Origin of the sequence: Candidatus Endoriftia persephonae (assembly GCF_023733635.1) — a bacterium.
Classification (GTDB): Bacteria; Pseudomonadota; Gammaproteobacteria; order Chromatiales; family Chromatiaceae; genus Endoriftia; species Endoriftia persephonae.
In genome coordinates this window covers 114,557-172,227 of sequence record NZ_CP090569.1, presented here as the reverse complement: position 1 = coordinate 172,227, position 57,671 = coordinate 114,557, and the positions used below count along the sequence as shown (strand labels likewise).

The following is a 57,671-nucleotide window of genomic DNA, read 5'->3' as shown; positions in this document are numbered from 1 at the left end:
CGGAGACCCTCTCCGACTCCTTCACTTATACCGTCCAAGATCTACTTGGTGCGGTGTCGAGCCCGGCCACGGTAACCGTCACGGTAACGCCACAAAACGACACACCGGCGGCGACTCCCCAGGCCGTCACCACAGCGGAAGATACCGCCGTTGCGATCACCCTCAGCGGTAGCGATGCTGAAGACGATCCGCTCACCTATACCGTTATCGGACAGCCTACCCACGGCACCTTGAGCGGCACCGCACCCAACCTGACCTACACGCCTGATCTGAATTTCAACGGCACAGACGCCTTTACCTTCAAGGTCAACGATGGCAGCGCCGATTCCACCGAGGCCAGCGTGAGCATCACGGTCGAACCGGTCCAGGATGCGCCAGTCGCAGACGCTCAGGCGGTCACCACGGCGGAAGATACCGCCGTTGCAATCACCCTCAGCGGTAGCGATGCTGAAGACGATCCGCTCACCTACACCGTTATCGGACAGCCCACCCATGGCGCCTTGATCGGCACCGCGCCCAACCTGACCTACACGCCTGACCCCGATTTCAACGGCCAGGATTCGTTCACCTTCAAGGTCAACGATGGCAGTGACGATTCCACCGAGGCCAGGGTGAGCATCACGATCGAACCGGTCCAGGATGCGCCAGTCGCAGACGCTCAGGCGGTCACCACAGCGGAAGATAGCGCCGTTGCGATCACCCTCAGCGGCAGCGACGCCGATAACGATTCGCTCACCTACACCGTTATCGGACAGCCCACCCATGGCGCCTTGATCGGCACCGCGCCCAACCTGACCTACACGCCTGATCTGAATTTCAACGGTCAGGATTCGTTCACCTTCAAGGTCAACGATGGCAGCGCCGATTCCACCGAGGCCAGGGTGAGCATCACGGTCGAACCGGTCCAGGATGCGCCAGTCGCAAACGCTCAGGCGGTCACCACGGCGGAAGATAGCGCCGTTGCGATCACCCTCAGCGGCAGCGACGCCGATAACGATCCGATCAGCTACACGCTGCTCAGCACCCCATCCCACGGCACCTTGATCGGCACTGCACCCAACCTGACCTACACGCCTGATCTGAATTTCAACGGTCAGGACTCGTTCACCTTCAAGGTCAACGATGGCAGTGACAATTCCACCGAGGCCAGGGTAAGCATCACGGTCGAACCGGTCCAGGATGCGCCAGTCGCAGACGCTCAGGCGGTCACCACAGCGGAAGATAGCGCCGTTGCGATCACCCTCAGCGGTAGCGACGCCGATAACGATCCGATCAGCTACACGCTGCTCAGCGCTCCATCCCACGGCACCTTGAGCGGCACCGCACCCAACCTGATCTACACGCCTGATCTGAATTTCAACGGCACAGACGCCTTTACCTTCAAGGTCAACGATGGCAGCGCCGATTCCACCGAGGCCAGTGTGAGCATCACGGTCGAACCGGTCCAGGATGCGCCAGTCGCAGACGCTCAGGCAGTCACCACGGCGGAAGATAGCGCCGTTGCGATCACCCTCAGCGGCAGCGACGCCGATAACGATCCGATCAGCTACACGCTGCTCAGCGCCCCATCCCACGGCGCCTTGAGTGGCACCGCGCCCAACCTGACCTACACGCCTGATCTGAATTTCAACGGTCAGGATTCGTTCACCTTCAAGGTCAACGATGGCAATGACGATTCGGTTGCGGCCACCGTCAGCATTAGCATCACCGCTAGCGCCGACGTTCCCGTCGCCGACGTACAGTCGGTCTCCACTGATGAAGACACCGCTGTCAATATTATTCTGAGTGGCAGCGACGTCGACGGCGATAGCCTGACCTTTGTGGTCATCGCCGAGCCCGCTAACGGAACGCTGTCAGGCACCGCACCCAACCTGACCTACACGCCTCATCCCGATTTCAACGGCACAGATGCCTTTACCTTCAAGGTCAACGACGGCGGCGCCGATTCCGATGCCGCTACGGTCGCCATTACCATCAACGCAATCAGTGACACACCCACCATCAGCGCCATAGGTGCGATCACAACCGATGAAGACAGCGCGACCGGTGCCATTGCCTTCGTGATCAATGACGCTGAAACAACGCCAGGCAACCTGGTGGTCACCGCATCATCCAGCAACCAGACCCTGTTGCCTGACGCAAACATCACCCTCGGTGGCAGTGGCGCAGATCGTTCGGTGAGCATCACGCCCGCCGCCCAGCAATCCGGATCGGCGGTGGTCACAGTAACGGTTGCCGACAGCGATGGTGAAAGCGTCAGTGAAAGCTTCAACCTGACGGTCAATACGATTAATGACGATCCCACCATCTCAGCGATCGCCGATCTCTCCATGGATGAGGATCAGGCCCCCATCTCTATTGCCTTTACCATTGGTGATGTCGAAACGGCAACGGCTGATCTGTACGTAACCGCGGCATCCAGCAATCCGCAGCTGTTTCCTGCTGCAAACCTCCAGCTTTCCGGCAGCGGAGCCAGCAGAAAAATCACGCTGACCCCCGCCGCCAACGCATCCGGAGCCGCCGCCGTAACGATCGCGGTTACCGATGGAGATAATGGCCGGACAATCGAGAGTTTTAACGTCAATATTGCGCCAATCAATGACGCCCCCGTTGCCAACGGCCAATCGTTGGCCGCCCTAGAGGACACTCCGCTAGGGATCACCCTGACTGGCTCCGACCTGGACAGTGATGCACTCACCTACCTGATTGTCACGCAACCCGCCCATGGCCAACTGAACGGTACGCCGCCCAGCCTAACTTATACCCCAGCGACCGATTTCCACGGCGTGGATTCATTTACCTTCAAGGCCAGTGATGGCCGTGCCGATTCCGCTACGGTCAGCATCAACATCACCATTGTCGAGCACAACGACGCGCCGGTCGCAACTGGCCAGACCATCACCGTTGACGAGGATAGCCCAGTTGCAATAGAGCTGGAGGGTACCGACGCGGAAGGTAACGCGCTCACCTTCACCCTGCTCAGCACTCCGCAACAGGGCACACTCACCGGCGAGGCCCCTTCACTAAGCTACACACCCCGCGCCAACTTCGCCGGGGCAGACTCGTTCACCTTCAAGGTCAATGATGGGATTACCGATTCAGCCGCGGCCAGCGTAACGATCAACGTCACTGCCATCCAGGACATACCGATTGCCGAGGCGCAGTCACTCACCACCGTGGAGGACGCGGCCATCGACATCGCCCTGAACGGAACCGACGCCGATGGAGATAGCCTCAGCTACGCTTTGGTCACACAGCCAGCTCACGGCAGCTTGAGCGGGACTGCTCCCAACCTGACCTTTACGCCGAATGCCGATTTCAGTGGCGAGGATCAACTCACCTTCACGGTCAACGATGGCAGCGACCATTCCGAACCAGCAACCGTGCGCATCACGGTGACGGAAAACAACCAGGCACCGGTACTGGCTCGTCAGGGCAACAACGGGCTGGTCACCGTTACCGGCCAGAGTGCGACACTCAATTTCGGCGTTACCGATGCAGACAGCACTGACAGTCACATTTTCACTGTATCGGCATCGGCACTGGGCACCACGACCATCGAAGGCTCGGACCTGATCTACAACGCCCTGAATGCGGGCAGCGAGACCCTGATCCTGACAGTGATCGACAGCCGGGGCGCAAGTGACACCATTGAACTGCCGGTAACGGTCAATGAAGCGACCGTCAACGACAACAACAGCGACGGTCTGAGTGACGAGCAGGCCAGCAGTGCCGGGCTTGACCCCGATTCCATCGACACCGACACCGACGGCGCACCGGATGTCCGGGAGATTGGCGACCCCGACCATCCCACCGACAGTGATGAAGATGGTGTTATCGACGCCCTGGAAACGGGAGATGGCGCTGTTGACAACAGCATCCTCGAGTTCATTGTTCCCCCTACCACCGCACATGACCTTGGTCTGGACGATCTGGCAGGAAAGAAAGTGACGATCTCCACCGAAAACGGGCAACTGATCGCGCACACTAGCGGTCAGAGCGGGCTTCCCATCTCCAATGAGACCGATCTGGAGGTTCCAGACGACGGTTACCACTTTCCACTGGGACTATTCGACTTCAGCATCACAGCGCCCTCCGGTAGCGCAACCGTGGTCTTCCAATTTCCATCCACGGTGAGCATTCCGCAAGACACCATCGTTCGTAAACTGGACAGCAGTGATACTTGGCAAACTTTCACCGCTGCGGTCATCGACCACACCGAGCGCACCATTACCATGACGCTCACGGATAACGATGCGTTCGATCGCGATGGAAGAAGCGGGATCATACGCGATCCCTGGGGCCTGGCTGTTACAACCGCAACGATCCCCGACAATACGGCTCCAACGGCAACCTCCCGGTCGCTCAGTGTCACCACAGGTTCGACACTCGCCATCACTCTCACCGGCAGTGACGCCGATGGCGACAGCCTGACCTACACCTTGGTCACCCAGCCTGCCAATGGCACATTGAGCGGCAGCGCACCTGATCTAAGCTACCGCCCCAATGATGGATTTACGGGGACAGACTCCTTCAGCTTCAGGGTCAGCGATGGAAAAACCGACTCCGCCGATGCGATAGTCACCATCCAGGTATATGAAGCATCATCAGGCGGCGGTGGCGCACTTAGCCCATGGCTGCTGCTCCTGCTGTTGCTAGCATCGAGACGGCGGTTCGGGTATATGCGGCAATAAACGTTAGGGAGCCTCTGATTCAGTCTGGACGAAATGGATTGTGATTCAGAATATTCAGATTCAAGGCGCAAATCGCACGTAAAGCTACCGCTCCCTGCTCACGCTCCTCCCCTACATCCCTGTAGGGGATAGCTGGCTATTACGAACGACTGTAGGGATGCAGGAGGTACGACCCCATGGATGGGAGTCGTGGACTGTTGGCCACTCGCGGAATTCACTTACCTCACGGCCAGGCTGACTTGAGCCAAGGTGGCTCAGCGCCGCGGGAAGCTGACCCCGGTACCGCCGAGGCCGCAGTAGCCGTTCGGATTCTTCGCCAGATACTGCTGATGGTAGGCCTCGGCAAAGTAGAAGTTCGGCGCTGCGATGATCTCGGTGGTGATCGGCCGGCCACCGGTCTGAGAGAGGGCATTCTGATAGACTCGGCGGGACGCCTCCGCCAGCTGCTGCTGGGCCTCTGAGTAGGTATAGATGCCCGAACGATATTGAGTGCCCAGATCGTTGCCCTGACGCATGCCTTGGGTTGGATCGTGAGACTCCCAGAAACATTTGAGCAGCTTCTGGTATCTCAACTTAGCCGGGGCGAATACCAACCGCACCACCTCATTGTGGCCGGTCATGCCGCTGCAGACCTCTTCATAGCTGGGATTCGGGGTATATCCGGCTGCATAACCCACTGCGCTCGAGAAGACCCCCGGCAACTCCCAGAAACGCCGCTCTGCCCCCCAAAAACAACCGAGCCCGAACATGGCAAACTCCAGCCCCTCAGGAAATGGCCCCCGCAGCGGATTGCCCAAGACAAAGTGGTTGTCCGCCACTGCCATCGCCTCACGCCGTCCGGGCAGAGCCTCCTCGGGCTCTGGCATCACTGTTTTTCGACCTAAACCAAACATTACCTGCCCCCACTGCTGCCCACACTATAACGTCATTCGGTTCGCCGGAGTCCGGCAGAAACCAATGATTATCTAAGGGAAATCCCGGCTTCACCGGGGTCCTGGCGACAAGGCATACTCTGAGGCATGTGGAGATTCATCACACCCTGGCTGCGCCTGACCAGCCTGATTCTAGCGCTGGCGGGCTGGGGCATATGTTTCGCATCCCCCCCTCTCCCCACGGTCTACTTAGAGGGATTGCAGGTGGAGAGTCTGACCGAACCCGCGCACCTCTACCGCGTCTCCCTGGCGCTAAGAAATCCGGGCAAACTACCGCTACGGCTGCGCCGCTTCAGCTATCACCTGGATCTGAACGGGAGTCGTTTCTGCGAGGCGGAAATTCCGCTGGCTTTTATCCTCAAACCTTACTCCATCCAACGTCTGACCGCAGTGACAAGCAGCGATCTATTCAACATCGTCGGCCACTTCGGCAAGGTCATGTTCAACCGCGATCTGCCTCTACAATACTCCCTTGAGGGCAGCTTCCAGCTGGTTGGAGAGGCGAGAGAGATTCCGGTCTCTGCGGAGGGCCAGATCACTATCGAATACCCCAGAACGCCCGGCATTGCACCGGACCCCAAGCCTTTAAAGCAGCAGAAAACCAGCGATCAGTCCGACCAGAAACAGGCCACCCCCGACCATCAATAGACGCCGCCGGCCACTACCGCCAGCCGCCACCGCCGACACTGGCATCGTCTTGAAGCGCTGCTCAAAAAGCTCCTCGGCCACCTCGGCTGCAGTGTTTTTCGCGACCTCCCGGGCGACCCGGGTCGCCGTCTCTGCGGCGTGGGCATCGATAGAGCCCTCGGCCACACTGCGGATCTCTTCGATCATCTCGCCCTTATCGGGCACCTGACGGAGCACTTCCTCAAGCAACTGTTCGCGCCCGGGCAACTGACTCGTCACGCCACGCTTGAACACCTCCAGCTGTGCTGCGATCTGCTCTGAAAAGACCGCCCACTGCTCGCGAAAATGGGTGCCAATCACCTCGGCCACCACCCGATCGTTGAGCTTGATGACGATCGCTTCCACGTCCCGATTCACCTGCTCGATGATCTCATCACGCAGCTTGTCGATATTGACATCCAATGGCCGCTCTTTGAGACTCCGCTCCACCGCCTGAGCCGCCAGGTCGCCAACCACCTCTTGGGCGATCTGACGGGTGGCGCGTCGCGCGATGCTGCGCACCTCCTCCGCCGAGATAGCAAAGCTCCCGTGCACCCTCTCGCTATCCCTGGGCAGCTCCCGCACAGGCTCCACCACCGGCGTGGCAGCCACCGCCGACGCCGCCTCGGTGGCCTGATCGACCAGCTCGATGATCTCCTGCAGCCCCTCCCTGGTGGGCGGTTTGGTCATGATGCCGACCGCACCATGGGACTCCGCCGCCTCGGCATAGCGTTTGCCCTCGTTGGCAGTGCACATCACCACCGGGATATTGGTCAGACGCGGGATCTTCTTGATCGCAGCGATGGTCTCCAGGCCATCCATACCATCCATGAAGTAGTCAACGAAAATGGCATCGGGCGTGATCGTCTCCAACTGTTCCAGTGCCTGCTCACCAGACTCGGCCATGGTGACATTTTCGAAGCCACTCTTTTTCAATAAGCGGCTCAATACGATTCGGGCCGATTTGGAATCATCTATCAGAAGGGCTTGTCTAGCCAAAATACTCACTCCCAATCCATCAGGTTGGTTTCCAGGGTGAAAGACACCGCGGCACCACCACCAAATTCCGCGAACAGCATCTAAGGTAAGGGGTGCTGCTGTCGCCTATATCATTCCAGGGATCTATAATCCCCAACCTTTTAGACTACGCTTAGCGACGTGAATCATTATGGCTGGCCCAATTATGGACAATATTACCCCGGAACTTGAATCGATACTATGTGAACGGATTCTCATTCTGGACGGTGCCATGGGCACCATGATCCAACGCCACAAGCTCACGGAAGAAGATTATCGAGGTGAACGTTTCACCGACTGGCCGAGCGATCTGAAGGGCAACAACGACCTGCTGGTACTGTCTCAGCCGGAGCTGATCCGCAACATCCACGAGGAGTACATGGAGGCCGGCGCCGACATCCTCGAGACCAACACCTTCGGCGCCAACCGCATCTCGATGGCCGACTACGACATGCAGGAGCTAGCCTACGAGATGAACGTCGCCGGTGCGCGCCTCTGCCGCGAGGCGGCTGACAAATATGCCACACCGGAGAAGCCACGTTACGTCGCCGGTGTACTCGGCCCCACCAATCGCACCGCCTCCATCTCTCCCGACGTCAACGACCCCGGCGCGCGCAACATCAGCTTCGACGAGCTGGTAGAGGCTTACGCCGAGGCGACCCGCGGCCTGATCGAGGGCGGTGTCGACATCCTGCTGATCGAGACCATCTTCGACACCCTCAACGCGAAAGCAGCAGTTGCCGCCTGCGAGCAGGTATTCGATCAGGACCAGCTGCGGCTGCCGATCATGATCTCCGGCACCATCACCGACGCCTCCGGCCGTACCCTCTCTGGCCAAACCACCGAGGCCTTCTACAACAGCCTGCGCCACGCCCGCCCGATCTCCATCGGTCTCAACTGCGCCCTCGGCCCGGAGCTGATGCGCCAGTACGTGGAGGAGATATCACGGGTCGCCGAGTGCTACGTCAACGTCCACCCCAATGCTGGCCTGCCCAACGAGTTCGGCGAGTACGATCTGGGTCCCGAGGCGATGGGCCAGCAGATCGCCGAGTGGGCCGAGGCGGGCTTTCTCAACATCATCGGTGGCTGCTGTGGCACCACGCCGGCACACATCAAGGCGATCGCCGAGGCGGTGGCAGACCAGGCGCCCCGCAAATTGCCGGAGATCCGCCCCGAGTGCCGTCTCTCCGGCCTGGAACCCCTCAACATCGGCCCCGACTCACTCTTCGTCAACGTCGGCGAACGGGCCAACGTCACCGGCTCTGCCAAGTTCAAGCGGCTGATCCTCAACGAGGAGTACGAAGAGGCCCTCGACGTCTGCCGCGCCCAGGTAGAGAACGGCGCCCAGGTGGTCGACGTCAACATGGACGAGGCGATGCTCGACGGCGTCGCCGCCATGCAGCGCTTTCTTAATCTCTGTGCCGGCGAACCCGACATTTCCAAGGTGCCGGTGATGATCGACTCCTCCAAGTGGGAGATCATCGAGGCGGGGCTGAAGTGTGTGCAGGGCAAACCCATCGTCAACTCCATCTCCATGAAAGAGGGGATCGACAAGTTCAAGCAGCAGGCCAAGCTCTGCCGCCGCTACGGCGCCGCAGTGATCGTGATGGCCTTCGACGAGGAGGGCCAGGCCGACACCCAGGCGCGCAAGGTGGAGATCTGCACCCGCGCCTATCAGATTCTGACCGAAGAGGTAGGCTTCCCAGCCGAGGACATCATCTTCGACCCCAACATCTTCGCCGTCGCCACCGGCATCCCAGAGCACGACAACTACGGCGTCGACTTCATCGAAGCAACCCGCGAGATAAAAGCCGCCTGCCCCCATGCGCTGATCTCCGGCGGCGTCTCCAATGTCTCCTTCTCCTTCCGCGGCAACAACCCGGTGCGCGAGGCGATCCACGCGGTGTTCCTCTACCACGCGATCCAGGCCGGCATGGACATGGGCATAGTCAACGCTGCCCAGCTGGCGGTCTACGATGACCTGCCCGCCGAGCTGCGCGACGCAGTGGAAGATGTGGTCCTCAATAAAGATCCTGAGGCGGGCGACCGGCTGGTGGAGATCGCCCCCAACTACGCGGGCGACGTGGTCGGCGGCAACAAGGTGGAGGATCTGGAGTGGCGCAGCTGGCCGGTCAACAAACGGCTGGAGCACGCCCTGGTAAAAGGCATCACCGAGTATATCGACACGGATACCGAAGAGGCGCGCCTGGCGGTCGACAAGTCCCTGGAAGTCATCGAAGGCCCACTGATGGACGGCATGAACGTGGTCGGCGACCTATTCGGCGCTGGCAAGATGTTCCTGCCCCAGGTGGTCAAATCGGCCCGGGTAATGAAGAAGTCGGTGGCCTATCTGGAACCCTTCCTGGAGGCAGAGAAGGCCGAGTGCGGCGTCCAGGCCCAAGGCAAGATCCTGATGGCCACGGTGAAGGGCGACGTTCATGACATCGGCAAAAACATCGTCGGCGTGGTACTGCAGTGCAACAACTATGAGGTGATCGACATCGGCGTGATGGTACCCGCCGACACCATCCTCAAACAGGCCCAAGAGCATCAGGTCGATATCATCGGCCTCTCCGGCCTGATCACCCCGTCGCTCGATGAGATGGTCCACGTCGCCAAGGAAATGAAACGCCTCCGCATGAGCCAGCCGCTGATGATCGGCGGTGCCACCACCTCCATCGCCCATACCGCCGTGAAAATCGAGCCTGAGTATGACCACCCGGTGGTCTATGTGCCCGACGCCTCCCGCGCCGTCGGCGTCGCCAGCAACCTGCTCTCCAAGGATCTGCGCGATGACTATATCGCCGACCTGCGCCGCTCATACGAGGATGTACGCGAGCGCCGCGCATCCAAGAACGAGGCCCGTAACTTGGTGCCAATCGAAGCGGCCAGAGCCAATCCCGTCGCCATCGACTGGGACAACTTCGTCGCCTGTGAACCCAACAAGTTGGGGGTCAACGTCATGGACGATATCCAGCTCGAGCTACTGATCGACTACATCGACTGGACCTTCTTCTTCCACGCCTGGCAGCTCAAGGGCCGCTATCCGCAGATACTGGAAGACCGGGAGAAGGGCGAAGAGGCGAAGAAACTGCTCGCCGACGCCCGCGAGATGCTGCACAAGATCATCACCGAGAAGTGGCTGACCGCCAAGGCGGTCATCGGCCTGTTCCCGGCCAACGCCGTGGGTGATGACGTTGAGGTCTATGGCCTTCAGCCAGCAGCAGGCGAACAGAGGCGCCCCATCAGCACCCTGCACTTCCTGCGCAAGCAGGGCAAACAGCCGAAGGGCAAGGCCAACACTTGCCTGGCCGACTTCATTGCCCCGAAAGCGAGCGGCCACAGCGACTATATCGGCGGCTTCGCCTGCACTGCAGGTATCGGCATCAACGACAAGATCGTCGAGTTTGAAAAGGATCACGACGACTACAGCGCCATCATGCTCAAGGCCTTGGCCGATCGCCTCGCCGAGGCCCTGGCCGAGTGGCTACACGAACGGGTGCGCCGTCACTACTGGGGCTATGCCGCTAACGAGAAACTCAGCAACGAGGAGCGTGTCGCTGAGAAGTACACCGGCATCCGCCCCGCCATGGGCTATCCCGCCAGCCCAGATCACACCGAAAAGGATATGCTCTGGGAGCTGCTCGACGTGGAGAAGAACACCGGCATCTGGCTCACCGAGGCCAAGGCCATGGTGCCCACAGCAGCGGTCAGCGGACTCTATTTTAGTCACCCCGACAGCCACTACTTCGCAGTCGGCAAGATCAACCGCGACCAGGTCGTAAGCTACGCCGCCCGCATCGACATGGAACTGCAAGAGGTGGAACGCTGGCTGGCGCCGAACCTGGCCTATGAGCCGGAGAGCAACTGATTCCGCTTCAAACCAGTAGCACCAATCCCCAGGTCATCACCACCAACAGCAGCGCCAAAAACACCGCGGCAGAACCCTGATCCTTGGCCCGGCCGGAGAGTTTGTGGGGCTCGTCACCGATACGATCGACCACATTTTCCACTGCGCTATTGAGCAACTCCACCAGCAGCACGATCAGCAGAGAGCCGGCCAGCAGGGCCTTTTCCACCCCGCTGTCGCCCAGCCAGAGGCCGACCGGAAGCAGCGGCGCCAGCAACCAGACCTCCTGACGAAACGCCGCCTCATGACGATAGGCGGAGGCAAAGCCCTGCATCGACCAACGGGTCGCATTGATCAAACGCCGCAGGCCTCGATTGTTTTCCGGTTTAGCCATGGCACATCCTTGTACCAGCTTCCTTTATGAAAATCGACACGGCCACAGCTGCACTCAGGAGGTTGCCCTCACCGGGAAACCTCCATGCTCAATCGGCCCGTTGGGACACCAAAGAACGTCCTTACTACAGAATTTAATTCCAAATCGTGCACTTCTAGCGCGCTCTTTTTTGTGACGCAACAGCCCCCAATAGTGTGACGTACAGTCACTTTTTACGTGATGCAAGTCTCTGATAATAAAAGGGAAAAAAATTCTTAATGGGGCATTTCCTGAGTATTTTTCCGGTAAAAAATAACTCCTAATCTCGCCGTTCCGCTTTTTCACCAGAAAATGGGCACCCGTTCCCATTACCACTCCAAGTTGTCCATTGCAGGCAAGACCGGCTATTCACAAAATGATTCCGTCATACCGCCAACGCCAAAGTTCTTTTGGCAAGCCGTGCGACAAACAAAGGTCCAAAGCAAAAAATTTCTTGAGGAGTCATCACATGAGCAGGCCGAACATCCTGGGTTCCCGCCATCGCAGCGCGGGTTTCACCCTGGTCGAGATATCCATCGTCATCATCATCATCGGCATCATCCTGGGTGCTGTTATCAAGGGTAAGGACCTGGTCCGCAGTGGCGACCAGAAGAAGCTCTTCAACGGCTTTATCAATGACTGGATGGTCACCTACCAGAACTACTACGACCGCACCGGCTGGATCCTTGGTGATATCGCCAATGACACCAACGCCCCCGACGCCAACAATCTGCGCGACGGTTCGGTGGCTGACGGCATCACTGAAGAGAACATCCTCAATCAGCTACGTACTGTCGGCCTGCTGACGCCACCACTGGGCGCCACTGGCAGCACCATGCAGCGCCGCTATAGCTCCGCCGACGGCACCCAGTACACCATCATGCTGACCTTCACCTCCGCCGGCAGCTTCGGCAACGTAATCCGGCTGCAGGCGAAACAGGGCGCTGCCACCTCCGCCATCCCCACCGATCTCGGCATCGCACTGGACCGCATCATCGATGGCGAGGCCAACGGTCAGGCCGGCAACTTCCTCTATGTAGAGAATGTAGCCGGCGGCGCTGGCACCACCCCCACTGTGGCCAACTGGCCCGCTGCATTTGAGACTGGCCCCGTCACCAAGGTCAATGTTGCTCTCGGCCCCGACGCCGGTGCTGCCGCTGTTCTGCGTCTGAACCTGTAAGCCATGTCTCCCCTGCCCCTGCTCCTTGGCCTGTCGGCGCTGATCGCTCTTCCTGCTGCGACTCACTATGCAGTAGAGGGGTGGTTGCGCCAGGACGCGGCGAACCAACGCCTTGCCACCCTCAACGAGTGGCAGCGCCAGACCGAACAGTCGCACCGGCGGCTCGCTGCCCACCAAGCCTTCGTCGCACGGGCGAAGGCGCTGCTGGACAAGGCCTCAGCCACCGGTGCTACGCCGCAGAGTTGGGAGCGTTTTCCGGTCAGCCTGCAGCGCGAGACAAGCTGGGACCTGGTCTCCCGCCTGCTCGCTCAGGCAGACCATGGACCGGCCTTCTACTACAAGCCCGAATACCTGCGGGTCGACATCACCGCAACTCGGGATGAGGTAAAGAACAAGGCGACCATTTTAGGGGCCAAGATGGCCGATAACAGTGAGATCAACACCCAGGAAAGCACCGCCACCGTGACACTACGTGGGGCCTTTCTGGTACGTACGAGATAATCCGATGGCGCGGCACTACCTGATCGACCTCAACGACCGCCCGATGCTGCTGGAGAAACGCAGCCTCCGCCCGTTCAACGATACCAGCGAACTCGCGCAGGATACCGCCTGGCTGATCCAGCCGGAGAACGCGGTCAGCCAGGTGCTGCGTATCGACGCGCCAGCCAAATATGCCGAATCCCTGATCCGCCGCCAGCTGCAGGAGAAGGGCGAGATGGAGGAATCCCCCTACATCATCACCCACTGGAAGCGCAGCCGCGACAAGACCACCACAGAACTGCTCTATACCGCAATTCCCACCAGCACCTATCTACGTTATCAGGAGCGGCAGGCAGCCAACCATCATCACCTGATGATCTTCTCCCTCTATGAGGTGCTCTGGCAGACCCTGCGCCAACTCAAACGCAAGGAGCCGGTGGCCCTGGTGCTGCTGCATGACGGCAATGCCGAACTGCTGGTGGGCAGCTCCACCCGACCGCTCACTGCCGCCACCATCTCCGCCTATACCGAGACACCTGACACCCAGGAGCTACTCTGGAACTCTCTTGCCCAGGAGCTGCGCAGCGCCGAAGAGAACGAACATATCAAGCTGCGCGAACTGATCTTTCTGCACTGGCTAGAAGATGAAGAGAAACTGGAAGAGCACGCCGTCGAACTCACCGAGCGACTCGATGCCACGGCACTGCTGCTCCCCTCCGAACCCCTGGATACCGAACAGGGTCCGCGTCAGGCATCGCTGCCACAGACCCTGAAGCTCTTAAAACCCCGCCATGGTCTCTCAACCACGATGGGATTGGCGGCCAAAACAACCCAGATGTCCCTGCCCCTGAGCGCGGTCAGCGGACTGATTCTCGCTGCCGGTCTTGCGATCGGCGGTCAGATGCTGCACGTCAGCGCAGACAACCGTACTGCCGAGGCAGACCATCTACAGACGGAACTCCGGCAGCGGGCCTTACCTCCCATCGAGCCGGCCCCCGATTATCAGAGCACCCTCGACTTCGCCCAAGAGCTCGCCTGGGTACGCATCGCCCCCTCCTACCGGCGCCTGCTGAGCGAGCTCTCTTCTGTGATTCGTGAGGGGCAGCGGATCGAGAGCATGAGCGCCGAATATGGCGAGAGCAATATCAGCGTCTCCCTCAGGGGCACCCTGAAAAAGGGATTTCGCGAGGCTCAGGCGGCACAGCAGGGGCTTCTGCTCGACCTGCGGCAACTAGGCTACCGGATTGTCGAGCGCAACTTCACCACCGATCTGGACCGCTCACGTTTTGAAATCAAGATGGAGCGGCCACTGCAATGAGACTCAAATATCTCCCCCTGATCCTCTCCCTGCTGTTCAGCCTCTCGGTGATCTTCAGCGCCGCCTATGCCTATTGGCGTCTTGAGCAACCTCGCCAGCTGGTACAGATCAAGCTACCCAAGGCCCCCAACATCCCGCGCGTCAAGCCAACCGTAATCGCCGACCTGGCCCAGCTGGAGCCGCGCCTGGCGCGTCTGGTGACGCCGAAGGCTCCCCCGCGCGGCCCTGCCAACCTGATGGCTTTCGGCTACCAGCGGGTCGCCCGGACCTATCCGATTATGGATGCGCCCAAGGTTGAACTGCCATCCCACTACAGCCTGTCGATGACCTTCGTCTCATCAAAACGGCGCTACTGCGTCATCGACGGCCGCTTCTACCGTCAAGGCGAGACCCTGCCGGAGGGGCCCCGTGTCGAGAAGGTGCAGCCAGAGGGTGTGCTTTTAAGCTGGCGTAATGTCAGCCACTGGCTGCAGAAAGGCGTGGGCATGGAGACCACCACACTTGAAAGCGGGCAGCTATCCCAGTCCTGGACGGAAAACCCAGCGGAAAACCGACTATGAGCACGAACAACACAGCAACAAAAATTCGAATGCATCTGCTCCTTCCCCTGGCGGCTGCCATGCTAACCTTGGCCGGCTGTAACTCGGTGCCGCAGAAACAGCAGCCTGAGGGCGATCCCAAGCTCTCCGCTTACCAGATGATCCGCGAGCGCCTGATCGATGGCTCGAAAACAATTGGTCGCTATCAAGATGAAGTGCGCAATAATCTGGAGCAGGGCCCGGCCCTGCAAGGTGCACCGATCGAGCCGCTGCTGCCGAACTTTGATCCGCTTGGCGACCAGCTGATCAGCATCTCCCTGGACAACGAAGATGTACGCCATCTGCTGCGCGCGGTCGCCGAAGAGGCAGGCCTCAACCTGCTGATCGATCCAGCCCTGAGCAGCAACCCGCGTCCGATATCGGTCCACTTTCGCGACACCCCGGCTTCCCAGGTACTCAACTGGATCCTCGAAAGCGCCGACCTCCACAGCGAGACCCGCGGCAACACCCTGTTTATCACTCCGTTTCAGACAGCCGTGTTCCACCTCGATTTTGTCGAGTCGCAGACCACTGCCTCCTTCGATGCCGGCGGTGACGTACTCGGCAGTGCCAGCACTTCCCAGGGCAGCACCTCCAGCCTCACCGGCAACTTCAGAATCTCCGGCAAGAGCGGCAATATCACCAACCCCTATGATTCGCTGCAGACCTCGATCAAGGCGCTGCTCTCTGCCAAGGGCAAGGCTGATCTGAACGCCCTCTCCGGCACTCTCTATGTCCGCGACAAACCCTCGGTGGTGCGCAACGTGGAGAAGCTGGTGTCGCGCTACCAGAAAATCGTCGGCAGCCAGGTGCTGATTGAGGCACGTATCCTCGAGGTGAGGCTGGCCGACGGCTATGAGTTTGGTATCGACTGGTCACTGCTGCGCGAGGCCCTCGGCGGCACCGTCGGTTTCTCCTCCGGCATTAGCCAGGTCCTCTCCAACGATGTATTCAATCCAGGCGCCAATCCGCTCACGATCAGCTCCACCCCCGGCCCAGTGGCCCCACAGGCGGGACTGGTCTTCTCCAATCTCAATGGCAATAACAGCACCCTGTTTGCCGCCACCCTGCTGGAGGCGTTTGGTGAAGTGCAGCTGCTCTCAAACCCCACCATCCGTGCACGCCACGCCCAGCCGGCGATGATCAGCGTGGGGCAGAGCAACACCTATATCAAAGAGACCAAAATCACCCAGAACACCTCCACAGTAGTCGGCAACGGCACCGTCTCCACCGAGATCAAGACCGACACCGTGTTCGACGGGCTGCTACTCGGCGTTATCCCCTTTATCGGTGAAGATGGCCGTGTATCACTCTCAATCCACCCGATCAAGAGTGAGGTGGACCTCGAGAGTCTGAAGCTGGTCACCATCCAAAATGTCGCCATCTCCCTGCCCAAGGTCAACCTGGAGGAGATCAGCACCACCGTGAAGCTGCATAACGGCGAAACCGTGATGCTCGGCGGCCTGATCAGCGACATGCGCCGCAGCACCGACTCGGGCTTCCCCGGGCGCGACAAGCTGGGGGTGCTGGGCAAAATCTTTGGCAGGGAAGATGACCTTCAGGAGACCAGGGAGCTGGTGGTTGTATTGCGAGTATCAGTAATATGAGCCTTATCCATCAAGCCCTCCAGGGGATACCTGACGACGGCCAGGGTCTAAGCCTCGACCCGCCGCCCGTCTCAACTGCTGAACCGCCCAAGCTAAAGCGAAAGGCACAACGCCTCACGATCGGCCGTAGCGGAAGAGGCTCGCCACTCCTCTGGGTCATGTTTGTGGTCCTGTTCCTGGTTGGCGGTAGTCTCTCACTGCTGACTTCAACTCTGCTGACCAATCACCCCAACAGCGGAAACCCCGTAGTCACCAGCGCCGACTTGATTGAGCGACAGCCAACCGTTCCCTTCAACGCCGCCAGCAAGCCAGCAAACAGCAGAGCCCGGGCACTTATCGCCCAGGCAGGCCGACCACAGAGCACGCCGGCAGAGACCCCGAATCTCGAACCGCAAGCCGGCCAATCTGGCTCAGCGGGCATGGATCTGCTCAACGCCATCCCGACTGAGGAGGAAAAACAGCAACAACCGACCCACACCCCCTCCGACAGAGAGGCGGATGTGCAGCGTGAGATCCGCCGTAACGGCAAGATTACCCAACGCATCAACGCGATTCGTTCCGCCATCGCCAGTGGCAACGAGGCCAACTTCAACCGCAACCTGGCCCGCCTGTGGAAACTGCTAGGCCGCTCCCACCCCTATGTGACCAACCTGGAAGCCTACTGGGCGCTACGTCAGGGCGACCACGAAGAGGCCGAGCACCTGCTCCACAAAGTACTGAAAAAGAACCCTGACAACCTGGAGGCGGGTGCCAATCTGGTGGTGCTACGCTGGAACCGTGGCGATCAGGTAGGTGCATCTCAACTGCTGCAGCGGCTACAACAGTCGCACCCGGGTGATCTACGACTCGAAAAACTCGCAACCACGCTCAAAGCACGATGGAAACAACCGCTGTAAAGTCAGGCGGCGAACTGCGTCTCGCCGAAACCACACCGGTCCAGCCCACAAGGGGACTGGCCGCCGACACCCTGTTCGGCACAAAGGTGGAGGGCGACATCTATCTCACCTATCTGGGGCTCAGCCACAATCCCTTCCCGGTGGTGCCCGATGCGCGCCACTTCTATCGCGAGCCGCGGGCCGAGAGCTCAGTCACCGAGCTGCTGCATGCGATCCTCGGACGCAAGGGTTTTATGTTGCTCACTGGCGAGGTGGGGCTGGGCAAGTCCACCATCACCCGTCGCCTGCTGCTGGCGCTGCAGGAGCGGGAGATCGCCAGCTCGCTGATCCTCAACAGCTTCACCCAAGGGGTCGAGCTGCTGCGTGCGATCAACAAAGATTTCGGCATCGATATCGGCAACGCCGACTTCCAGTCGCAACTGGATGCGCTCAACAGCTTCCTGCTGGAGCAGTTCTGGCAAGGCAACAACTGCGTGCTGGTAATCGATGACGCGCAGAATCTCTCCATCGAGAGCCTCGAACTGGTGCGCATGCTCTCCAACCTAGAGACAGAACGTGAGAAGCTGCTACAGATCCTGCTGGTGGGCCAACCGGAGCTGGAACAGAACCTGCAGCGTACCGATCTGCGCCAGTTGATGAGTCGGGTGGCGCTACACGCTCGGGTCTTGCCTTGGGACCGAGAGACCACCGAACAGTACATCTATTTCAAACTCAACACGGCCGGCTGCAACGGCTGCATCAGCATGCAGCCCGGCGCGCTGCGCGCGATTCAGCGCTTCAGCAACGGCAACCCACGCCGCCTCAACCTGCTGATGGAGCGCTGCCTGTATGGCCTCTGCGCCCATCGCAGCCGCGCCATCAGCCCCTCACTGGTGTGGGAGGCGGAGACGGAGTTGATTCCAGCCACTGCCGGCAGACGCCACTGGTGGTTCTTGGGCGGTGCGGCAGCGGCCCTCACTGCAGGTGCAGTCATCAGTCTCCTGCTCTACAACAGCGGAATGCTGCCAAGCAGCGTAGCGTCTTCTACAGTGGCAACGCCGCCCCCTCTCGCAACGGCTGCCCCTTCCGCCACGCCAACACTCAGCGACGAAGCGATTCAGACATTCCTCGCTGCCTATCAGCTCGAGGAGCAGACCCGCCTGCTGGCGCCCTTACTGAGGCAGAACAAGTTCGGCAGGATTCAGGCCCTGCTGGCGAATCTCAACACTCTGCAGCCGGTCACTCTGGCACAGCAGGAGGACGCCAGCGACGAGGCTCCACTACTGCAACTACCCTCTGGCAAATGGCTGCTGCTCTGGCAAGCGCCCTACCGGCTAGAGGCCTACCACTACGGCGTGAATGGAGAAGCGGTTGAGCTGCTGCAGCAGGATCTGGCCAGCCTCGGCTACTACGATGGCACTCTCGACGGCGTAGTCGGCGGTAAACTGATGAAGGCGATTTACGAATTCCAGCGCGACAACCAACTGTCGCCCACAGGCAATCCGGACAGCAACACGCTCTATCGGATTCAGCACCGCATAAAACAGACTCTCGCGGCAAAAGCCGCCAAGGAGCCAGAAGATGGACGCACCGGTGGATAAATTACCCCTAGGAGAACTGCTCAAGGCACGCGGCGTAATCGGCGATGAGCAGATCGCCTTCGCCCTGCACGAACACACTGTCAGCGGCGAGAAGTTCGGCAGTATCCTCACCAGCACCGGGCTGGTCACCGAGTATGATCTGGCCTTGGGGCTGGCCGACCAGGCCAACATCCCCTATCACGATCTCGACCAGTTGGCGATCGACGCTAACTTGCTGCGGCGGGTCAACCGCAACCTCTGCCTGAGCCAAAAGTTTCTGCCTGTGTTGCGCGATGAGAACCAGATTCTAATCGCCACATCGAGCATCGACTTTGCCAGCATGACCCAAACGGTGACCCGCCATACTGGCCTGGCACCGGAGTATGTGATGGTCGAGGAGTCGAAGCTGATCGACGCGATCCACCACTACTATCACTTTCTCGACAACCCGGTGGAGGAGCTGCTGGACCGGGAGATCCATATCATCTCCAACGACCACTCCCAGGCGCGTCCGGTGGAGCAGTTGCTGGAGCATCTATTCCATCTCGCCGCCAAACACCGCGCCTCGGATATCCACCTGCGGCCGATGACCGACACCCTCAACATCGCCTTCCGCATCGACGGCGTGATGCGTTCCATGCTCTCCCTGCCCAACCCCTTCAAGCGGCTGATCTCATCCCTCAAGCTAAAGGCAGGCATGGACATCGCTGAGCAGCGGCTGCCCCAGGATGGCTCGTTTGAGTCGACCATCCTCAACACTCAATACTACTTCCGCGCCTCCACCACCGTCTGCCCCTATGGCGAGAACATGGTGGTGCGCATCCTACCTATGAAGAGCGCCTTCATGGGTATAGGTCAGCTCGGCTTTCTCGAGGACGACGCGAAACACATGTCGCGCATGTTCAACGAACCCTTCGGCCTGGTGCTGCTCACCGGCCCCACCGGTTCGGGCAAGACTTCCAGCCTCTATGCGACCCTGCTGACCCTCAATCTGCTGCACAAGAATGTGCTGACGGTAGAAAACCCGATCGAATTCCGCCTGCCACTGCTGCGCCAGACCGAGGTCAACCCCAAGGCGGGCTACACCTTTGCCAACGCCATCAAATACTTTCTGCGCCACGACCCGGACGTGCTGCTGGTCGGTGAGATCCGCGACCCGGAGACCGCCGGGACTGCGCTCACGGCAGCCGAGACCGGCCACATGGTGCTGTCGACCCTGCACACCAACAGTGCCATCGGCGCCATCCCGCGGCTGCAGTCACTCGGCATCAAACCCTACATGCTGGCCGACTCTCTGGTCGGCATTGTCAGCCAGCGACTGGTGCGCCGCATCTGTCCCTCCTGCAAGCAGGGCTACACTCCCAGCCAAGAGGAGCTCGACTATATCGGCGACAACAATATCACCGAGCTCTATCGTGGGACCGGTTGTGATCACTGCGGTGGCACCGGCTACCGCGGCCGCACTCTGATCTACGAGATGCTGGAGTTCAACAAGGAACTACGCGCGATGATCGGCTCTGGCGCCGATATGGCGAGCCTGGAGGCCGCCGCCCGGCGCAGCGGCTTCCGCGACATCCTCCACACGGCGCTGGTCAAGGTGAAGTCCGGCACCATCTCGATCGAGGAGGTACACCGGGTGCTTGGCCACGGTTTCAACAGTGACGATAGCTGGGGCAAAGAGCCCAGCCTGATCTGAAGCGCAGCCACATCTTACTGCAATGCCCTACTATAGCTACAAGATGCTGCAGCCCAGCGGCGTCATCGCCAACAGCGTGGCTCGTCTGCCCTATGACGATGAGACCATGGCGATCAACTACCTTGAGAACGAAGGCGGCACGGTGCTGCACATTCGCCAGCTCGGCAAGCTAGCCGCCAAATACGCTGAATTCACCCGCTTCGGTCTGCGCAAAGTAAAGACTACGGAGGTAGCCGAGACCCTCTCCAATCTGTCGGTAATGCTCGGCAGTGGCATCCCGGCCAGTGAGGCACTGCAGGAGGCGGCCCAGGGCACCGAGAACCCGACCCTAGCGCTCGCCATGGAAGATATCCGTTTCTATGTGGAGGCGGGCAGCAGTATCTCCGAGGCGGTGGGGCTCTATCCCAAGATCTTCTCCAACACGGTGCTCTACCTGCTGCGCATCGGCGAGGAGACCGGTCGTATCGACCGTGCCCTGGAGGTCGCTGCCACCCATCTGCAGCGCATCGAGCAGATCAAATCCGACACCAAACAAGCGATGCTCTACCCGAGCTTCATCCTGGTTACCATGGGGGCAGCGGTCATCTTCTGGTTCTACTATGTGGTGCCGCAGATCGTGACCCTGTTTACTGAGATGGAGGTGGAGCTGCCCCCGCTCACCAAGGCGTTGATCGCAATCTCGGAGTGGGTGCAGGCCTATCTAGTCGTGGTTTTGATCACCCTGGCAGTGCTGTACATCAGTGCCAAGATCGCTTACGCCAAGATCTACAAATTCCGCCGTTTCATACAGGGACTGGCGCTCAAGATACCGATCATCGGCCGCCTGCAGCACACCTCCAACCTGGCGTTTGTCAGTGAATATCTGCACCTGCTGCTGGATGCAGGCGTGGATGCCTTCAAGTCTCTCGACATGGTCAGCCGCAGCCTCAACAATGCCATCTACCAGGAGCGCGTGGCGAAGATCCACGAGCGTATCACCCAGGGACAGAGTGTCGCCGACGCCTTTCAGTCGGTAACTCTGTTCCCCAGCTATGTGGTGCGCATGGTCTCAGTAGGTGAGCGTACCGGTACCCTGCCGGCACAGTTTAAGCGGGTCTCGGCCGAGTATCGCAAGCGCCTCAACTATAAGGTCGAAACCCTCTCCAAATCCCTAGAACCGATCATCCTGATCATTGCCGGCGGTATCTTTGGCATCATCCTTGGTGGCCTGTTCCTGCCGATCTACGATCTGATCGGCGGACATATCGGCTGACAGCTGGCAACCAGGCCAGCCAGGATTCCTTATTGCGGTGTTGATTCGGCTTCTGCCGTCCGTCCCATCCTAGCCACCCGATCCAAGACAGGGCCCTCAGCCTGTCCCACGACTCAAGACAGAGATCTCCCATCTCAGCGCTGATGGGTGTTGCTTCGTGCAAGACCTAGTAGATATGGAACGCCATAGGTCGGGCCGTGCCCGACATATCTGGCGAGGCCCGACCTATAAGATCATCCTCGCTAGCCCGCCCGACTCACTCCACCACGTCGAGGTTGTACCAGTCGGTGGCCACCTGATGGGCGCTGCAGCGGCTGTCGTTAGCACTCAGGCGATAGCGGTAGTTGGTGGCCGGCTGCAAGGCGCCGCCATTTTTGGCGAGGATGACGGTCGAAGGCCCGGTCTTGGTCAGGCTGATAGCGCCCGGATCGACCCCGCCCTGCCACTCGATCGCCCAGTTCTGCATCTCACCCAGATGGTTGCCGACCACCGTGTACTCTTTGCTGCAAGCACCGGAGACCGAGCAGGTAAAATTGTCGGCAATCCCCGGTGAGACTGCCAGTTCGGCATAGACCACCTCCACCGGCAAGGTAGTCTGCTCAGTCAGGCCATTGCGGTCGGTGATACCGAGAGTAACATTGTGACTGCCGGCACAGACGTTCACCTGGCCCGCCAGCTCGCCAGTAGCCAGGTCAGGCATAATGAGGCCGGAAATCTGGGTATCGCGCAACTCATAGACATAGGGTGGAGAGCCACCGATCGCCCCCGGCACCAGCCCTGTACTGCCAGCCAGCAACTGCGCCCCCGACTCGGCGCTCGCGGGACTGAATCCGGTGATCTGAATCGCTGTGATGCTACAGTCGTGAGTCATGCTGATCAGCGCCTCGGCTTCACCGGCGGAGAGCGCCCGGTCGTAGACACGGAACTCGTCGATCAGGCCGCTGAAGAAGTGGATCAGATCACCACCAGCACCACCATGGGCACCGATGAGGGCCCTGGTATCGGTGCTGCCGATGGCGCCGCCATCCAGGCGTTGGCTGAAAACCTCCTCCCCATCCATATAGACCACCTGGCGAAAGCCATCATAGGTGATCAGGTTATGGTACCAGCGGTTCGGCTCGATGATGATGTCTGGCCCCACGTTATCGGACCAGTGCCACCTGGGCTCCCAGCGATACTCGAGGAAGCGGCGGTTATAGTTGGCATCCAGGCGCAACGCATAGGCACCCTCCTTGGTGTAGAGGCGATTCTCACCTGGGGTGCCATCCCATTTGAACCAGAGGCCTATGCTCCAGCCGCGGTTGCCCGGATCGAGCCGCCCCGAGGCTGGGTCGCCTAGGTCGATATAGCTGCCATTGAGATCATCAACTGCGGTGAAGGAGGCAGCGCGGCAGACCTTACCCTCCTCCAGGGTGGTCTGTGTCGGCAGCGATCCGCTACCCCAGGCCGCTGCGGTGGCGTGGTCGCTACCGACCTCATTCTTGACGCTGCCATCAGCCCCGGTCCAGGGGTAGATGGTCTCCATACGGTACTCCGATATCGGCTCGCCGTAGCAAGCCATATTACGCGGTGGGTCGCGGCGCATCTGGTAGATGGAGCTGATCTCATCCGGGGTGAGGATACGGTTCCAGATCATCATCTCATCCAGATAGCCGAGCATGTTGCCGATGCCGCGCCCCACCCAACTACCGCCCCCGCTCTCTGAGCCATCCGCCCCGTTGAAGGGTTGCGCCGAGTCACTGGCGACCACGGCCCCGTCGACCAGAATGCGCCGCTCACCGTTGGCCCCGTTGTAGTCGAAGAAGAGATGGTGCCAGCCCGTCTGCGGCAGCGCATTTGGCGCCATCAATTCCGCATCGGTACTGGAGAAGCTGATCAGTGGACGGCCGTTGCGCAGGCCGATATTGAGGCAACGGTTCACCGCCACCGCATCACACTGGTAGAAGAGGCTACGCTCACCGTCGCCCATCTCATTCAGGTTGACCCAGACGGCAAAGGTGAAGCTGGTATTGTTGAGCGGCACATAGGGCAGCAGCAGGGAGTCTCCGGCATTGAAGTAGCCAGCCCGGTTAACCTTACCCGCGCCGACCGTCACCGCCATTCCCTCGGCCAGCCCCGAGTAGAGCCCCTGGGGATCGGAGTCCTGCACCTCGCCGCGGCTGCCATCCCAGAGACACTCATCGAAACGCCACTCCGCCAACAGATCGGTGGTATAGGGGCCAACCGCGCCGCTCGGGGTAACCTCCAGGCTATAGGTGCCTTCGATCACCTTGTTGTTGGGGCAGGCCTTGTCAGTGGCCTCCACCGAGAAGAGGTAGTTGCCCGAGGCGGAGGAGGCGGTCTTCTTCAGGGTGCCCTGATCCTCGCCGGTGGAGAAGATCTCGAAGTTGTCGGCCCCAGCCCCGACCCAGTTGATCGCCCAGTTGAAGTCATCACCGTTCGGATCGCCGATGCGCGGCCCAATCACCTGAAACGGTTGACTGAAGGTGAGATATTGGGCAATGAAGTCGGGCAGCAGGGTGCCACCGGAGTGAGCCGGCACGATATTCAGATCCCCGGTATCGACCCGCAGGGCGAAACTGCGGCTGGCGGTCTTGGTGGCATCGAACTGGTCGGTGGCGGTCACGGTCACCTGATAGTCGCCATCGCAGACCTCGGTAACCCCGGTCAGCTTGCCATCCCAGTAGTTGAGCGACAGACCCGGAATCGCCGGGGTGATCGAATCTAGCGCCCAGTAGTATTGGCCGGAGCCGCCGGTGGCGATGAACTGGTGGATATACTCGCCCCCCAGCACCCCATGATTCATCGCCCGGGTACTGATCTGGATATCCTCCGACGGCGGTCCATTCGGACACTCGCCCAGTCCGTAGCAGTCCTGATCGTAGCAATCGACCAGGCCATCGCCATCATTATCCTGGCCATCGCTGCAGAGCAGCAGGGTGTTCTCCTGGGCCCCGCCCGCATTCAGCAGGCATTGGCGACCGCTTAGGGTGGCGAAGGAGACGGCGCGCACCGTATCGTCGTAGCTATCGGTATGGATCTTGTTAGGCGCAGCAAAGTGGAGTGGATCCACGTCCCCGTTGAGATTGTCAAAGAAGCTGCCACTGCCATCCTTGTCATGCACACCACCGCTGACTATCACGAAGGCGAGATTGGTATCACTATTCGGAAGCAGCGTATCGGTGAGATCCGACTGGGTGGTATAGAGGGCCGCAGGGTCGTGCATGCCATCCTTGAGCTGACTACCGGCCCGTTTCAGATCGGCGCAGATATCACCCCGGTCGGTCAGATCCACGTTGAAATTGGGATCGGCGCTGGCGAATACCGCATATCGGACCGGGTTGCCCCAGACATCGTTGCCAGAACTCAGGCCCAGGCTGAGATAGGGCAGGGTGCCGACATAACTGGTGCAGTTGCCCGCCACACCGCCATCGGGGATCACCTCATCGGTGGCATCACCATCCCCATTGGTATCGGGACAGGGAAACTGGCTCGCCGCCACCATGTAACCCTCCAGCGCCAGCTCCATGCGCTGCATGATCGCCTCGTTATTGCGCTGCTTGGCAGACTGCACCAGCCCCGGCCAGAGGTTTACCGCAATCGAGAGAATCGCTCCGATAATGACGAGCACAATGCTCATCTCGACCAGCGTAAATCCGGGGTGCTTTTTGATCATCATTTTGCGCAGACTTTGGGCTAGGATTGCTCGTCGGCCGACTATAAACCCAAACAAGTCAAGCACTTTGTGGCCCAGCCCACAGATTGCCACTCCCATGCGGGACGTTCTTCCCATTCTACGCCGGGGTTAACGCAGCAGGATTAAAGTCAGTATTCGCTCACCTTGGACTGCAGGAATTTATTGGCACACACCCAAGTCGGGAGAGAAGCGAACAGTCCACTGCGTAGAGCCGAAGGTTGCGGCAGCGGGGAAAAGGTGGGGTTGTGCGCACACACCGGCCTGGGCCGATCCATGCGAGAAAAGAGTCAGGAATCCTGGGAGTGCTCGCTCAACGGCAGCGGGGTATCCATCGACCAGAGCCGCTCCAGATGGTAGAAGTCGCGCACCTTCGGCAGCATCACATGCAGCACCACGCCGTTGAGATCAACCAGCACCCACTCGCCGTCGTCCAGCCCCTCGCTGCCCAACGGAGCCTCGCCCGCCTGCTTTGCCTTGAAGGCCACGGTCTGTGCAATCGATTTCACATGCCGGTCGGAGGTGCCGCTGGCCACGATCATGATGTCCGTGATGCTGGTCTTGCCGCGCACATCCAACACCACAATGTCATTTGCTTTCATATCGTCCAGGGCCTCGACGACCAGATCTCTGAGCTCTTCTACCTGCATATCTATCCTGTCAATCTATTAACTAGTTTCGTAATACTACGCCAACGGCAACGATACGCTCAATTCCGATAGATCTGATGGCGTTCGATCAGCCTCAGCACCTCATCCGGCAAGAGGAAGCGAGGGCTCTCTCCCGCTCCGATCAGGTGACGAATCCCGGTAGAGGAGATCTCCAGTTGGGTGACGGGCAGGCGAATTACAGTGCCGCCCGGCGAGCGCCGCAGCGCCTCCGGCTCATCCACCAACCGGGAGGAGAGAAACGCCTGCAGCGCTGGATCCTCCGGCAACGCCTGGCCTGGGCGGGTCATCACCACCAGATGGGCCAACTCCGCCACCAGCTCCGGCAGATGCCAGGAGAGAAAACCATTGAAGGCGTCGCTGCCCAGCAGCAGACAGATCGGCAGCTCATCCCCCAGTTCTCCCCGCAGCGAGAGCAGCGTATCGAGGGTATAGGAACGCCCCCCCCGCTGCAGTTCCCGGTCATCAGCGACAAACCCCGGCTCGCCCGCAATTGCCGCCTCCAGCATCGCCAGGCGCAGCGCTGCCGGTACCTCCGGCTGATCCCGATGCACCGCATTGGCAAGCGGGATAAAGCGCAGTTCATCCAACCCCAGCGCCTGCTGCACATCCAGTGCGGTGCGCAGGTGGCCGTAGTGGATCGGGTCGAAGGTACCGCCCAGAATGCCGATCATCGCTGCGTGCTAGGTCCGGATATGGCCGTCGCCAAGCACGATAAACTTAACCGAGGTGAGCCCCTCCAGCCCCACCGGACCCCGCGCGTGGAACTTGTCAGTGGAGATGCCGATCTCCGCTCCCAGACCATACTCAAAGCCATCGGCAAAACGGGTGGAGACGTTGACCATCACCGAACTGGAGTCCACCTCGGCCAGGAAACGCCGGGCCCGGGTGTAGTTTTCTGTAATGATGGCGTCGGTGTGCTGGGAGCCGTGGCGGTCGATATGATCGATGGCCTCGTCCAGCCCGGCGACCACCTTGATGGAGAGGATCGGCCCCAGGTATTCGGTGTCCCAATCCTCATCGGTGGCGGCCACGGCGTTGTCGATCACTTCCAGGGTACGCGGGCAACCGCGCAGCTCCACCCCCTTCTCTTGTAGCGGCGCCGCCAGCATCAGCAACATCTCCTCGGCGATCCCTTCCGCCACCAGCAGGGTCTCCATGGTGTTGCAGGTGCCGTAGCGCTGGGTCTTGGCGTTCATCGCCACGTCGAAGGCCTTGCCCACCTCCGCCTGATCGTCGATGTAGACGTGGCAGATGCCGTGCAGGTGTTTGATCACCGGCACCCGAGCGTCCCGGGAGATGCGTTCAATCAGCCCTTTGCCGCCCCGGGGGATGATGACATCGATGTACTCGGGCATGGTGATCATGCTGCCCACAGCGGCCCGGTCGGTAGTGGCGAGCACCTGTACCACATCCGCCGGCAGACCCGCCTTCTCCAGACCCCGGTGGATGCTGGCGGCGATGGCCTGGTTGGAGTGAAAGGCCTCGGTGCCGCCTCGCAGCACCGTGGCATTACCCGACTTGAGGCAGAGTGCAGCGGCGTCGGCAGTGACGTTGGGGCGCGACTCGTAGATGATGCCGACAACCCCGAGCGGAACCCGCATCCGTCCCACCTGGATGCCGCTGGGGCGGTAGTTCATATCGAAGATCTCGCCGATAGGATCGGGCAGCGCGGCGATCTGGCGTAGCCCTTCGATCATCGAATCAATGCGCGCTGGGGTCAGCTCCAGGCGATCCAACAGCGCAGCATCCAGTCCCTTGGCGGTCCCCGCTTCCAGATCCTTCCTGTTCTCCACCATCAAGGCGTCTCGACTGGCATCCAGCTCGTCGGCAATGGCGTTGAGAGCGGCGTTCTTCTCAGCGGTGGAGGCGGCAGCCAAACGACGGGAGGCGGTGCGGGCTTTGCCACCCAGTTCATTCATATAGGCGGCAACATCGGTGATCTTGGTCATCATCGGTACTCTGCGAGAGGAAAGAGACAGATTCTACCAGAATGGGCAGTGGAGTTGGCCCACAGCTCCCGGCTCGGTCAGCGAGCTGGGCCCAACTTATTCTAATGGTGTCTCCGTCTGCTTCGCCTCTCTTTGACTCTCCACCACGATATGGGAGAAAGGTAACATGAAGGGCATCGTCTCCAGCTTCAGCATTTCGTAGTAAGACCGACGCGTCTCCTCCGCAACATCCTTCGCCATCTCTTCCATCAGTAGACAGTAGGTCTTGGGGGCGAGTTTTGCCCCCTGTATCTCCATATCAGGGCCGAACAGGTACTTCTCTTCGCGCTTTTGCTCGATCATCTCCTGAACGTAGAGGTGTTCCAACCAGAAGAGCATCGTCAGATGCCGTTTATTCCACATCAAATCGATGGTGCCACGCCTGCCTGCGTCTAAGGCCTTCATCAGACGATAACTGTTTAAAAGTCGTTTCAGGCGGCGCGGATTGGAGATCTTCAGCCAGTCCGCCAGTTGCATGAACAGCTCACGCTCTTTTGTCGTTTCTCTGATCGCTTTACCGGCCAGCAACTGGGTTCGTTTCTTATCTTCCTTCGGCGCCTTGCCACCTTCCTCCGCCCCCGTCTCTTCAGGAACGACTTCACCTCCAGAGGGCTGCATTTCGTCCACCAATTTCTGTTGCGCTGGCACCGCCGAATCTCCCGGCAAACTCCCCGGTGCCACTTGCTGCCCGGGCTCAGCACCATGAGGCCCGGGCCTCACGGTGAGCTCACCGGATGCGTCCGTTCCTGAAGATCCCTTCTTTTTATCCGATGACAGATCGGCATCCTGCAGCACCTCGACAATAAGATCTTTGAGGATATAGTTTTCGACATCCTCCTTCGCCGGATCGCTCAGGCAGACCGGCAGATGAAAAATCTTGCCAAGATAGTCCCGCGCGATGGCCTGGGCGGTACGCTGACTGCCCTTTTCCGCCAGTTCATAATAGTGCTGGGCCAACGCTGCCAGCGCCATGCGTTCATCCACCGCAACGATCAAGATCATCGATATAGAGCAGCAAACGGCGCGGGAAACAGGGCCGATGCAGGCGTATCCGACAGAGCTTATCCACCTTTTCCTTGATCACCGGCAGGGTACCCAGGTACTCGCCGAAGTCGGGAAGACGCAGGTAGGTCTTAAATGTGTCGACCCAAGTCTGGGCAAACAATTGTCGCCCTTTGGACAGCATACCGAACAGCGCACCGACGCCCGCAAGACCACCCAATCCCAGCGCAATGCCCGAGGTATCGCCCACCAGGCGAGCCATCATAGGAGGAAGATAGGCGGCGTTTACCCCAAGCCACTGAATGCCGACAACCTCCACGATCAGCAGGAACAGGCCTGTCCAGAGATAGACACCAATCCTTTGTGACGACGTCACCAGCTGCAGCGCCAGCCAATTGCACCGAATCCAGTCCAGGTCGTTGGTCAGCCCTTTCACCACCTCCTGGGCCAACCCGGCCTGCATGTTGCCGGTGTGTTCATAGCGCCAGGCATTGAACTCGGCAAAGAGGTAACGGTGGGTTTCCGACACCAGTTTGTCGGGCTGCTTTTCCTTGTGCATTATCGGACATACTGGCCAGAAACAGCGCAACTAGGTCGTCAGCCGGGCTCGCTGCTTGCCCCAGCAGCCCGCATAACGCCGGAGCACCTTGACGAGGGCCTCCCAGCAGGTGATCGTCTCATCACACCCGACCCAAAACCGTTCCTCCTGCCGGCAACGCAACTCTTTCTTCAACAGACTCAGAACCGTGCTCTTGCCCGTCCCCCAATGCCCCATCAGCCCGATGGTGATGTGCTCACCGTCGCTGTGATCGAGTAGGTCGGCTAGAGCGTTGACCAAGTCCACCCGGCCCAAGGTATCCTCTTCGGCAGGGATATCTTTCAGTTGACGGGGACCTTGCCTATCTCTCCTGGCATGGGCTCGACGGCGGCCGGGATACCCTCTGACTCCGCTTCAGGTAGCGGCAATTGATAGGCTGCCGCCTCCATCACCTCCCTCTCATGCTCTGCGGACCAGTGACCTATCAGACGGTGGTACTCTTCCCGCAATGAGCCGCCTCCACCTAGCCACTGCTGGTAACGATCCCAGACTTCGGGGTCAACCATCCTCAGCGCCTTCTCCCAAGGAGCGAGAAAATCGCCCCAGTTATCCGGTTCCCCCGCCGGCCAAAGAGGGATAGACAGCATGTCACGCAACCGGGCTTTTATCAGAGCCTCGAAGTCCACCCGCACATTGCGTTCAAAGCCTCCTGCGCCAAACGTCTTCACCGCCACCTCACGGCCCCTGGCAACGGCGAGATCGGCGTAGACGAGGAAATCTGAGTCAGCGTGGATCAGCTGGGGATTAGCTATGGTTTCAGCGAAGGCGCTCCCTTTAATGACTGAGGGTGAGACGCTGGCTGTCGCCACTGCGCGTGAGGCAGTACCCGCAGCGTAGGCGGCCGCTGATATCGCCCTTGCCGCAATATACTCGACCCCGCTGCCAGCATTCAGGGCCCCACGCGCCAGAGCGGGGGCAGCGGCGCTCACCATGGCGACAGCAGATTCCTCCGGGTATTCCCCCCCAAAATCATATTGATAGCTGGAGGTGTCTTCGGTAAGGGCGGCAATGAAAAGTGCCGCTGCCAGCTCTACTACCTGCAGTTTCTGCTGCGCCTCAGAACCCCAGGATTCGACAGTCCCCTGATTGGCTATCAAAGGAAGCACGCGCAATGCAGAACGCCCGGCATAGATGGTGAGCGCTTCGGGCGATAATTGCGCCAGCTCCTCTTTGCTGGGCAATGGAGGTCCGGCCATACTGTTTCCCCCTTTTACCTGACTGTCAGTCTGGTTCAGCCAGGAAGGGGTTACAAGAGAGCCGAGTGTCGCCTGGCAGCTAAAATCTCTGATCCGATCAGGCAGTCAATCTGGCATAGAGCAGCGGCAACTCTTTTGGCAGCTGCGAGGGCTTGTGGATCACCACATAGCTGCCGCTACCGAACAGATGTGGCAGGTAGTCGTTGGCCTTGGTGTCGATGGTGACGCAAAAGGGCTGCAGCCCCAGCTCACGGGCCTCGCGGATCGCCTGGCGGGTATCCTCGATACCGAAGCGCCCCTCGTACTTGTCCAGGTCATTGGGTTTGCCATCAGTGAGGATCAGCAGCAGACGGCGCTCCGAGGGCTGCGCCTTCAGCAGGTTGGTGGAGTGGCGGATCGCCGCGCCCATGCGCGTGTAGTAGCCGGGCTTAATGGCATCGATACGACCGCGGATCGCCGCATTGTAGTTCTCATCAAAGGTCTTCAGCTGATGGAAGCGGACCGGGTCGCGTTTGCGTGAGGAGAAGCCATAGATGCCGAAGCGGTCGCCGGTAGCCGAGAGGCTCTCGGCAAACAGGAACAGGGCATCGCGGATCACATCGATCACCCGCCGGTGGTTATCGACCCAGGTGTCGGTAGAGAGCGACAGGTCAGCCAGCAGCAGGCAGGCGAGATCCCGCGAGCCGATGCGCAGATCGCGGTAGAGGCCATCGGCGCTGGCGGCATGGCCAATCATGCGATCGGTGGCAAAACGCAGGTAGGCATCGATATCGATCTCACTGCCCTCTTGCTGGTTGCGGTGCCAGACTCGCGCTGGGGCCAGCTGCTGGAACTGGGCACGCAGCCTTCGCGCAGTGCGGCGCAGATGATCCGGTAGCAGGACCGGCTCGGCATTGGCCGCCAGCATCGGCACTATCCGGCAGAGGTCGGGCAGCAGCCGCTGCTTTTTGAAGTCCCACTCCGGCAGCAGAACCCCCTCGCTGAGCACCAGGTCATCCTCTGAGGCGGCAGGCAGATCCAGATCGAAGCGCAGCTTGCTGGCGGAGGCCTTGGCATCCCGGCTGACGCTCAGCACGTCGATATCTTTTGCGGCATCGGCGGCGCTCTCCAGATCGTCGTTCTCCTCGGAGCCGCGGTCGAGGTTGAGGAAATCCCCCCAGGTGAAGATGTTCTCCATGCGGATGGTGATCAACCCCCGATCCTTTGCTTCAGGTTTTTCGGCGCGCTCGGCTTGGCGGTTCTGCTCCTCCATCTGCTTGATCTCGCCCCGGCTACTACTGCCTGCCTCATCAGAATCATCGGAGGCACCGGCTGCAGCAACCACGGGAGGAAAGGGGTGGAGCCAGAGCGGCACAGGTTGCGGCGGGCGCCGGCTCTGCGGCAGCTGTTCGACGCTGCCGGGTTCGCGCAGCGCCTGACGGATAGCTGCCTCCTGGGCTGCCTCGGCTTTGAGCTGGCTGTCGGGCTGGATGCGTTGTGCGAGGTGGGCCTCGACCAACCGTTGGTAACGTGGACGCAGGCCAGGATAGTCGTTTAGGGCCTTGATCGTCAGGCGCTGATTCTTGCCGAACCAGGCCTCCTCGTCCTGGTGATCGCCCACCGCCAGGGCCGCCAGCCAGATGTAGAGATCCCGGTTCAGCTGGGGGGAGGGGAACAGATCGATCACCGCGGGCAGGCGCAGGTACTGCTCATCGCGCCAGGCCAGCTCGACCTTTCTGCTGTCACCGGCAATCCGATGTAGCAAGCTGCGACGGGCACCGTGTTCGGTGGCGTGGGCCGCCTCCACCTGCAGGCCGCCGTCGCCACCCAGGGCACGAAACAGGATGCCAACGGTGGTGCCGACCTGCTCCAGGGTAACCGCCGCCTCCGGGTGGCTGGTGCGCGCCATGCGGGTGATCAAGCGGTGCCAGAGTTCGCCTACTTTCTCTTCCATGCCTATGGAGCCTCTGAACGAATCATGGAACTGGCTGGCTTTTCGGTTTTTGACTGGTGACAGGTCGTCCCGTAGCCACTGCGATTGCCGCCTCATCCTCCACCCACTGCAACAAGGTCTGGCGCGCGAAAGGCTTCTGTACCGTTTCACAAGCGGTTATGCACTGCGCGCACTCGGTACAGGTGAACATGCGCCGCTTGATGCTGCGTGGCTTGAGGCGCATCGGGCAGACATTGTCGCAGGCGTTGTTGCATTCGCCACAGAGTTTGGCGCGGCTGCGATCAAAACCCACCACCATGCCTCGGTTGTTGGCCATCCAAGCGAGGCTCTGAAACACCCCCACTGCGCAACCAAATCGGCAAAAGAGGTGGCGGGCAAACATAAACTCGATGAACAGCAACCCAGTCCCCGCACCAATGAAACGTGCCTGATTGCCGGTCAGGCTGAAGTGGAACAAATTATGGTAGATCTCAAACGGCGGCAGCAGATAGGTGAGAAAGCTGACCGCCCAGAGGAAGGCAAAAAACAATGCAGCCAGCCAGGTCAACGGCCAGAACCTTCTGTCCGGCTTCATGTAGAGACCATTCGGCTGCAATTCCGGCTGTGGTGATTTCTCCCAAATGCTCTGCTTGCCACTGGCACGGAACATCAGCCGGTTGATCGTCTCCACCACCGAGAAGTGAGGACAGAGCCAACCGCAGTAGAGGCGACCAAAGCGCCAGGCAATCCAAATCAGCCCCGCCGCCGCCAGCGCGAGTGGGAGGAAACCACGAAGAAAGATGTTGGCAGCCGCCTCGGTACTGCTGATCTCCCCAGCAACCAGTTGGTCTATCCCCAAAGTCCAGGGCCGGCCGAAGAGGATGAAATGGTTAAGGGTCAGATCGAAGCGAAACAGATCGAGGGGCGGCGCCAGGACAAACAGGAGGAAGAAACCGGCCTGAAAGAGATGGCGTTTGTGTTGCAGGGAGAGAGACATATGGGGTTTTGTTACTGTAACAAGTGAATACCCGAGTGATTTGCTATGGTATTCTGCGGTCAGGAACAATGGCTTGATCTGGATCAATCCTGGCAACCAGGAGGCAGGGGACACCCCACCCACGGGAAACGAAAGCATTGCCCGGCCATCGCCTTGGCCAGACCGAGCACGCCAAGCAGCACCAGCGTGGAGTGGCAAACGGTGAAGTATATGATCACCAGCATCCAGGTATAGGTACCCTCATAACCGCCGAGCGCCAGGATCAGCAGGTTGACAAGGACCAGCAGCACACCTGCCCAGAGGCTTGCAGCGAGGGTCTGTTGCAGATGGCAAACTGCCAATGGCGGTGCCCCCTGCATCTTTTTTCGATAGAAATAGAGAAGCGCGATAAACGCCAGCCCCGGTGCAATCAGCAGATTTGCCAGATAGAGCGACTCGGCAACAATTGCAAATCCCTGACCAGGCGGTTCCTGGAGGTCATCTGCCAAAGGTAACTTCCACCACTTCCATCAGTGCGGCACTGGTCTCTTCATCATCGGTCAGCGGCTCCACCAAAGCAGCGCGGCAGGCCTCGAGCGGGTTGTACCCTCCCTTGATCAGGGTCGCGGTGTAGACCAGCAGACGGGTCGAGGCGGCCTCTTCCAGGTCGTGATCCTTAAGCGAACGCAGCGCATTCGCGAGGATCACTAGGCGTCTGGCAAGGGTCTCATCGATGTCAGTCTCGCCGATCAGCACCTCCTGCTCCAGCTCAGCATTGGGAAAATCGAAGCTGGCAGCGAGAAAGCGCTGGCGGGTGCTCGGCTTCATCCCCTTCAACAGATTCTGATAGCCAGGGTTGTAGGAGACCACCAGCATAAACTCCGGCGGCGCATGCAGGGTCTCGCCGGTGCGCTCAATGGGCAGGATACGCCGGTCGTCGGTGAGCGGGTGCAGCACCACCGTGGTGTCCTTGCGCGCCTCCACCACCTCATCGAGATAGCAGATGGCTCCTTCTCTTACCGCCCGGGTCAGCGGACCGTCGCTCCAGAAGGTGCCGCTCTCGCCGATCAGATGGCGCCCGACCAGGTCAGCGGCAGTCAGATCGTCGTGGCAGGCCACCGTATAGACAGGACGTCCCAGCTTGGCCGCCATGTAGTTAATAAAACGGGTCTTGCCGCAACCGGTCGGACCTTTGATCAACATCGGCAGCTGATGTTTATAGGCGTGCTCGAACAGGGCGATCTCATTGCCCTGTGGCTTGTAGAAAGGCAGCTCAGTCAATGTGGGGCCTATTAGATTAAGAGAGGTAAAACGCGGTGCTGATCAACATACCGGGAATGAAGAGCCAGATAAAGACGGGCCAACGCCAGATCCCGCGGACGGAACCCAATCCCATGAAGTAGTGACCCACCAGCTGTCCCTTGATGAGGGCCAGAAAGAGCACCCCGAGAGCGACCTGTAGGCCACTAAAGCCCATCTGGCCGATCAGGAAGGTCACAAAGCTGAAGAACATCAAGAACAGATAGACCCAAGTGCAGGGACGAATACCCAGTTTTTTATTACTGCTCATAATCTTGTCACCGCATCACGTAAACGAGTGGAAAGAGGATCAGCCAGAGCAGATCCACCATATGCCAGTAGGAGGCGCCGGTCTCCACGCCAGTATGCTCCCCGGCGCTATACTTGCCTTTGTGTGCCATCACCGCCACCGCTGACAGAATTACCATGCCCATGATGACATGCATGAAGTGGAAGAAGGTCAGGGAGAGATAGAACATATAGAAGGTGTTGGTACTGAGGGTGATGCCCTCACCGAAATGGTGGGCATACTCACCACCTTTCACTACCAGAAACACCACTCCCATCGACAATGCCGCCAACAGCCAGCGAACACAGAGTTTGCTGCTGCCCTCGCGAATCGCACTGACGGCACGCACCACAAAATAGGAACTGGTGATCAGTGCCAGAGTGTTTATCAATGCGGCCTGCCGATCCAAATGCTGTTGAAACTCGTTAAACAGCTCCACGTTGTTCATGCGAGTAAAGGCATAGGCGGCGAAAAAGACCGCGAATACCGATAGCTCTGCAAGGATGAAGATCCAAATCGCCAGGTCTCCCGGCGGATATCTCTTCGCCTGATCCAGGCTGTTTGCCACTGTCGTCATTGCTACTTCCATTAATCGATAAGCCCCACCATCAGGAGGGGGTTAATTCATATAACCTACTCAATTGGTAAGAAAATATCAGAATGGTCCACGGGCCGCTTTGATAATAGTTAATTCTTGAATCAGTGCTTTTACGAGCATAAAAAAGGCCGGCACAAAGTGCCGGCCTTGAGCTGAGGCATTACGCCTCTCTGGGGGGGATTCGCCTAATCAGTCGGCGACCACCGCCTCCGGCTCATCCTGACCCACGAAGAAGCTGGCGATGTAGATCACCAGACCGACCAGGAAGACCAGGCCGGCGACCTCACGCAGCCAGTAGAAGAGCTCGATCTTATCCTGCACCGCCATGAACGGCAGCGGGTTGTCGCCCATCCGCTGCAGGTAGGCCTGCAGGATGCCCGCGCCGGTCAGGAACAGCGTGATGAACACCATCGAGATCGTCATCAGCCAGAACGACCACATCTCCAGTATCTGCGATTTGGCCGGGTTGGCCGCATTCCGCCCACGCAGCAGCGGCATGGCGTAGGAGATCATGGTCAGGTTAATCATCACGTAGGCGCCGTAGAAGGCCATGTGACCATGCGCTGCGGTGATCTGCGTACCGTGAGTGTAGTAGTTCACCGGCGACAGAGTGTGCAGGAAGCCCCACACGCCAGCACCGAGGAACGCCATCACTGCAGTACCCAACGCCCACAACACGGCTGCCTTGTTGGGGTGCTCACGACGCCGCTTGTTAACCATGTTGAAGGCAAATACCGTCATCATGAAGAAGGGAATCGGCTCCATCGCGGAGAAGATTGAACCCCACCACTGCCAGTACTCGGGGGTACCGATCCAGTAGAAATGATGGCCGGTGCCGATGATGCCGGTGATCAGAACCATCGCGATGATGATGTAGAGCCACTTCTCGATCACCTCGCGATCGACGCCGGTGGTCTTGATCAGCACAAAGGCGAGGATGGAACCGAGGATCAGCTCCCACACGCCCTCAACCCACAGATGCACAACCCACCACCAGAAGAACTTATCCAGCACCAGGTTGACGGGATTGTAGAAGGCGAACAGGAAGAACACGGCCAGACCGGTCAGACCCATCATCAGCACCAGATTGACCACGGTCTTGCGACCCTTGAGGATGGTCATGCCGATGTTGAAGAGGAAGGCCAGTGCGACAATGACGATGCCAATCTTGGTGATCGTCGGCTGCTCCAGGAACTCACGTCCCATGGTGGGCAGCAACTCGTTCATGGTCAGATCCGCCAGGGTCGAGTAGGGCACCAGCAGGTAGCCGGCTACCGTCAGGCCCGCGGCCACCAGGAAGATCCAGAACATCAGCGTCGCCAGCCAGGGCGCAAACAGTTCCGTCTCCGCCTCTTCCGGCACCAGATAGTAGGCGGCGCCCATGAAGGCCATCAGCATCCACACGATGAGGGCGTTAGTGTGGACCATGCGGGCCACGTTGAACGGAATCTCCGGAAACAGAAAGTCACCGACGACATACTGCAGACCCATGATCAGGCCAAACAGAATCTGCGCTGCAAACAGCGCGATGGCCGCGATAAAATAGAGCTTCGCAACCGATTGTGATTGATACTTCATCGTTATCCTCTCCCCTTAACCCTGGATATTCGGCGGCCAGCCGGCGGTATTGATTCCAGACGCATACTTCAGGAATTCAGCCAGGGCAGACAGCTCTTCATCACTGAAGTTGAACTGCGGCATGCTGCGGCGACCGGGAATACCGTCCTTGGGACGACTGGCGATAAAGCCTTTGATCGCATCGGTCGAATTACCAAAGCGTTGATAGACGTTACCCAGCTCAGGCGCAAAGTAGGCGCCCTCCCCCAGCAGCGTGTGACAGCCAATGCAGTCGTTCTTCTCCCAGAGCGCCTTGCCCATGGCGATCTGCGGACCGAGCTCGCCTTCGAGGGCGGCGCGGTTATCGCGATTGGGCAGCTGGCCCATCGAGTCGAACGTCAGGGCGAGAAATAGTAGAAAGAAAAACGCGGTTCCACCATAAAAGATGTTACGCGCCATCGTTTTTGTGAAGGCCTCAGCCATGGGGATGCTCCTCTTGCGGATAAAAACGGCGAATGTATTAGAAAAAAGTAGGGAACAAAGAGCTTTGATCTTGGTCAAACGCCTAATTGCTAGATTAGGGAGCCTCTGATTAAGTCTGGACGAAGTAGATTATAATTCAGAATATTTAGCTTCAAGGCGCAAATCGCACGTAAAGCTACCGCTCCTTGCTCACGCCCCCCCTACACCCCTGTAGGGGATAGCTGGCTATTGCGAAGCAGAAGCTGGATATTCTAGACACAAGATACGAGTTAATGGCTTTATCAGAGGCTCTCTATAGATGGCAGAAGAGAGCAAAGGAAGGTGCATGAGGAGACCGACCGACAAGGCGTGCCGTCCGGCGATTTCCACTATTTACACCAGACCCCGGCTCAATCCAGCGCATCAGCAGGCTGGTATTGGCATGGTCGCTATCTTCGCTGGGGCTGACCCCAGGCGGCATGCGGTTTTCGGTCAAATGCTGATAGAGCCGACTGCTCTCCCCATCATACGGGATGACGCTTGAAATGCCCGGCTTGCCCGGCACGATGACGGCCCGACGTGACTCCTCTACCGCTCCACGGAGAATTCCTTCGCAGCTAGAGAGGTCCAATCCCCGATAACTTTTAGATGGATCATTGGAGCTGTGGCAGACAATGCAGGTAGGGCCATTGCCAAATACATTGGGGGTGCCACGATTAATCATTAGCTGAGAAGAATGTTGCCCCGCAGAACCAACGCCTCAACCGCCCCATGATCCCCTAGCCTGATCTTGCGCCACATTTGATGCGTGACACTGGATGAATTTATCGCCCCCCCTCTGCTGCTGGCAATACCATCGGAGCGACCAGAGACACAAGCACCACCAGCACACACTCCATGCAGAGAAAGACAGGAACCCTGTCTGCTAATCGACATCGGATATCCCCCCGCTTTGGATGGCACCGTTTACGCCACCCTAAAATTGCAACAGAAGCTATAGCAGGGCAACATGCTCACGGCCCACCGAGTCTTTCCAGTCACTTCACCCTGGAGCTAAACCTTGATTACCCGCACCGCTTTGTCCCTACTGCTGAGCACGATGATCCTTCTCTTGAGCAGCCCTGCCCAGGCTGAGACCGTATCGGAAAAAACCATCAGGCTGCCCCCTACTTCCCTCGCAGCCTGGTACCGGCCCGACAACAAACGCCAGGTCTGGCTGCACAACATGTTCAAGCTGCGTAGGGAGATGCTGGCTGTCTCCGACTATCTGGCGCTGGAAGATGCGGCTGGCGTCGCCAAGTGGTCGGAACGGCTGGCACAGCACTACCGAAAAATCGGAGAGATGGTGCCGGAGTGGCAGGAGGAGCTGGAAGCGGATCTGATCAGCCAACTGCAACAGTCCGCGCAGCAAGGAAACTATGAAGAGGCCGCCCGGTCACTGCGTAAACTGGGGCTGAACTGTCGTTCCTGCCACCGCGACTACCGAGCGGTGACTGCTGCGATTTATCGCACACCGGACTTCAGCCAGATCCATGTGGAAGACTCTGAAACACTCGAAGAAGAGCCGTATCGAAGAGTCATGGAGCGTCTCACCCTGCTGGTCAACCGGATCAAGATTGCCAGTGAGGATGAGAGAATGCAGACTGCGCTCGAGAGCCTGGATAATCTTCGCCAACGGCTCGATGACCTTGGGCAGAGTTGTGAATCCTGCCATAAGGACAATGCCCCCAAATCCCGAATACTCGGCACTGAAACAGAGAAATCCCTGGCGGCACTTGAACAGGCGATCAAAGCGGGAGAACAAAAGAAAACAGGGCGTCACCTGGGAACACTGGCCGTCCAAGGCTGTGCCCGTTGTCACAGCGTGCACCGCACCCTATATGATCTCAAAGGTGCAATTGCACCTTAACAAGATCTAGCTGCCCCCTTTTTCCGACACCCCCATTGACAATTATCAAAACGGTTTTATTAATCGCCGGGTAGACTCCGGCGTTAGTGTGATGAAGGTAATTTACACTCCGCATAGATCTGCACAGATCTGTCATTGTCAGCGCCGCTGATCGGTGTTTACAGGGGACATCGTCAAGATGAGCAACAAAAATCCCCCGGCCTTCACGCGCCGGGTTTATATTTTTAACTTCCTCTCTTTAACCCTCTCGATCCTGATTCTGGCCTTTTCCTGGGCGACAACAGCCCTGGCCACTTCGGATTCCAAAATCGAGATGGGCATCTCTGAATACAAAAAAACGGATGAAAACCACGCGATTGTCAGGCCTAAAAGAGAGCGCAAGTCAACCACAGACCATTCAAAGCTGAAGGAACTTCAAGGCCCGTTTTCCAGCGGCCCTGAAGTGACAAAAGTCTGCCTCGAGTGTCACAACACGGCGGGGCATCAGTTCATGAAGAACAAGCACTGGACCTGGGACTACAAGCACCCGAAGACGGGACAACACCTTGGCAAGAGCGTGTTAATCAATAACTTCTGTACCAATGCCAGGGGCAATGAAGGCATGTGCGCCCAGTGCCATGCCGGTTATGGCATGGACAGCTCAGATTTCGATTTTACAAACCAGGACAACATCGACTGCCTGGTCTGTCACGAATCCACAGGTACCTACTACAAGACACCCACGTCAAAAGGCAACAAGGCCTGCTCCATCATGTTCGAGGGCAAGCCAGCCATCGACTGGACCAAGATTGCCCAAAGCGTTGATATGCCGAGTCGCAGCAATTGCGGCAAGTGCCACTTCTACGGTGGCGGTGGCGACAATGTGAAACATGGCGATCTCTCATCTGTACTGTTCGATCCGCCCAAAGCAGTCGATGTTCACATGAGTGAAGCCGGCGAAGGCTTCACCTGTGTCACCTGCCACGTGGGCGAAGGTCATGAGTGGGCCGGCAGTCGTTACGAGATGCTGGTCAACGACGAGACAGGCACCGGCAAGCCCGGCATGCCCCGCGAAGTCGCCTCATGCGAAAGCTGTCACAGCGATTCGCCTCACCCCATCACCTCAGTCAAGGGGATCAAGCTCAACAGCCATACTCAGCACGTGGCCTGTGAAACCTGCCACATTCCGGCCGTCGCCAGGGGCGGTGTTGCCACTGAGGTCGATTGGGACTGGCGCACCATGGGCAAGCTGAAAGATGGTGAGGGTTTCAAGCTGAAGGAGTATACCCAGGGTAATGGCCATCACCGCGCCACCTACAAATCGATCAAGGGTAACTTCACCTATGCCGAAGACCTTGAGCCCATGTACGCCTGGTTTGATGGAACCATGAACTACACCACGATTGACACTCAATTCGATCCATCAAAAGGCCCGATTGAGATCAACAGCTTTTCCGGATCCTATGATGATCCCGGTTCACGCATCTACCCGTTCAAACGCATGCACACCACACAACCCTACGACAAGGGCAATAACACGCTGGTCTATATGCATCTATGGGATAATGATGAAGACGCACTCTGGGGCAACTACGATTTCGGCAAGGCCATCGAGGCAGGAATGAAGAAAAACGGCATCCCCTACAGTGGCGAATGGGGGTTTGTCGAAACCTACTCCTACTGGCCCATCAACCACATGGTGGCGCCAAAAAATGACGCCCTGGATTGTTCCAGTTGCCATGCAGATGATGGCAGACTCAATCACCTCAAGGGTTTCTACATGCCGGGTACGGGCAGGAATAAACTGCTCGATCTTATCGGTTTGTTGGCTGTCCTCGGCACCCTGGCTGGTGTACTCGGACACGGCGCGCTGCGCATGATCGCCAACCGCAGGAGGAAAGTCTGATGACAATGCATAAGATTCTAGTCTTCAAGCGGTTTGAACGTATCTGGCACTGGAGTCAGATGGCACTTATCTTCACCCTGCTGTTCAGCGGATTTGCAGTACACGGCGTCCACAGTCTGATCAACTTTGGTGATGCAGTCACTGTTCATACCTGGACCGCAATTGTGTTGCTGCTGATCTGGGCATTCGCCATCTTCTGGCTCTTCACAACAGGGCAGTGGCGCCACTATATCCCGACCGGGGAAAATTTCATCAAGGTTGCCCGTTTCTACGCCTTCGGCATCTTCAAAGGCGAGCACCATCCATACCGGAAGACCTACCGGCGCAAGCACAACCCCCTGCAGGCGCTAACCTATCTCCTGCTCAAGATCATGATCTTTCCTGCGATCTGGATATCCGGCATCGCCTACCTGCTGATCAGTTTTGGGCAGGAGGATATTTTTGGCTGGATAGGACTTGGACTCATTGCCCTGATCCATACCATCGCAGCGATCGCTGTCCTGGTGTTCGTCATCGCTCACGTCTATCTGCTCACAACAGGCCACTCGTTCATTGACCACGTAAAACCGATGATCACCGGCTACGATGATGTGGAACTGTCTGATGAGGAGTTAGCCTATCTGAAGGCAGATGAACCAGGTGTGATAAAAGAAGCCGATTAACAAACTTCTGGAAAGTAAAATCAGAAGACCCAGCGCACGATCAAGCGCTGGGTCTTCCCTTGTTTGAGAGGGCTCTGACTAGAAACCGCGCCTCACATCAAATCCAATAATAATATTCAGGTAGGTTTCACTATCGCTTCTACCATTTTGCCTGTGCCCCATTTTTTCTGTTCATGGATTAACACTATTGCAAAAGGGAACCAGCAACTCTCTTTGCTGCCCGCCGGCTTACCAGACCTTTCCGGGAGCCCACCAAAACCCTCTATCCTTGCCCCCCACCTTGACACACCCCAACCCTTTGCTAGGTTTCAGGAAGGAGCTTCATGGATAAAGAGAGAGCTTATATGCCTTCCACCCTGAGCCTATACTCCGCCTGCAGATGGCAGTTAAAAGCGATCATTCCACTTTTTTTTACCATTTTCTGTGCGACCCTATCGGCCACAGCAAATGCGGCTTTACCCGATCTCACCCTGCGAGTGAAGGCTCCTAAGGAGACCCAGGCAGGCTCGATTTTCGAGGTAAAGGTTAGCGTCGCTAACCGAGGCAAGGCAACAGCCCGAGGCTCGCGTTCATATCCCACAGGCTATATGGTTGACCTGTTTCTGACCCGAGGAAAGATACCTCAAGGCTTTGCCCGCTACTCGCAATCCTACTTCGATGGCGTACTGCTGAAGGGAGGGCGCATCGACAGGACAGTCGATCTAGCCGAGAGCAATAGACATGTTTATCAGACAGAAGTCAGCACATCGACCGACACGCCACCCGGTAATTATAAGATATGCGCAAGAGTAGATCCTGCAGGCAGGGTCAGGGAAACTAATAAAAAGAATAATTTGAGCTGCCTAAACATAAAAGTTATCAAAAAAATCGGCCGCCAGACCTTTGCAGGGAAGGATCTGAAAATGGTCAATAAGGGGCCGCCCTTACGCGCACATAACGGTTCTCAGGGCACAATGGGAGGCCCAACCAAACGAACCGTGTTGCCGGATGGCACCATGGAAATCCTTCTGCCAGACGGCATCAGGCAACGTCGCGCTCCCAACGGACAGATCACAACCATCCTTCCAGACGGAACGCATATGACCTCAAAAGCCATTCAGGTACCGATGGATGAATTGCCGGCATTACCATCTGATTTGAGTGACTGGGGCAAAAAAGCCAGCGACGCACTACTGCAGATCATCCAAAACCTACTCACCGAAGTGGAGTTCAACGCCTACCAGCAGACGGAAATAAACAAGCCATTTTATCCCAGGATGGAATGGCGCATTCGCAGCATCGACTTCCTGACGAGGGTGAAATGAGCGCTCTCAAACCAACATCAAGGGCCAGGATGCTCTGCATCGGCATTATCCTTCTCTGTCTCTTACCTGCCCCCATTCTCGTATCAAGTGAGGAAACATCACCCACCGAAGACTTGGGACTTATCGATCAGATGACACAGACACTGGAGGCCGAGCACGCAAATCAGTTTGCACCCACAATGTTACCAACAGAGGTGCTGGCACCCGCGACAGCGCAATCAATGCAGCAGGCACTCAAAGCTTATTACGACTATCGCACTGTCGGATATGAACACCGCAGGTCAGTTTTCAGATGGCAATTGTTGTCATCAAAGATCATCTTCGTCATCGTCGTTCTGCTGGTGAGTGCCGGCATCTATTTTTCCTGGCTCCAGTTCATCAAGGGATTGAGGACAGACAAAGACCGCTCTTCCACAGAAACCACCTTCGAGGCATCCGCCAGCGGCGTCAAGGTAAGCTCACCGGTACTGGGGGTCATCATCCTGGTCATCTCCTTGGCGTTCTTCTATCTCTACCTGGTATATGTCTACCCGATCGAAGAGATTCTTTGAGCAATGGACAATCAGTCAACAGCTATTCGCTCCGCCTCCCCCAACGCACTGCAATCTCGCGATACTCTCCCCACAAGCCACGTTTCTGAGCAAACGCCTCTCCCTCCATCTTCTTCAACCGCTCCCGAAACACACTGTCCAGCGGATAACGATTGAGCACTACCGCATAGCCATCAGTCACCATCTTCTCATTCAGGCTGTTGCCCTGATCGTCCAGCACCACCAGCGAAATACGCCCATATTTATCACGACGATTCAGGTCGCCACTCAACATCACCTGTTGACCAGGAGTCACAAGGCGCCTGAGATACGTAGTGGACGCCGCGCCTATCGACAATAGAACATCCTCACTCAGGCCGGTGCGCTGAACATCACGCTGCAACTTGGGGTTAGAGGTATCCTCCGGCGCATCGATCCCGGCCAACTGTATGCGTTCAGCGCCTCCAGCGATTTCCACAACCAGGGTATCGCCATCCTCCACCTGCTGAAGCCGGTAGAGCGACTCTGCCGCAATGGCATGCTGAGCGATGAAAAGAAAAAGTGCAGCCAGAGTAAGCATTCGCATGGGGCAATAACCTGAAGAATTTAACGGGGCAGCCAGAAGATAAAAAACAGGCAAAAAACTGTGACGGCGATAAAAAACAGCACAAACCGGGCACGCGCTCCGGCCCGATAGCCCCGCTTCTGATAATGGGAGACACCGCCACAATGAGGACACTCAGCTAGATCCTCAGCGATCTTTTTGCCGCAGTAGAGACAGTTCACCTCAGACAAAACGGTGCCTCACTTTTGTTGTTCCTTAAACATGGTGCCAAACAGACGAAAAATCTTATAGGACACCAAGAGATAAAGCATAAAGCCTGCAACCAGGCCCAACAGAGCCAAGCCTTGCATTATTGGCGTCCAATCCGAGTTGAGCAATAGGATCAGCAGGATGACACAGACGACCCTCATGATGGCCAGCGCAATGCCATCGACACTGATAAAAGCAAATGTCCTGCCCAGACTGATCAGTTCTGGCTTATAATGTCGTCCGAGAAAAACGATGGCCTTTCTCCTTCTGACAGCAGTGGAACCACTCCTTTGATTATAAAGAACAAATCACACCTTCTCATCCTCCTTTCGAGTGCCCTGCTGGTTGCCTGCAGTGCCCACCCTGGCGCCGGTATTTGGGTGCCAATGGATGAGTCAGACACACTTTATTCCAAAATTGCAGTGACGTTTGAAGGACGTGCTGAACTGTTTGTTGCCGATAGAGAGACGCATCTGTTGCGCTGTTTCTGGGGGGGCATCACGGCAAACAGCATCAGCATGGATTGCATCTCTGCCGATGATGAGTCGGAAAAACATCTGTTCACGCTGCAGGTCAGCGACGACGGCATCGGGATGCTGAGCGAAGCGGACAAGACTCTCGGCCTGTTTCGCCGGACCAATGAGAATCCCTCCCCCAGAGAATAGCGACGCATTGACGCCCCACGGCCTGTCACGCCGGTCTCAGTGGCTGGTGCCTCGCGAGCGGGTCAGTTTGTTATGCACATTGTACTTTCCGGATGGCTTCTTCATCGGTAACCGCTTGACCTCTTCCAGGGTATTGGCGTCGTAGATCACCAGTGCCCCATCCATATCCCAGATACTGACCAGAGCGTATTTCCCGTCCTGGGTGAACTCCACATGGGCAGAGGTCTTGCCAGGAGCCGGCTTCAGAGTCTTGACGATCTCCAGGGTCTGTTTGTCGATCACATGCATCAGGTCTTTGTTGGGACCGAAGAAGACATCGACCCAAGCGTAGCGGCTCTTCTCATGGCTGCGCATGAAAAAACCAGGGCCTTTTGTTGGAATACGCTTGATCACCTCCCAGCTCTGCATATCGACGATGCTGACCTCCGGCTTTTTGATATTAGGCGTGGCCAGCACCGTGCGGCCCTGATACTCCCAGGTGATGGCGGAGCTCAGGTGCGGCATGCCCGGCAGGCTGACTTGAGCAACGGCTCGCTTCAGATCAAGATCCACTACCTGACCTGCGCTACCCTCTTTTCCCTTATCCATGCCCCGCGAAGTACCGATCACCCGGTCATATTCCTGGGTGAGAAAGAAGTCATCGAGATAGCCTTCGACACTGATGCGGCGCACCGGAAACCGCGCCTCCTTATGGGCATCCCCGGAGTCTTCGCGATAATCATGGACCCAACCGGAAAAGCCCGACGGCGGCTTGTCCATATAGCCGATCTCCCAGACCTCCGGTATATCTTTCAGCGCGGCGACAAAGCTCTCTCTCGGGTCTGCCGTATAGACCGCACTGACCCGTGAACTGGCGCCATTTTCATCTACCACATCGATCACCTTGAGCGGCGACAAGTCCCGGGCATCCAGAATCACCAGGGTATGGGGCAGATAGTTGGCCACCGCAACATAGCGACCATCATGGGAGACGGCCAGGTTGCGGGTATTGATGCCGGCCCGCACCTCGGCCACATACTTCAGATTGAAGACATCGAACTTGCTGATCCAGCCATCACGGGAGGCAAAATAGATATAGCGCCCCCCTTCGGCCCATTTGGGGCCACCATGCAGGGCAAAGCGAGTCGGCAGGCGATGGATCGGTTCGAAGCTGTCGCCATTCAGCAGGGTAGCGTGATGATCACCCAGCTCCACCACCATGAAGAGGTTGGAGATCTGCGCGTCAAACTGCGGCTTGTCTGGCAAGCTGCCAGGGGGATGGTATTCCAGCCGGCTGGCCTTGATCTCTTCCATACCCCAGGGCGGAATCTCCTTCAGCGGCGTGTAGATCATGGCCACCAGGGCCTCGATCTCCTTCGGCTTCAGGATCTCCCGGAAGGCAGGCATCTGCGAGGCGGGGCGGGTATCCCGGATCACATTGAAGGCAGCCTTTTTTCTCAGCCGTTTCAGATTCTGCGGCAACAGGGCGGGGCCCACCTTACCCAGCCGGTCGGCACCGTGGCACTCGGCACAATGTTTCTGGTAGAGCACATTGGCATCGATCGCCGTCCACGCATTACCCACCATCAGCATACCCAACAGCCCGGCCAACAGGACACGAATCAGAACTCTCTTCATAGATGATTTATCCGGCGAGTAGCCGGTCCCTCGGACCATCATCCTCTACCCTAACTTCAATCCCGATCTCTTTATCGGTGAGATAACAGGCGGGATCCTCACTCCAAGCATCGCCGGTAAGCTGCCGGGCGCGCACACGAGTGTTGCCACCGCAGATATTGAAATAATGGCACTGACCACAACGCCCACCTATCTTGCGCGGTGATTGTTTGAGACCGGCCATGATCGGGTCTGAGGTGTCCTGCCAGATCTCGGAGAAGGGGCGCTGTTTGACATTGCCCAGGTCGTAGTCCCACCACATCGTGTCGGGATGGACCCGACCCTGATTGTCAATGTTGGCGATGTTGACACCGGAGCTATTGCCGCCCCACTGGATCAGCTTGTCACCAATGTGCTCGGCCTGCTCAGGGAAGCGTCGCTCCACCCAGCGCAACAGATAGACCCCGTCCGCATCGTTGTTGCCGGTGACAAACTCTGTACCCCGGCCCTCGGTCGCATCCTCCAGGGCGCGTTCGAACAACAGATCCATCGCCCAGCGGGTGGTGTTGAGGAAGACGTCGTCCTCACGATTCTTATTGCCCCGTCCGGCATAATTGAGGTGAGAGAAATAGAACTTGTTGATGCGCTCTTCGACCATCAGGTCGAGCAGCTGCGGCAGTTCCTCTGCGTTGTCCTGGGTCATGGTGAAGCGCAGCCCCACCTTGATCCCCGCATCCCGGCAGAGACGCAGACCGTGCATCGACTCTTCATAGGCCCCCTCCTTGCGGCGAAAGCGGTCGTGGGTCTCCCTGATGCCATCAATGCTGATACCCAGGTAGTCGAAACCCACCGCAGCGATCTTGTCGACATTCCGCTCATCGATCAGGGTGCCGTTGGTGGAGAGCGCAGTGTAGAAGCCCATCGCTTTGGCGCGGTGGGCAATCTCGAAGATATCGGGCCGCAGCAAGGGTTCACCACCGGAGAGGATCAACACCGGCACCCGGAACTGCTTCAGGTCGTCCATTACTTCGAACACCTGTTGGGTGTTCAGCTCGTTAGGGAAATCGGTGTCCGCTGAGATCGAGTAGCAATGCTTGCACATCAGGTTGCAGCGTCGCACCAGGTTCCAGATCACCACCGGGCCCGGCGGATTGCGCTTGGGTCCCAGCGGCTTGGGCGCCAAGATCTCCTGCATAAATTGTGAGATTCTAAACATAGTCTTGTCTGATCCGCTCTTGGTGATCGACGCTCACTGGCAGCTCCGATCCACTCACACCCCAATCCTCATGCCGGTTTTTTTGAGGATCCGGCTACTAAAAAGAACCTCATGCGCCCGATTGTCGGCACCCAACAGCTCGGCGATGATCGCGGCCTTCTGCAGCACCTCATCCCGGTCCCGACCGTGGGCCATCGCAAACAGATTGTAGCGCCACTCCGGCAGATGGCGCGGCCGATGATAGGCGTGGCTGACAAAATCCAAGGCGCCGATCAGCCGGCCATACTCCCCCACCTTCTCGTCCGGCACGTCCCATACCGTCATGCCGTTGCCACGAAACCCCAGGGTGTAATGGTTGGGCACCGCGCCGATACGTCGGATCACGCCACTCTCCAGCATCTGCTGCATGCGCCGCATCACCTCATCGGCCGTTGTGCCCAACTGTTCAGCAATCTGCTCATAGGGTTGCGGCGCCAGCGGCAGGCCGGCCTGGGTGGCGAGCACGATTTTGCGATCCAACTCGTCCAGACCGCTCACCTGCTCAGGCTCAGTCGTCATCCTTTTGCACTCGCAGATCGGGCAGGTTGACCGCCCCCATCACATGCAGCACCACGCCGGCGCCGACAAAAAAGACGATGGTTGCGCCAAGACTGGCGAAGATGGGGTTGTCAGTTCCGATCGTCATGCCCTGATAGCCTGCCGCCAGTAGGGTGGCCAAGGCGAGCAGGTAACAGATGTAAGCAGAAACCAGGGAGATTTTTTGCGCGGGTTTACGTGTTTTCAAAGAAGGAGTTCTCATGTAGAGGGTTGGCTCGCCTGAGGCTACAGCGGGAATTATTGATTGATGAGCGCAGGGAATACCACTCATCGAGTTAAACCTCAAACTTCAGGCCAACAAAAAACTCCTCTTTTTTTGGCATGTTATAGACTCGATACCCTGTCTCCGCCTCGATCTCAGCCAATACGCTGGTGATGCGCTGCGAGGTCTCGGTGGCTAGCACAAACCACATGTTGAACTGGTGGTCGCGGGCATAGTTGTGGGCTACCTCCGGAAAGGCATTGACCTGCTCAGTCACCTGATCGAACGCCTCCTGGGGGATTTTCATGGCGCAGAGGCTCAGGCCACCGCCCAGCCGCTCGGCATTGAATAACGGGCCAAAGCGCGAGAGTTGCTTCTTCTCAAGCATCTGCTCCAGACGCCGGATCAACTCATCCTCCGAGATGCCAAACTGCGCTGCTGCCTCACGATAGGGGTGCTCACAGAGGGGAAAACCGCCCTGCAGCTGATTGATGATGGCGCGGTCGATCTCGTCCATCACTGGTATCTGGCGCCACGCTGTTTGAAGCGTCTGCCGCTGAACAGGACCTTATGAGGGATCCCCGCCAGCCCTTGGGCCTCAATGATGCTCTCGATGTAGTTGAGCACCCGCTGGCGATCCTTACCGTGGATCATGCTGAAGAGGTTATAGGGCCACCCAGGCAGGCAGCGTGGACGCTGGTAGCAGAGGGTAACGCAGGACTCGTTGCTCAACTTTTCTCCCACTTCATCGAGGCGTGCATCGGGCACATCCCAGACAACCATAGCATTCGCGGTGTAACCAAGTTCATGATGACGCACCACGATGCCCAGCCGCTTGATTACGCCTTCACGCTGCAGGTGGGCGATGCGATCAATCACCTCCTGCTCACGCATGCCGATGCGCTCACCCACCTCGGCGTAAGGGTGGCTGGAGAGCGGCAGCCCGCCCTGGATCTCGGCCACCAGCCGGCGATCCGCGTCGCTTAACACCATAGCGGGAACCCCAGATCGATATGAAACTGTTTCATTAGCGGCAGCTTCAACACTGGGTAGCCGGTCTGCTGTTCCATCTGCGCCAACACGGCGTCCAGCCTGGCCTGATCGGATGCGGTAACCACAAACCAGAGGTTATAGTCATCCTCACGCTCGTAATTATGATTCACCTCGGCATAGGCGCTGATTATCGCCGCCACCGCCTCCAGTTCTTCTGCTGGCACTGCAATCGCCGCCAGAGTGCTGGCGCCGATCTTCTTCGGCTTGAACACCGGACCCACCCGGCTGATCACGCCGATCTCCTGCAGCCGGGTCAGAATTTTCAACACCAGCGCCTCGCTGGTCCCGATTGTTTTCGCCATATCCGCATAGGGGGTCGGAGTGAGCGGCAAACCCTTCTGATATTCGTTGAGCAGTCGCTTCTCGAGATCGTTCAGCTCAACCGGGGCCGGGTTCAGTGTGCGCGGCTGACTCTGCGGGTAGGTCGGTGCCGGGTTTGCCATGTCACAATCCTGTCTGGTGAGCGCGGGAGGTGAAGAAGATGCCACTGGGCTTGTCCACCGACAGGCGGTGGGTTTGCTGCAGCGTACGGGTGTCGTAGATCTGCACCTCATCCTTGTCGCGGACCGAGATCCAGACCTCTTCACCGCGCGGCGAAAACTCCATGTGTAGCGTGCCCTTGCCGGGCTTCAGGGTCTTCACAATATCCAGGGTTTCGGTATCGATCACCTGTATGGTGTCGTTGTGGGGAAAGGCGAAGTTGACCCAGATCTGCCGGCCGTCGGGACGTGCCATGACGAAGACCGGTTGACCGTGAACCGGGATCTGCTTGAGCTCTCGCCACTCGGTGCTATCCACCACCAGCACTGAGTGCTGGCCCACAGCGGGCAAAAAGGCCCGGCCGCCAGCCATTGCCCAACCCTCAAGGTGAGGCATCTTGTAGACCGGCAGTTTCTGTTGGCCGCGGCCATAATCCTCCAGGATGAGGCGAGGCCCCTGTTCGGGATGCCAAAGGTCGAGCAGGGAGAGCCCGTCCTGGCCAAACAGACCGGCGATGTAGTAGCGGCCGTCCGGCGTGATCAGGGCGTCATAGGGCAGACGGCCGATCTTCTCGAAGCGCTGGATGGAGGGATTCGCCGGGGTATCCATGTCGATGATCCAGCTCTCACCGGAATCGTAGAGGCTGACCACGAAGCGCTGATCCGGCGCATCCACCAGACCAACGGTCTTCGAGCCCTTCTTGTTGCCCTCCCGGTCTGTCACTGTGGTGGCGGGGATATCCGCCACTAGAGAGAGATCGTCAGAGGAGAAGACCTTCACCCCACCCGGCTCATAGTTGGAGACCGCGATAAGTGAACCGTCCTGGGAGATGGCACCGCCGATGCTGTTGCCGCCCTGCACGATGCGTTTGACGATCCGACCACAGAGGATGTCGACCTTGGTCAGCCCACCGTCACGCCCGAAGATGTAAGCGTAGCGTGCATCCCGGGAGTAGACCGCCGAGGCATGGGAGAGATCACCCAGACCCTCGACCCGGAACAGCTCCCTGCGGGCGCTAGTATCCACCACCTTGAGGCTGCCGGCGGCACGTTCGATGATGATGCCCATGTCACCGGTGCCTCGGGTCAGGCACTCGGCCACCAGGAGGCTGGGGGCGAAGAGGATCAGCAATAGTAGCAGGGTGCGGAAGGACTTCACGGCCGGCGACCTCCCTGCTTGAGTTGAGTTGCCAACCACAGCGCCTCACTATCTGTAAAAAACGGGCGCCAAGGTGGCATCGGAGTACCAGGACGGCCATGTAAAATGGTCACGGCCAACTGCTCCACCGGCCACTGCTGCAGACGCCGAGGTGTCAGAGCCGGACCCAAACCACCCTCAAGACGCATACCGTGGCAGGAACCACAGTCGTGCCGCAACAGATAGAGAATCTCCGCCTGTCGCTGGGATGAGATTTCGGCCAGCGCAGCACCACTCATTAAGAGGGTGATAATCAGCGTCGACAGAGGGAGCAGATGCCTTTTCATACCGGTGTTTCGTTATTCACGCAGCAATTTATGGTGATGGGTAAGAAACTATCAGGTCGGTGCTCAAAGGCTTTGACATCCATCAAACCACGCTATTCAACACGAACGATACCGGTCATTTCCGGATGGGGGCCACAGCGGTAGGGAAACTCACCAACGCTATCGAAACTGCGTTCGTAGGTGTCATCGGGGAACAGGTAGTCGGATTCTGGATCGCCGAGCTGTTCGAACCAAACGCTATGATACTGGCGTTTTTCCCGGTTGACCCAGCGTACTGTCTGCCCCGCCTTGATACTGATCACCTGGGGCAGAAACTTGAACTTGATGATCTCTACCTGCGCAACTGCCCCCCCTCCTGCCGTGGCTGTTGTCATTATCGCAACAAGGCTTAGCGCCAACAGCGCCTGGCAGGAGAGTTTCAGTCTGATCATCAGGAACCTCAAGGTCATGGTGTTACTGCGCAGTGGCGTTGATCTCCGCCTTCTCGCTGTCGAATCCTAGCTTGTACCCCAGCGAGACGTGATGAAAACGCGCGTTGCTGTAGTCATCATGGATGGCAAAACCAATGTTGTAGAGCTGATCCTTCGCCAGCGGCAGATCACCTGGCTTATTGGTCTGAAGCTTGCGTTTCATCACCAGGGTCCAGACACCATCCTGCAACGATGCAGTCATCTCCGCCGCATCCCCCCCGCTCATGTTACGTTGCTCCAGGATGTGGCCATCCTCGGTCTCACCCTTGCCGGACTTGTAGCGGACCAGCTCCATATACTTATGAGCATCCATCTCCGCCTGCAACTCATCCGCACTCTTCAGCTTGTCCCAACCACCGCGCTTCTTGCCACGACGCCCCTTGACCTCGATCTTGCTGCGGCTCTCCTCGATGTACTTGGTCAGCCCCTGTGAGAGATCGAGCTGCTGAGCCACCGGACTACCGCCCGCCGTCTCAGCATCCGGCGTGTGGGGCATGCTCCGCAGGTCATGATGGCAAGTGCCCCAGCAACCAGCGCGGTCGGCATACTTAACATCGTCGGTGGCAAGCATCAGTGCCAGCTTCATCGGGTTTTCCGGGTCCATCTTGCCGCCCTCCACGAAGGGTACCGGCGCATGCTCGGAATCGTCCCAGCTGAAACGGAGATAGAGGTTCTCTCCATCGTGGGTCGACTCAACAGTGACCGGAATGCTGCCACGCTTGCCGGGGATCGGGGTGGGTTCGGCCTTGACACCGGTCACCATCTTTTTGCCCATGTCGGCGGTCTCTTTGTCGTGACAGGTGATACAGCGATCACCGGCCTTGACGAAGGGGCGGGCGCCACCGTGGTCCTTACCGGTCAGCACCCACTCCATGGAGGTCTGACCAGGATAGAAGAGGGTGACCTCCCGACTGGATGCCTTTGACCAATCGATATTGGCATCGAGAGCGGCATCGGTTGCCTGGAAAGTGCCAGTTGCTGCGGCCGGCACAGGGGCAGGGGCAGCCGCCTCACGCTTGACCGCATTGATCTCCACCTTGTCGTTATCGAAGCCGATCTTGTAACCCAGGGAGACGTGGTGAAAACGGGCATTGGTGAAGTCATCATGGATAGCGAACCCCAGATTGTAGACCTTGTCCAGCGCCAGACTCAGGTCACCGGGCTTGTCGGACTTGAGCTTGCGCTTCATCACGACGATCCAGTTACCGCCCTCCTGACGCGCATCCACCTCAAAGCCCTGACCGCCGCTCATCAGGCGCTGCTCCATGATATGACCATCCTCGGTCTCACCCTTGCCGGATTTGTAGCGCAGCAGGTCCATGAACTTGTGGGCATCCATCTCTGCTTTCAGTTCATCATCGCTTTTCAGTTTGTCCCAGCCACCGCGCTTCTTGCCGCGACGCCCCTTGACCTCGATCTTGCTTCGGCTCTCCTCGATGTACTTGGTCAGCCCCTGTGAGAGATCAAGCTTTTGTGCAACCGGACTGCCGTTTGCAGTGTCGGTATCCGGGGTATGGGGCATGGTGCGCGCGTCATGGTGGCAGGTTCCCCAGCAGCCAGCGCGGTCAGCATATTTAACCTCATCGGTGGCAAACATCACCGCCAGCTTCATCGGGTTGTCCGGGTCCATCTTGCCGCCGTCGACAAAGGGAACCGGCACATGCTCTGTATCTTCCCATTCAAAACGCAGGTAGAGGTTCTCCGTGTCGTGGGCCGCCTGCACACTGACCGGAATACTGCCGCGCTTGCCGGGGATGGGGGTGGGTTCGGCCTTGACACCGGTCACCATCTTTTTGCCCATGTCGGCGGTCTCTTTGTCGTGACAGGTGATACAACGATCACCGGCCTTGACGAAGGGGCGGGCGCCACCGTGGTCCTTACCGGTCAACACCCACTCCATGGAAGTCTGGCCGGGATAGAAGACAGTGATATGGCGTGTCGGCACGTCGCTCCAGTCGATGCCGAAGCCGGTAACCGGGCCGACCGCCGTAGTGGCTGCGGTCGCCTCACCCGCCTGCTGCGCCTTGAAGGCAGCCAGCGCATCGGCGACGGCTTTTTCGATGCGCGCCTTTTCAGCTTTCTTGGCCGCCATCTTGGTCTCGCGGGCCTTCTTCGCCGCGGCCTTCTCCGCTTCAGCCTGAGCCGCCTCTTTTTCCTCGACCCGCTTCAGACCTTCGAGGAACATCTCCGGCACTTCACGCACATACTTGGGGTTCGGTGCTTCCAGCTCCTCCAACTCCTCGTCGGAGAGCAGATCACGTACGTGCTTGTGGGCAATACCCTTGTGGCAGTCGATACAAGTCTGACCGGTCTTAAAGGCATTCAGATGCTGTTTTCTCGCCCGGGGTTTCTGAAACTCCGGGTTCATGGATTCAAAATTGTGACAGTTGCGACACTCGCGGGAGTCGGTGCTCTTCATCGCATTCCAGACCCGCTTCGCCATAGTCAGGCGGTGCTCGTCGAACTTTTCGGGGGTGTCCACCGTCCCCAGGAGTTTGTGGTAGACCTCGTTACTCGCCTGGATCTTGCGCACCATCTTATGCACCCAGGGATCTGGCACATGACAGTCGGGGCAGGTGGCGCGTACGCCGGTGCGGTTGGAGAAGTGGATAGTGGGTTTGTACTCTTGGTAGACGTTCTCCTCCATCTCGTGGCAGCCGATGCAGAAATCTAGCGTATTGGTCGCCTCCATCGCGGTGTTGAAGCCACCCCAGAAGATGATACCGCCGATAAAAAACAGCAGAGCGCCGCCTACGGTTGTTCCTAAAATCAGCCGACGTGATGCCAGGCTCGGTTTTTTATATTGGTCTGCCATTTCTTAACCGCCCCAGAGAGAGAACTGAAGGTGAAAAAGCGCGGGCATGGAAGGACTCCATGCCCGCATTCGGTACTACCGAATCAAGTAACCCTGATCAGGTTACGTGGTTAACACGGTTGTGGACGTTGAACTTGCCGGTCGGTGCGTAGAGACCCTTGATGCGTGCCTTCTCTTTGAGGGTCTTGGCATCGAAGATGATGATCTCACCGTTAGGCTTCTTACTATCCGCACGGTTCCAGACAGAGGTCCAGACCTCAGAACCATCGTTGTTGAACTCGATGTGAACGGCTGCATAGCCTTTCTTCTCGGTCAGACGAATGGTCTTGACGATCTCGTGGGTCTTCTTGGAGATGACCTGGATCGACTGCTGAACTTCAGGCTCCGGGGTCTTGGTCTGGTCGGCCCAATAGTAGTCAGACTTGGGATGGGTGCGGATGAAGACACCGGGACCATCGGTCTCAACTTCGTAGCAAATCTTCCAGGCCTGATCCGGATGGCCAGCAGGATCGTTACCCCAAACGGTGATCTTGCCAACACCCAGATGAGTGGTACCACCGACAGGACCGCACTTGGGATCGATCCAGTTAGCACCAGGACCAGGATGGGGCTTCTTGTCCACATCGATCATGGCTTCCAGCTTGCGGGTCTTGGAGTCAATCACCACCATCTTGTTGGAGGCGTTGGCAGCGATCTGGAAGTAACGACCGGTCGGATCATAGAAACCGTCGTGCAGGTACTTGGCGGAGTCGATCTTGGTGATCTGCAGATTGTCGATATCGCTATAGTCGACCTGCCACATCTGACCCAGCTCCTTCATGGAGACCAGCCAGCTAGTCGCCATCGGAGTGTCGTACACAGCCGCAACGCGAGACTCGTTGACGTACTCACCATCCACATTCACGCCACGAGCAGAGACAACCTTCAGCGGCTCCATGGTCTTGGCATCGAGGATGACGAAGTGCGGCGGCCAGTAACCACCACCGATGACATACTTGCCGTCACCGGAGACGGCCACGTCACGGGCATCATAGGCGACCTGGGTCTGGGCAACCTTCATCTTATCCGGGGTCTGCCACAGATCAACCTTGGTCATCATGCCGTCGCGACCCATAACAAACCAGAAGCGGCCCGGATTCTCTGTGTGCAGAGTATTGTGATGCTCGACGGCCTTCAGCACATGCACGGCATAACCCGTTGGGATATGCGCAACGACCTCTTTCTTGTCACCGTCGATGATCGCAATCTTGCCCACATCACGCTCGATGACCAGGAAGAAGTTCTCCCAGTTGCGGCCATGCAGGGGCTTGGTGGGATAGTCTTTGGGGTCGACGAATACCTTGTGGCGCTCCTTCATCAGAGCCAGGGACATCTCCGGCGGGATCGGCGGCGTCTGCTGGATGTACTTGGCCATCAAGGTGATCTCGTCCTTCGACAGAATATCGTCGAAGTTGTTCATGCCACCCTCTGTACCGTAGGTGATGATCTTTTCGAGACGCGTCTGACCCAGCTTCTGAGTGTTCTTAGGTTCCAGATTTTTACCAGTGGCGCCTTTACGCAAGGTGCCGTGGCAGCCAGCGCAGCGCTGGAAATAGATCGATTTTCCCTTC

At 58.4% G+C, this 57,671-nt stretch carries 50 protein-coding genes (2 of these 50 running past the window's edge); 18 read left to right on the top strand and 32 right to left on the bottom strand.

Features of this window, described 5'->3' with window-relative positions; genetic code table 11:
• Nucleotides 1–4,694: the 3' portion of an Ig-like domain-containing protein gene (locus L0Y14_RS00770; protein WP_251859236.1), read on the top strand. Its footprint begins 3,463 nt before the window's first position; the window shows 4,694 of its 8,157 coding nt (coding positions 3,464–8,157); its start codon lies beyond the left edge, outside the window; it ends in the stop codon at nt 4,692–4,694.
• 254 nt (nt 4,695–4,948) lie between these two features.
• Here the strand turns inward: L0Y14_RS00770 and msrA are convergent, their stop codons facing one another.
• On the bottom strand, nt 4,949–5,587 hold the full coding sequence (msrA, locus tag L0Y14_RS00765) for a peptide-methionine (S)-S-oxide reductase MsrA (protein ID WP_006475564.1): 639 nt from the start codon (nt 5,585–5,587) through the stop codon (nt 4,949–4,951).
• A gap of 126 nt (nt 5,588–5,713) precedes the next feature.
• Between msrA and L0Y14_RS00760 the strand changes: the two genes are divergently transcribed.
• Nucleotides 5,714–6,274, top strand: coding sequence for an LEA/WHy family protein (locus L0Y14_RS00760; protein WP_081417726.1), 561 nt, complete (start codon nt 5,714–5,716; stop codon nt 6,272–6,274).
• Here L0Y14_RS00760 and L0Y14_RS00755 read toward each other — a convergent pair.
• A complete protein-coding gene (locus L0Y14_RS00755) occupies nt 6,212–7,228 on the bottom strand; it encodes a response regulator (protein ID WP_006475565.1) in 1,017 nt (338 codons plus the stop codon). The two genes, L0Y14_RS00760 and L0Y14_RS00755, sit on opposite strands and share 63 nt — an antisense overlap.
• Nucleotides 7,229–7,460: 232 nt before the next feature.
• On the opposite strand from L0Y14_RS00755, the gene metH reads away from it, so the two are divergent.
• Nucleotides 7,461–11,180, top strand: coding sequence for a methionine synthase (gene metH / locus L0Y14_RS00750; RefSeq protein WP_240991721.1), 3,720 nt, complete (start codon nt 7,461–7,463; stop codon nt 11,178–11,180).
• Between the two features lie 7 nt (nt 11,181–11,187).
• On the opposite strand, the gene L0Y14_RS00745 is transcribed toward metH, so the two are convergent.
• Nucleotides 11,188–11,553: a diacylglycerol kinase gene (locus L0Y14_RS00745; RefSeq protein WP_005961395.1), complete on the bottom strand. Its 366-nt coding sequence runs from the start codon at nt 11,551–11,553 to the stop codon at nt 11,188–11,190.
• A gap of 487 nt (nt 11,554–12,040) precedes the next feature.
• Between L0Y14_RS00745 and L0Y14_RS00740 the strand changes: the two genes are divergently transcribed.
• From L0Y14_RS00740 to L0Y14_RS00700, 9 genes are read left to right on the top strand one after another with little or no spacing between them, the layout of a single operon-like run.
• Nucleotides 12,041–12,751: a prepilin-type N-terminal cleavage/methylation domain-containing protein gene (locus L0Y14_RS00740; protein ID WP_006475567.1), complete on the top strand. Its 711-nt coding sequence runs from the start codon at nt 12,041–12,043 to the stop codon at nt 12,749–12,751.
• A 3-nt stretch (nt 12,752–12,754) separates the two neighbouring features.
• Nucleotides 12,755–13,252, top strand: a complete 498-nt coding sequence (locus L0Y14_RS00735; protein WP_040820001.1) for a hypothetical protein — start codon at nt 12,755–12,757, stop codon at nt 13,250–13,252.
• 4 nt (nt 13,253–13,256) lie between these two features.
• Complete coding sequence (locus L0Y14_RS00730) at nt 13,257–14,549, top strand: hypothetical protein (RefSeq protein ID WP_006475569.1); 1,293 nt, start codon at nt 13,257–13,259, stop codon at nt 14,547–14,549.
• A complete protein-coding gene (locus tag L0Y14_RS00725) occupies nt 14,546–15,109 on the top strand; it encodes a hypothetical protein (protein WP_005961391.1) in 564 nt (187 codons plus the stop codon). Before L0Y14_RS00730 ends, L0Y14_RS00725 begins: the two co-directional genes overlap by 4 nt.
• A 29-nt stretch (nt 15,110–15,138) precedes the next feature.
• Entirely contained in the window at nt 15,139–16,734 is a 1,596-nt protein-coding gene (locus tag L0Y14_RS00720; protein WP_240991722.1) for a pilus assembly protein MshL, read from the top strand.
• A complete protein-coding gene (locus L0Y14_RS00715) occupies nt 16,731–17,630 on the top strand; it encodes a tetratricopeptide repeat protein (RefSeq protein WP_005961389.1) in 900 nt (299 codons plus the stop codon). Before L0Y14_RS00720 ends, L0Y14_RS00715 begins: the two co-directional genes overlap by 4 nt.
• A complete protein-coding gene (locus L0Y14_RS00710; RefSeq protein ID WP_005961388.1) occupies nt 17,612–19,210 on the top strand; it encodes an ExeA family protein in 1,599 nt (532 codons plus the stop codon). The genes L0Y14_RS00715 and L0Y14_RS00710 overlap by 19 nt, the downstream gene beginning before the upstream one ends.
• Nucleotides 19,191–20,885 (top strand): GspE/PulE family protein, encoded by a 1,695-nt coding sequence (locus tag L0Y14_RS00705; protein ID WP_005961387.1) that lies wholly within the window; start codon nt 19,191–19,193, stop codon nt 20,883–20,885. The genes L0Y14_RS00710 and L0Y14_RS00705 overlap by 20 nt, the downstream gene beginning before the upstream one ends.
• 22 nt (nt 20,886–20,907) lie before the next feature.
• On the top strand, nt 20,908–22,137 hold the full coding sequence (locus L0Y14_RS00700; protein ID WP_005961386.1) for a type II secretion system F family protein: 1,230 nt from the start codon (nt 20,908–20,910) through the stop codon (nt 22,135–22,137).
• Nucleotides 22,138–22,393: 256 nt separating this feature from the next.
• Here L0Y14_RS00700 and L0Y14_RS00695 read toward each other — a convergent pair whose 3' ends face one another.
• The 16 genes from L0Y14_RS00695 to L0Y14_RS00620 all read right to left on the bottom strand — a co-directional run bounded on the left by L0Y14_RS00695 (nt 22,394) and on the right by L0Y14_RS00620 (nt 38,400).
• Nucleotides 22,394–25,816, bottom strand: coding sequence for a LamG-like jellyroll fold domain-containing protein (locus L0Y14_RS00695; protein WP_240991723.1), 3,423 nt, complete (start codon nt 25,814–25,816; stop codon nt 22,394–22,396).
• A gap of 305 nt (nt 25,817–26,121) precedes the next feature.
• The gene (rsfS, locus tag L0Y14_RS00690) at nt 26,122–26,481 is read right to left on the bottom strand and encodes a ribosome silencing factor (protein WP_005961384.1); all 360 of its coding nucleotides are present in this window, start codon (nt 26,479–26,481) and stop codon (nt 26,122–26,124) included.
• Between the two features lie 59 nt (nt 26,482–26,540).
• On the bottom strand, nt 26,541–27,173 hold the full coding sequence (gene nadD / locus L0Y14_RS00685; RefSeq protein WP_005961383.1) for a nicotinate-nucleotide adenylyltransferase: 633 nt from the start codon (nt 27,171–27,173) through the stop codon (nt 26,541–26,543).
• A 9-nt stretch (nt 27,174–27,182) separates the two neighbouring features.
• Nucleotides 27,183–28,451, bottom strand: a complete 1,269-nt coding sequence (locus L0Y14_RS00680; RefSeq protein ID WP_305790657.1) for a glutamate-5-semialdehyde dehydrogenase — start codon at nt 28,449–28,451, stop codon at nt 27,183–27,185.
• 96 nt (nt 28,452–28,547) lie between these two features.
• Entirely contained in the window at nt 28,548–29,462 is a 915-nt protein-coding gene (locus tag L0Y14_RS00675; RefSeq protein ID WP_006475576.1) for a P-loop NTPase fold protein, read from the bottom strand.
• Between the two features lie 4 nt (nt 29,463–29,466).
• Nucleotides 29,467–30,051, bottom strand: coding sequence for a hypothetical protein (locus L0Y14_RS00670; RefSeq protein ID WP_006475577.1), 585 nt, complete (start codon nt 30,049–30,051; stop codon nt 29,467–29,469).
• Between the two features lie 30 nt (nt 30,052–30,081).
• The gene (locus tag L0Y14_RS00665; protein ID WP_240991724.1) at nt 30,082–30,336 is read right to left on the bottom strand and encodes a P-loop NTPase fold protein; all 255 of its coding nucleotides are present in this window, start codon (nt 30,334–30,336) and stop codon (nt 30,082–30,084) included.
• A 35-nt stretch (nt 30,337–30,371) separates the two neighbouring features.
• Nucleotides 30,372–31,286, bottom strand: a complete 915-nt coding sequence (locus tag L0Y14_RS00660; RefSeq protein ID WP_005961378.1) for a hypothetical protein — start codon at nt 31,284–31,286, stop codon at nt 30,372–30,374.
• Between the two features lie 97 nt (nt 31,287–31,383).
• On the bottom strand, nt 31,384–33,219 hold the full coding sequence (locus L0Y14_RS00655) for a nitric oxide reductase activation protein NorD (protein WP_006475578.1): 1,836 nt from the start codon (nt 33,217–33,219) through the stop codon (nt 31,384–31,386).
• A 22-nt stretch (nt 33,220–33,241) separates the two neighbouring features.
• Nucleotides 33,242–34,195, bottom strand: coding sequence for a 4Fe-4S binding protein (locus tag L0Y14_RS00650; RefSeq protein ID WP_010083600.1), 954 nt, complete (start codon nt 34,193–34,195; stop codon nt 33,242–33,244).
• A gap of 83 nt (nt 34,196–34,278) precedes the next feature.
• The gene (locus L0Y14_RS00645) at nt 34,279–34,683 is read right to left on the bottom strand and encodes a hypothetical protein (RefSeq protein ID WP_005961375.1); all 405 of its coding nucleotides are present in this window, start codon (nt 34,681–34,683) and stop codon (nt 34,279–34,281) included.
• On the bottom strand, nt 34,673–35,455 hold the full coding sequence (locus L0Y14_RS00640) for a CbbQ/NirQ/NorQ/GpvN family protein (protein WP_005961374.1): 783 nt from the start codon (nt 35,453–35,455) through the stop codon (nt 34,673–34,675). Before L0Y14_RS00640 ends, L0Y14_RS00645 begins: the two co-directional genes overlap by 11 nt.
• A 16-nt stretch (nt 35,456–35,471) precedes the next feature.
• Nucleotides 35,472–35,744 carry a cytochrome C oxidase subunit IV family protein gene (locus L0Y14_RS00635; RefSeq protein ID WP_005961373.1) on the bottom strand — a complete coding sequence of 91 codons (273 nt, stop codon included), beginning with the start codon at nt 35,742–35,744 and terminating at the stop codon, nt 35,472–35,474.
• 7 nt (nt 35,745–35,751) lie between these two features.
• Complete coding sequence (locus L0Y14_RS00630) at nt 35,752–36,339, bottom strand: cytochrome c oxidase subunit 3 family protein (RefSeq protein ID WP_006475581.1); 588 nt, start codon at nt 36,337–36,339, stop codon at nt 35,752–35,754.
• 210 nt (nt 36,340–36,549) lie between these two features.
• Nucleotides 36,550–37,938 carry a cbb3-type cytochrome c oxidase subunit I gene (locus tag L0Y14_RS00625; RefSeq protein ID WP_006475871.1) on the bottom strand — a complete coding sequence of 463 codons (1,389 nt, stop codon included), beginning with the start codon at nt 37,936–37,938 and terminating at the stop codon, nt 36,550–36,552.
• Between the two features lie 15 nt (nt 37,939–37,953).
• Nucleotides 37,954–38,400 (bottom strand): c-type cytochrome, encoded by a 447-nt coding sequence (locus L0Y14_RS00620; protein WP_057957077.1) that lies wholly within the window; start codon nt 38,398–38,400, stop codon nt 37,954–37,956.
• Nucleotides 38,401–39,478: 1,078 nt separating this feature from the next.
• On the opposite strand from L0Y14_RS00620, the gene L0Y14_RS00615 reads away from it, so the two are divergent.
• The 5 genes from L0Y14_RS00615 to L0Y14_RS00595 all read left to right on the top strand — a co-directional run bounded on the left by L0Y14_RS00615 (nt 39,479) and on the right by L0Y14_RS00595 (nt 44,690).
• Nucleotides 39,479–40,288 carry a cytochrome c gene (locus L0Y14_RS00615; protein ID WP_138921934.1) on the top strand — a complete coding sequence of 270 codons (810 nt, stop codon included), beginning with the start codon at nt 39,479–39,481 and terminating at the stop codon, nt 40,286–40,288.
• A gap of 178 nt (nt 40,289–40,466) precedes the next feature.
• Nucleotides 40,467–42,173 carry a tetrathionate reductase family octaheme c-type cytochrome gene (locus L0Y14_RS00610; RefSeq protein ID WP_006475721.1) on the top strand — a complete coding sequence of 569 codons (1,707 nt, stop codon included), beginning with the start codon at nt 40,467–40,469 and terminating at the stop codon, nt 42,171–42,173.
• Nucleotides 42,173–42,835 (top strand): cytochrome b/b6 domain-containing protein, encoded by a 663-nt coding sequence (locus tag L0Y14_RS00605; protein ID WP_005964529.1) that lies wholly within the window; start codon nt 42,173–42,175, stop codon nt 42,833–42,835. Before L0Y14_RS00610 ends, L0Y14_RS00605 begins: the two co-directional genes overlap by 1 nt.
• 323 nt (nt 42,836–43,158) lie before the next feature.
• Nucleotides 43,159–44,139, top strand: a complete 981-nt coding sequence (locus tag L0Y14_RS00600) for a T-complex 10 C-terminal domain-containing protein (protein WP_005964527.1) — start codon at nt 43,159–43,161, stop codon at nt 44,137–44,139.
• Nucleotides 44,136–44,690: a hypothetical protein gene (locus L0Y14_RS00595; protein WP_138921936.1), complete on the top strand. Its 555-nt coding sequence runs from the start codon at nt 44,136–44,138 to the stop codon at nt 44,688–44,690. Before L0Y14_RS00600 ends, L0Y14_RS00595 begins: the two co-directional genes overlap by 4 nt.
• Before the next feature lie 22 nt (nt 44,691–44,712).
• Here the strand turns inward: L0Y14_RS00595 and L0Y14_RS00590 are convergent, their stop codons facing one another.
• A complete protein-coding gene (locus L0Y14_RS00590; RefSeq protein ID WP_006475724.1) occupies nt 44,713–45,255 on the bottom strand; it encodes a thermonuclease family protein in 543 nt (180 codons plus the stop codon).
• Nucleotides 45,256–45,716: 461 nt separating this feature from the next.
• On the opposite strand from L0Y14_RS00590, the gene L0Y14_RS00585 reads away from it, so the two are divergent.
• Nucleotides 45,717–46,148 (top strand): hypothetical protein, encoded by a 432-nt coding sequence (locus L0Y14_RS00585; protein ID WP_005964519.1) that lies wholly within the window; start codon nt 45,717–45,719, stop codon nt 46,146–46,148.
• A gap of 36 nt (nt 46,149–46,184) precedes the next feature.
• Here L0Y14_RS00585 and L0Y14_RS00580 read toward each other — a convergent pair whose 3' ends face one another.
• The 12 genes from L0Y14_RS00580 to L0Y14_RS00525 form a co-directional block, all read right to left on the bottom strand.
• Nucleotides 46,185–47,765, bottom strand: a complete 1,581-nt coding sequence (locus tag L0Y14_RS00580) for a nitrite reductase (protein ID WP_006475726.1) — start codon at nt 47,763–47,765, stop codon at nt 46,185–46,187.
• Between the two features lie 7 nt (nt 47,766–47,772).
• The gene (gene nirJ, locus L0Y14_RS00575; RefSeq protein WP_006475727.1) at nt 47,773–48,939 is read right to left on the bottom strand and encodes a heme d1 biosynthesis radical SAM protein NirJ; all 1,167 of its coding nucleotides are present in this window, start codon (nt 48,937–48,939) and stop codon (nt 47,773–47,775) included.
• A gap of 75 nt (nt 48,940–49,014) precedes the next feature.
• Nucleotides 49,015–49,518: a siroheme decarboxylase subunit beta gene (ahbB, locus tag L0Y14_RS00570; RefSeq protein WP_005964508.1), complete on the bottom strand. Its 504-nt coding sequence runs from the start codon at nt 49,516–49,518 to the stop codon at nt 49,015–49,017.
• Entirely contained in the window at nt 49,508–49,744 is a 237-nt protein-coding gene (locus L0Y14_RS00565) for a hypothetical protein (protein ID WP_006475728.1), read from the bottom strand. Before L0Y14_RS00565 ends, ahbB (L0Y14_RS00570) begins: the two co-directional genes overlap by 11 nt.
• An 88-nt stretch (nt 49,745–49,832) precedes the next feature.
• The gene (locus tag L0Y14_RS00560) at nt 49,833–50,276 is read right to left on the bottom strand and encodes an Lrp/AsnC family transcriptional regulator (RefSeq protein ID WP_006475729.1); all 444 of its coding nucleotides are present in this window, start codon (nt 50,274–50,276) and stop codon (nt 49,833–49,835) included.
• Nucleotides 50,276–50,752: a siroheme decarboxylase subunit beta gene (gene ahbB, locus L0Y14_RS00555; RefSeq protein WP_005964498.1), complete on the bottom strand. Its 477-nt coding sequence runs from the start codon at nt 50,750–50,752 to the stop codon at nt 50,276–50,278. The genes L0Y14_RS00560 and ahbB (L0Y14_RS00555) overlap by 1 nt, the downstream gene beginning before the upstream one ends.
• Nucleotides 50,743–51,255 (bottom strand): Lrp/AsnC family transcriptional regulator, encoded by a 513-nt coding sequence (locus L0Y14_RS00550; RefSeq protein WP_006475730.1) that lies wholly within the window; start codon nt 51,253–51,255, stop codon nt 50,743–50,745. The genes ahbB (L0Y14_RS00555) and L0Y14_RS00550 overlap by 10 nt, the downstream gene beginning before the upstream one ends.
• 1 nt (nt 51,256) lies before the next feature.
• The gene (locus tag L0Y14_RS00545) at nt 51,257–52,450 is read right to left on the bottom strand and encodes a cytochrome D1 domain-containing protein (protein ID WP_005964494.1); all 1,194 of its coding nucleotides are present in this window, start codon (nt 52,448–52,450) and stop codon (nt 51,257–51,259) included.
• Complete coding sequence (locus tag L0Y14_RS00540) at nt 52,447–52,776, bottom strand: c-type cytochrome (RefSeq protein WP_005964492.1); 330 nt, start codon at nt 52,774–52,776, stop codon at nt 52,447–52,449. The genes L0Y14_RS00545 and L0Y14_RS00540 overlap by 4 nt, the downstream gene beginning before the upstream one ends.
• A gap of 92 nt (nt 52,777–52,868) precedes the next feature.
• Nucleotides 52,869–53,207 carry a plastocyanin/azurin family copper-binding protein gene (locus L0Y14_RS00535; RefSeq protein WP_006475731.1) on the bottom strand — a complete coding sequence of 113 codons (339 nt, stop codon included), beginning with the start codon at nt 53,205–53,207 and terminating at the stop codon, nt 52,869–52,871.
• A gap of 22 nt (nt 53,208–53,229) precedes the next feature.
• On the bottom strand, nt 53,230–56,061 hold the full coding sequence (locus L0Y14_RS00530) for a NapC/NirT family cytochrome c (RefSeq protein WP_006475732.1): 2,832 nt from the start codon (nt 56,059–56,061) through the stop codon (nt 53,230–53,232).
• A gap of 97 nt (nt 56,062–56,158) precedes the next feature.
• Nucleotides 56,159–57,671, bottom strand: partial view of a cytochrome D1 domain-containing protein gene (locus L0Y14_RS00525; RefSeq protein WP_005964485.1) — the 3' portion only. The gene runs 116 nt beyond the window's last position; the window shows 1,513 of its 1,629 coding nt (coding positions 117–1,629); its start codon lies off the right edge, out of view — the gene reads right to left on this strand; its stop codon occupies nt 56,159–56,161.

Coding starts and splice junctions, on each gene's coding strand:
- L0Y14_RS00580 (WP_006475726.1), bottom strand. CDS start 47,765: ATGAAGAGAGTTCTGATTCGTGTCCTGTTGGCCGGGCTGTTGGGTATG.
- L0Y14_RS00760 (WP_081417726.1), top strand. CDS start 5,714: ATGTGGAGATTCATCACACCCTGGCTGCGCCTGACCAGCCTGATTCTA.
- L0Y14_RS00725 (WP_005961391.1), top strand. CDS start 14,546: ATGAGACTCAAATATCTCCCCCTGATCCTCTCCCTGCTGTTCAGCCTC.
- L0Y14_RS00630 (WP_006475581.1), bottom strand. CDS start 36,339: ATGACGACAGTGGCAAACAGCCTGGATCAGGCGAAGAGATATCCGCCG.
- L0Y14_RS00625 (WP_006475871.1), bottom strand. CDS start 37,938: ATGAAGTATCAATCACAATCGGTTGCGAAGCTCTATTTTATCGCGGCC.
- rsfS (WP_005961384.1), bottom strand. CDS start 26,481: ATGCAGGTAGAAGAGCTCAGAGATCTGGTCGTCGAGGCCCTGGACGAT.
- L0Y14_RS00550 (WP_006475730.1), bottom strand. CDS start 51,255: ATGGCAAACCCGGCACCGACCTACCCGCAGAGTCAGCCGCGCACACTG.
- L0Y14_RS00600 (WP_005964527.1), top strand. CDS start 43,159: ATGGATAAAGAGAGAGCTTATATGCCTTCCACCCTGAGCCTATACTCC.
- L0Y14_RS00530 (WP_006475732.1), bottom strand. CDS start 56,061: ATGGCAGACCAATATAAAAAACCGAGCCTGGCATCACGTCGGCTGATT.
- L0Y14_RS00710 (WP_005961388.1), top strand. CDS start 17,612: ATGGAAACAACCGCTGTAAAGTCAGGCGGCGAACTGCGTCTCGCCGAA.
- L0Y14_RS00745 (WP_005961395.1), bottom strand. CDS start 11,553: ATGGCTAAACCGGAAAACAATCGAGGCCTGCGGCGTTTGATCAATGCG.
- L0Y14_RS00660 (WP_005961378.1), bottom strand. CDS start 31,286: ATGGCCGGACCTCCATTGCCCAGCAAAGAGGAGCTGGCGCAATTATCG.
- L0Y14_RS00540 (WP_005964492.1), bottom strand. CDS start 52,776: ATGAAAAGGCATCTGCTCCCTCTGTCGACGCTGATTATCACCCTCTTA.
- ahbB (WP_005964508.1), bottom strand. CDS start 49,518: ATGACGACTGAGCCTGAGCAGGTGAGCGGTCTGGACGAGTTGGATCGC.
- L0Y14_RS00610 (WP_006475721.1), top strand. CDS start 40,467: ATGAGCAACAAAAATCCCCCGGCCTTCACGCGCCGGGTTTATATTTTT.
- L0Y14_RS00670 (WP_006475577.1), bottom strand. CDS start 30,051: ATGCACAAGGAAAAGCAGCCCGACAAACTGGTGTCGGAAACCCACCGT.
- metH (WP_240991721.1), top strand. CDS start 7,461: ATGGCTGGCCCAATTATGGACAATATTACCCCGGAACTTGAATCGATA.
- msrA (WP_006475564.1), bottom strand. CDS start 5,587: ATGTTTGGTTTAGGTCGAAAAACAGTGATGCCAGAGCCCGAGGAGGCT.
- L0Y14_RS00720 (WP_240991722.1), top strand. CDS start 15,139: ATGCATCTGCTCCTTCCCCTGGCGGCTGCCATGCTAACCTTGGCCGGC.
- L0Y14_RS00585 (WP_005964519.1), top strand. CDS start 45,717: ATGTCGTCCGAGAAAAACGATGGCCTTTCTCCTTCTGACAGCAGTGGA.
- L0Y14_RS00560 (WP_006475729.1), bottom strand. CDS start 50,276: ATGGACGAGATCGACCGCGCCATCATCAATCAGCTGCAGGGCGGTTTT.
- L0Y14_RS00675 (WP_006475576.1), bottom strand. CDS start 29,462: ATGGCGCTGGCAGCGTTGGCCCAGCACTATTATGAACTGGCGGAAAAG.
- ahbB (WP_005964498.1), bottom strand. CDS start 50,752: ATGGTGTTAAGCGACGCGGATCGCCGGCTGGTGGCCGAGATCCAGGGC.
- L0Y14_RS00695 (WP_240991723.1), bottom strand. CDS start 25,816: ATGATGATCAAAAAGCACCCCGGATTTACGCTGGTCGAGATGAGCATT.
- L0Y14_RS00740 (WP_006475567.1), top strand. CDS start 12,041: ATGAGCAGGCCGAACATCCTGGGTTCCCGCCATCGCAGCGCGGGTTTC.
- L0Y14_RS00590 (WP_006475724.1), bottom strand. CDS start 45,255: ATGCGAATGCTTACTCTGGCTGCACTTTTTCTTTTCATCGCTCAGCAT.
- L0Y14_RS00595 (WP_138921936.1), top strand. CDS start 44,136: ATGAGCGCTCTCAAACCAACATCAAGGGCCAGGATGCTCTGCATCGGC.
- L0Y14_RS00635 (WP_005961373.1), bottom strand. CDS start 35,744: ATGAGCAGTAATAAAAAACTGGGTATTCGTCCCTGCACTTGGGTCTAT.
- L0Y14_RS00650 (WP_010083600.1), bottom strand. CDS start 34,195: ATGTCTCTCTCCCTGCAACACAAACGCCATCTCTTTCAGGCCGGTTTC.
- L0Y14_RS00655 (WP_006475578.1), bottom strand. CDS start 33,219: ATGGAAGAGAAAGTAGGCGAACTCTGGCACCGCTTGATCACCCGCATG.
- L0Y14_RS00715 (WP_005961389.1), top strand. CDS start 16,731: ATGAGCCTTATCCATCAAGCCCTCCAGGGGATACCTGACGACGGCCAG.
- nirJ (WP_006475727.1), bottom strand. CDS start 48,939: ATGCAGGAGATCTTGGCGCCCAAGCCGCTGGGACCCAAGCGCAATCCG.
- L0Y14_RS00700 (WP_005961386.1), top strand. CDS start 20,908: ATGCCCTACTATAGCTACAAGATGCTGCAGCCCAGCGGCGTCATCGCC.
- L0Y14_RS00615 (WP_138921934.1), top strand. CDS start 39,479: ATGATCCTTCTCTTGAGCAGCCCTGCCCAGGCTGAGACCGTATCGGAA.
- L0Y14_RS00535 (WP_006475731.1), bottom strand. CDS start 53,207: ATGATCAGACTGAAACTCTCCTGCCAGGCGCTGTTGGCGCTAAGCCTT.
- L0Y14_RS00680 (WP_305790657.1), bottom strand. CDS start 28,451: ATGACCAAGATCACCGATGTTGCCGCCTATATGAATGAACTGGGTGGC.
- L0Y14_RS00605 (WP_005964529.1), top strand. CDS start 42,173: ATGACAATGCATAAGATTCTAGTCTTCAAGCGGTTTGAACGTATCTGG.
- nadD (WP_005961383.1), bottom strand. CDS start 27,173: ATGATCGGCATTCTGGGCGGTACCTTCGACCCGATCCACTACGGCCAC.
- L0Y14_RS00730 (WP_006475569.1), top strand. CDS start 13,257: ATGGCGCGGCACTACCTGATCGACCTCAACGACCGCCCGATGCTGCTG.
- L0Y14_RS00705 (WP_005961387.1), top strand. CDS start 19,191: ATGGACGCACCGGTGGATAAATTACCCCTAGGAGAACTGCTCAAGGCA.
- L0Y14_RS00620 (WP_057957077.1), bottom strand. CDS start 38,400: ATGGCTGAGGCCTTCACAAAAACGATGGCGCGTAACATCTTTTATGGT.
- L0Y14_RS00735 (WP_040820001.1), top strand. CDS start 12,755: ATGTCTCCCCTGCCCCTGCTCCTTGGCCTGTCGGCGCTGATCGCTCTT.